We start from the raw sequence: 57,671 nt of genomic DNA, 5'->3' as shown, positions 1-57,671 counted from the left end.
TCCGGACGCCAAAGGCAACGAGCGTTTCGCCAATGCCGATCGCTCCAGCAGTTTCACCGCCGGCAGCCTGTCATCCGGTGCGGTGTACACGCTGACGCCGGTCTGGTCGGTCGCTGCCACCCTGGGCTACACCGAACGCGCGCCGACGTTCTATGAGCTTTACGCCAACGGCGCCCACGTCGCCACCGGCACTTATGAAGTCGGGGATGCGGGGCTGTCGAAAGAAAAAGCCGTCTCCAGCGACCTCGCCCTGCGTTTCGACAACGGCACCCACAAGGGCAGCGTCGGCGTCTTCTATAGCCATTTCTCCAACTACATTGGTCTGCTCGGGACGGGGCGCACGCTCAACGACGAAGGCGAGGAAGACGCCGACGGCATTCCTGAATACACCTACTCCGGCGTACGGGCGCGCTTCAGCGGTATCGAAGCGCAGGATCGCTGGACCCTTGGCGAAAACGCCTACGGCAAGTTTGCGCTGGAGCTGTCGGGCGACTACACCCGCGCCAAGAACCTCGACAACGGCCAGGACCTGCCGCGCATCGCGCCGCTGCGGTTAAACACTGGGTTGTTGTGGGAGCTGGATCGCTGGCAGGCGCGGATCGATGTGGAACACGCCAGTTCCCAGCACCGGGTGCCGGACAACGAAAGCAGCACCGACGGCTACACCACGCTGGGGGCCAATGTGGGTTATCACTTTGATGTCGGCCATAGCAAATGGCTGGCCTTCGTCAATGCCGAGAACCTGACCAACCAGACCGTGCGTTACGCCAGCTCGATCCTGCGGGATATTGCGCCGGCAGAAGGGCGCAGCATTCAGGTCGGACTGCGCACCACGTTCTGATCGGTCACACCGGACAGGCGCCAGCGTCGTTGCGACGCTGGCGTCGACCTCAACTCGATTGAGCGGTGTCTTCCTCCGGGATCTCGTCCAGCAGATCCTGTTGCCCCGGCAGTTCGGTGATCACGCTGAAATCACTGACTTCCACGGCGCCCAGCCCATACCCCAACAAGTGAAACGAGAACGCCTTGCGCGGTTGCGGGTTGTCGAAACTGAAATCCATCTCCAGCGGCTGATCCGCCGTGGCGACCATCTCGGTCGGCAGGCCCAGTTGCACGTCCTGTTCGAACTCCTTGGCCTTGAGCTGAATGTACGCTGCCTGCTGCGGATCGACCGAACGTACGGTCAGGCGCACGCGGGTATGGGAGCCCTTGGGCATTTCCAGATACTGCGCGCCGATCAGGTTGTCGGCCCAGTCGTCCTTGATCTGCGCTTGCAGCGGGATGACGTTGGCGCTGCCGAACTGATAACGCTGGTTGAGCGGGGTGCGCAGCAGCGACAGATCCAGGGCCGAGGCGCGGGCGGCGATATCCCGGGCATTCTGGCTGCTGGCGTTGCCCTTGAACGTGGCGCTTTCGGCGATGAAACCTTGGCTTGCGTAATTGCGGCAACGGCGCGGCATGTCGCATTCGGTCAGGAGGCCGCGACCGTCGTGGTAACGCAGCTTGCCGTTGGTGAACGACATGATTTCGCGGCCCGAATCGTAATCGCGAAACAACGAGCGACCGCTGAGGGCGGAGGGCACCGGAAAGTCGAAGTAATCCAGAATCGACGCGCTCAGATCGACGTGCCCGTAGACCCCGGCGTTCAGGCGCGGCAGATGCGCCTGCTCCGGCGCGAGGGTCAGGTTGAAGCCCCAGGACGACGCGAGGCGTACGCCGTCGATGCCGTGGGATTCGTCCGAGGTGATCACCACCAGCGTGTCTTTCAGCACGCCCTGGCGTTCGAGGCCGCTGAGAAACTGTTCCAGCGCATCGTCCAGATAACCGACGGCGGCCTGCTTCGGCGTGTCGTAGCGTTGCAGGTAGTCCTCGGGCGCGGAGTAGGGCTGGTGAGTGCCGACGGTCAGCAGCGTGAGCATCCACGGCTGTTTCTGCTTCTTCAGTTCGCCGACGTATTTCAGTGCGCCTTCGAAAAACGCCTTGTCATCCTTGCCCCACGGGAATTCCAGGTAGTTGGCGTTGGTGAACCATTCCAGGCCATGGGTCGCATCGAACCCGATGTGCGGCATGATCTTGTCTTTGGCCATGAACCGCAGCCCTGCGCCTTGCAGGTAGTGCGTGGCAAAACCGTGCTGACGCAACTGGGCCGGCAGGCACGCCTGATTGCGCTCGTGCTGGGTCAGCATTTCCACGCCTTTGGGCGTGCCGTTGTCGAGTTTGTCGTAATCGCCGCAGAGCATAGCGTACAGACCGCGAATGGTCTGGTGGGTGTGCAGCACGTAATCCGGGGTGTTCATGCCGCGCTCGGCCCAGCGGCTGAGGTTGGGCATCAGGTCTTCCTGATAATGGCTGCCGATGGCCTGGCGATTGGCGCCGATGTAAGCGCCGGGAATGCCTTCGAGGGCGACGATCAGGACATTGCGCGCCTGGCCTTTGGCCGCCAGCAATGGGTGACCGTTCAGATCGACATCGGTGAGCCCGGCCATGGGCGGGGGAGTGACCTGAGTATCGCCGTCCAGCCATTCTTCGGCCTGCATCTGCACGTCGGCGACCTGCGTGGCCAGCAACTGGTGCGGCAGATTGTACAGACGCCACGGGTCGGCATCGCTCGGGTCCAGGTGTTGCGCGCCCCAGTACGCGCAGAACAGCAGCACCGGCGTCGCCCAGGTTGCACGGGGCAGAGCGTGAACCGGTGTCGCACGTCGAGTCCAATGACTGAGCAGCCACACGGCCAGGGCCACCAGCAGCGCAACCGCCACGCCGGGATGGGCGAAGCCGCCGCCGGTGGAGTTTTCCACGAACTGCGGGTCGATCAGATAATGCAGATCCGCTACGGTCGGCAGGCGACCTACCGCGCTGACCAGTTCCGCGGTCGCCACCGCCAGCAATCCCCAGAACAGCAGCACCGGCAGCGCCAGCCACCAGGGACGGCGGTGCAACACCACCACCAGCAGACTGCCGATGGCCAGGTCCGACAGGTAACCGAACAGGCTCGACCAGCCGAGTGCCGCCCGCAGGCACACCGGCACGATCAGTACCAGAAAAACCAGAGAGAGAAGGCGGGCATCCAGGCACCGCAGCCGTTGAAAAAGAGCGCTCACAAAAAAAGACCTTCCAGCCATTAAACCGTCATAAAAGTGTGGGCGATGATACCAAGGGTGGGCTGCCTGATCGCCTTTTTAAACGGCTGGGTGATCCGGTCCCGGGAGGCACTCTCAGCCAACCGGATGAGCTGGGGCCTTGATCGGCGACCGTCCTGGCGGTTTTGCGGCTTAAGCGAGGCGGCGGTTTTATTGTTTCAGGCTGTTTAACCGGCCTTTGATCCGTTCCTGCTGCATTTGCGAACCAGTGCGATTTACAATGCGCGACTTCTGATGGAGTCGTTCGTCGTGGATTTACTCGCGCAACTTCACGCGCAGCTCAGCCGCTGGGTGATCGATCCGGTCACCGAACGGTTCCTTGGCCTGTTCGATCTGAACGGTCGTCTAGGTGTGGTGTTTCTGCTCACATCCTACGCCGTGGCTTACGGCCTTTATCGCCACCGAAAATCCCGGCACCTGACGCAAGCCCGATCCTTCTGGCAATTTGTCGGCGGCGGTCATGTTCACGGGCATCGTTCGGCCTGGCTGGATTACCGTTATTACTTCATCAAGGCGATTCTTCGGGTGACGCTGGTGTTGCCCGTGGTCGGCCTCGTCGATCCGCACATTCTGCGTTCGGGCGACTACGCACAGTTTTTCACTCAGCTGTGGGGCGCGCGCGAGCAAGTGCCGGATCATCCGTTGATCGCGTTGTTCTACGGACTGGGTGTGTTCCTGCTCAGGGACTTTCTGCATTACTGGATTCACCGTGCCTTCCATTCCCGGTATCTGTGGGAATTTCACAGGGTCCATCATTCGGCGCCGGTGCTGGTGCCGGCCACCGCCAGCCGCATTCACATTGTCGAATCGATCGTTGAACGAATCGTCATCACCGCCGGCCTCGGCGCGTTTGCCGGGGTGGTCTGGTACGCCTGTGGCGGTGAGGTCAGCCGCTACACGCTGTTCGGCGTGACCTGGCTGGTGCTGATCATCAACAGCCTGGGCTCCAATCTGCGCCACAGCCATGTCTGGCTGTCGTTCGGGCCGGCAGTCGAGCATGTGCTCAGCAGCCCGGCCCAGCACCAGATTCATCACAGCGACGCACAGCGCCATTTCAACAAGAATTTCGCGATCAATCTGTCACTGTGGGACTGGCTGTTCGGCACGTTGTACGTCACCACTTCAAAACCCGAAGACTTGCGCTTCGGCACGGGTGAGCAGGACCGCACACGTTATCTGACGCTGTACAGCCTGATCGTCACCCCGTTCGTGGACACCGCGAAGCGCCTGTCGTTGAACGCCGACGGTCTTAGAACCCGGTTCAATCAGCGTACGCCTTGAACTTCGGTATCAGCCTGCTCATCAGTTTTTCGAAGCTGGTTTTCCAGTGATATCAATATGCGATAACGGTATTTAAATTTCGTTTTTTATAGCGATAGAGTCCGGCCTCACAGATTTCCCTGTAAATCACTGCGAGGTTGTCATGGCCCTACCGTTAAAACGTTCTGCACTGACGCTGCTGGCGGCCTCGCTGGCCGGCGCGTTGCTCGGTAACACTGCACAAGCCGAAGGCAAGATCAGCATCGCCCAGCAATTCGGCATCGGTTATCTGATTCTGGATGTGGTGCGCGATCAGCAGTTGATCGAGAAACACGGCAAGGCCCTGGGCCTGGACATCAAGGTCGACTGGAACAGCATTTCCGGCGCCACCGCCATGAATGAAGCGTTGCTCACCGGATCCCTGGACGTGGTCTCGGCCGGCGTGCCGCCGATGCTCACCGTGTGGGATCGCACCAAGGGCAAGCAGAACGTCAAGGCCATCGCTTCGCTGGGCTCGATGCCCAACTACCTGTTGACCAATAACCCGAACGTCAAAACCCTCAAGGACTTCAGCGACAAGGATCGCATCGCCGTGCCGGCAGCGGGTGTGGGCTTCCAGTCACGCACGCTGCAGATCGAAACGGCCAAGGAATTCGGCAATGACCAATACAAGAAATTCGACGACATCTCCGTCAGCCTGCCGCACCCGGATGCCACGGCCGCATTGATCGCCGGCGGCTCGGAAATCAACGCGCACTTCTCCAGCCCACCCTTCCAGTATCAGGCGCTGCAGAACCCCAACGTGCATAAAGTGCTGAGTTCCTACGACGTGCTCGGCGGCCAGGCCACGTTCAACGTGCTCTACACCACGGAAAAATTCCACGACGAAAACCCGAAAACCTACAAGGCGTTCTACGACGCTCTGGCCGAGGCCGAGAAGATCATCAAGGCCGACAAGCCAGCGGCGGCTCAGGCCTACATTCGGGTGGAACAGTCAAAGCTGCCGCTGGCACTGGTCGAGAAAATCGTCACCGATCCGGAAATCGATTTCACCGTGGTGCCGCAGCGCACCTTTATCTATGCAGAGAAATTGCAGGAGCTGGGTGTGCTGAAAAACAAGGCAGATAGCTGGAAGGAATATTTCTTTGAAGAGGCGCATGGTGGGGCGGGGAGTTGAATCCCGGGGCGTTCTGGACAGCGTGGTGGCCTCTTAGTAGCATTTGCCGGCCGCGCTCTGACCCCCACGACGCAATGCTCTGAATCTACAAGGATGGCCATGCTCGATTTTCTGTACCGCAACGTGAACGTCGAGTTTTTTGTCTGGAGCGGCACGGTGCGCAAAATCAAAAAGCTCACCGATGACGACGGCTATGTCGAAACGCTCGCGCAAATCGAAAGTGATGATGGCGTGGTCGAGGAAATTGATGTTTCCGACCTTGAGTTCGACCTGCGTCGAAATCATCGCGTCAGCGTCTTCAATGCCACCACGGCGAACATCGACTACAGCGTCTTTGCACTGTTGCGCAATGACTGCCTGTCGCAATCCACATTGCTGTTTGATGGCGAATTCCTCGTCAAGGAGCTGGGTATAAAACGCCCCAGACTCACCATCTTCCTGGTTTCGTTGGTGTATGGCGCGATTGCGACCTGGATCGGTGGAGAGGGTGGATTGATTTCGGCCATCGCCCTTTTCGGTGCTTTGCACCTGGAGGGAGGTCGACGTCGCAAGCATTTTATTGCTCGACTCGAGGCTCATTTACACACCCTCGATAAGCAGGTTCAAAGCCAGCGAATGGTCAAAAGAGCACTGGCGCGATCGTAATCAGCACCGAGTGCGTCGATGCGGTGGGCGAAGGTGTTGCTTAACCCATACCGTCATCAAAGACGTCTTCAATCGGCATCTCGAACGCCCGGGCAATCTGGAATGCCAGAGGCAGGCTCGGGTCGTAGCGTTCGTTTTCAATCGCATTGATGGTCTGGCGCGAAACGTTCAAGCGTTCGGCCAGATCCACCTGCGACCACTTGCGCTCGGCGCGCAGTTCCTTGAGCCGGTTCTTCATTGGTAGCGGCGCCGCGCGATGCGCAGGCCGATCATCCACATCGCACCCATCACCGGCCAGACCCAGAACCACGGGATATGGGGGGCGCCGACGTTCTCCAGAGAACCGTAGCTGAAGGTCAGCAAGGCCGAGGCAGCGAAGGCGAAGCCGAGGGCTTCGAACTGGATGCGCAGATACATTTCGTCCAGACGCCTCATGTCGCGTACCACGCTCCAGCACACCAGTCCGGCCGGAATCATCGGCGTCAGAACAATGAGCGTGCGCAGGTAAATGTTGGCGTCCTCCAACGACTGCAGCGCAACCGTCGAGGCAATCAGCACGACGGCATACAGCACCAGCGCGCCGCCCATTTCGAGATGGAATCGATTCATGCTTCACTTCCTGTGTAAAAGACCCTTTACATAGTTACCGAAGCCACTAGTTATGTAAAGCACGCTTTCCATCAGGGCTCGATCAACCCTCGGCATTCATCGACCGGATTAGGTTGTTGCGCAACGTGACGATCGATTTCTGCATCTGCGTGAATTCTTCCGTGGTCAGCCCCGTCGCCTCGAACAGACTCGTGCCCGAGGACACGTTGCGCAGGTCGCGGCCGCTCTGGGTCAGGCTGATCCGCACCTGGCGTTCGTCTGCCGGGTCACGCTGGCGTTGCACATAACCCATGGCCTGAAGTTTTTTCAGGATTGGCGTGAGGGTGTTGGATTCCAGGAACAGCTTCTCGCCCAGGCCGCCGACGGTCTGGTTGTCCTGCTCCCACAGGGAAACGATGGTGATGTATTGGGTGTATGTCAGACCGAGCCGTTCGAGGATCGGTTTGTAGGCCTTGCCGAACGCCAGGTTGGTGGAGTAGACGGCAAAGCACAGGAAATCACTGAGTTTGAGATCGGTTGGTGCGGTATTGACGGTGGAATTCATGTTCATCCTCGTGGGTCGGGTGACCGGTGAAACGTATGGGGCGAACTATACGTCGGATGCGATTCTATCGGGAGTGTTGATCATGTTGCCTGAGGTAACCGGTTCGCCATGAATGGCGCGAACCGGTCATTTATTTCTTATGCGCCTACATCGTATGCGATGTATTTGGTGCGGAGAAATTACTCAGTGATGACGTTCAGTGCCACCTCGATGTTCCCGCGAGTCGCCTTGGAGTACGGGCAGATCTGGTCTGCGGTGTGGGCGAGGTTTTTCGCGATGTCTTCGGCGACACCCGGGACGCGCAGGGTCAGGCGAGCCTGAAGGAAATAGGCGGGGCCGGTTTGGCCCAGATCCACTTCGATGTCTACCGACATGTCGGCCGGCAGCACTACGCCCAGGTCATTGGCCACCAAGCCGACGGCGGCGGTGTAGCAGGACGACCAGGCACCGGCGAACAGTTGCTCGGCGGTCGGGTGGGGCAGGACGTTGGCAAACACATGGGCCGGTTTGGCATTGCCGGGCGTCGAGAGCTGAATGTCGAGATTGCCGTTGTGACCACGGGAGGTGAGGCCGGCGCTGCTGGCGGTTGTGTGGGTCTTACCGGTGGCCAGGACTTTTTCGATTTTGCTCATGGGGGAATCCTCAAGGTGTTGTGATTGGTTGTGATCGTATACGGTTAGATCGTATGCGATGTAATAATAATCCTCTCGCCCTCTGGTTCTGTCAACCCGCTTGGCGGTTCCAATACGACCGGCGGTTATCCGCACGTCCGCCGGTCGGGTAGGCGGCAAACCCGCGTCTATAGTGAGAGGGCTGTGTGAAACGGGTGGCGCACCTCAAGGCTGCGACGGGAGGCGCCGAGTGAACAATCTGCTGTTTTTATTCAGGAGATCGCCATGAGTCAGATCGAAAAAGTCCTCTACACCGCGAAAACCCACACTACCGGCGGACGTGACGGCGCCTCGCGCAGTTCCGACGGGATCCTCGACGTAAAACTGTCGTCGCCCGGTTCCAGTGGCGGCGGGACCAATCCGGAGCAATTGTTTGCCGCAGGCTGGTCGGCATGTTTCATCGGCGCGATGAAAGCGGTGGCGGGGCAGCAGAAAATCAGCCTGCCAGCGGACCTGGCGGTGGATGCCGAAGTGGACCTGGGTACCAACTCGGGAGGGTATCTGTTGCAGGCGCGACTGAATGTAAGCCTGCCGGGCATGGAGCGCGGCGCGGCGCAGCAACTGGTGGATGCGGCGCATCAGGTGTGCCCGTACTCCAAGGCCACGCGCAACAATATCGAGGTCGAATTGAAACTGGTCTGATATCCAGATGCAAAAGGGGCGGCATGATCATCGATCATGCCGCCCCTTTTGTTTTTTTGAAGCCGTAGATCTGTCAGTCAGCGATCAATGCATCTTGCTGTGATCGTGGCCTTCCATGGTCAGCGCCTTGACCGGCGCTTTCACTTCCACGGTTTCCTTTTCGCCCTTGGCGTTTTCGATAGTCAGGGTCAGCGGCACGCTGTCGCCTTCCTTCAACTGAGCGGTCAGGCCCATCAGCATTACGTGGTAGCCATTCGGATCGAAGTTGACGGCTTTGCCAGCTGGCAGGTCGACCGATTTCACCGGGCCCATGCTCATCACGTCGTTCTTCATGCTCATCTCATGAATCTGCACGTCCTTGGCCGCCGGCGAAGCAACGCTGAGCAGCTTGCTGTCGCTGTCGGCGGTGACGCTCATGAACGCGCCGCTGGCCGACTGGTTCGGCACGGTCGCGCGCACCCACGCGTCGTCGACCTTGGTCTGCGCCGATACCTGGAACGCCAGGCCCAGCAGGGACAGGCCCAGTGCGGCACGTTTGATGTGGTTCAGGAAAGGGTTCATCAGCAGACCTCCATGACGGTAAGCAAATCTTCCGTGCACTCTTGTGCAGAAAGCGATTGAGACAGGCCCACACGCAACGTGCCCCGCGTGTCGTAGACATAGCTGGTGGCGGTGTGGGAGAGGGTATAGGTGTCGCCGGCCGGGACTTTTTCGTAGAACACGTCGAATTCCTTGGCGGTGGCCTTGGTTTCTTCGAGGGTGCCGTACAGCGCGACGAAGCTTGGATCGAAGGTCTTGACGTAGGCGTCGAGGATTTCCGGGGTGTCGCGTTCCGGGTCGAGGGTGATGAACACCACTTGCAGGATGTCGCCGTCCTTGCCCATCAGCTTCTTGATTTTCGCGGCGCGGGCCAGCGTCGTCGGGCAGATCGCCGGGCACTGGGTGAAGCCGAAGAAGATCATCGGCATCAGGCCGCGAAAGCTCGACAGCGTCACGGTGTTGCCTTCGGTGTCCTTGAGCTTGAAGGTGCGTCCGAGGATCTTGTCGCTCAGATCCTTGCCGTACTTGTACGACAGTTCGCCGCGGGTGTCGCAGCCGGCGAGCAGGCCGAGACCGAGTACGCCCATTCCCGCAAGCACCTTGCGGCGAGTCAACAAAGCCGTCATTTCATACCGCCCTTTGGAGCCCGCCGGTCGGCAGGACAGGCGGGGGGTTAACCGTAAAAGCGGCGCATGATACCAAAATGATCCGCTGCGCCGGTTTTCGATCGCCGGGCAATGTGGGATCTGGCGACAAAAGGTGTAAGAAAACATGACTCAAGGTGCTGGCGGAAGCGGCTCGACCGGGCTCCAGCCACCGCCCAGCGCGGTGTACAGATTCACTTGCGCCACCAGCTGCGCCAACCGATCGGTAATCAGCCCTTGCTGAGAACTGAACAACGAACGCTGGGCATCGAGGAACGTCAGGCTGCTGTCGACGCCGCTGCGATAGCGATGCTGCGCCATGTCGTAATAATCCTGGGTCGCCTGCACCAGATCGCGCTGGGCCTGGAGCTGTTGTTCGTAGGTCTGGCGCGCCGCGAGGCCGTCGGACACTTCCTGAAATGCCGTCTGAATGGTCTTTTCGTACTCGGCGACGCTGATGTCTTTTTGCAGCTTCGCGTAGTCCAGGCTGGCGCGCAGACTGCCGGCGTTGAAGATCGGCAGGTTGATCTGCGGCTGGAACGTCCAGGCCCCGGAGCCGCCCTTGAACAGCCCGGACAGGTCGCGGCTGGACGTCCCGGCATTGGCGGTCAGGCTGACACTCGGGAAAAACGCCGCCCGCGCCGCGCCGATGTTGGCATTGGCAGCGCGCAGCTTGTATTCGGCCTGGAGAATGTCCGGCCGACGTTGCAGCAGATCGGACGGCAACCCGGCCGGCACGGTTGCCACCAGATCACTGTCCAGCGGACGCGCCGGCAGGTGCTCGGGCACCGGCGCGCCTACCAGCAGCGTCAGACTGTTCAAGTCTTGGGCGACCTGACGCTGATAACGGGCCAGGCTTGCGCGAGTGCTGTCGACACTGGTCTGCGCCTGAATCTGATCCAGCGCCGAGGACTTACCGGCCTCGCGGTTGCGGGTGGTCAGGTGCAGGCTGCGCTCGTCGGCGGCCAGCGTTTCCCGGGCCAGCGCCAGCAACTCCTGATCGGCGCGCCAGGTCAGGTAGGCGTTGGCGACATTGGCCACCAGACTCAATTGCGCACTGCGCCGGGCCTCTTCGGTGGACAGCCAGGTCAGCAGCGCCTGCTCGCTGAGGCTGCGCACCCGGCCGAAGAAGTCCAGCTCATAGGCGCTGATGCCCAGGTTCACCGAGTAGGTCGAGGTGATCGCCGCCTTGGTGCGGGTCACGCTGGACGGCACCCGCTGACGCAGTTGGTTGGCATTGGCCGACACCGCCGGCAGCAGATCGGCGCGCTGGATGCGGTACTGCGCCTGAAATGCCTCGACATTCAGCGCGACCACCCGCAGATCACGGTTGTTGACCAGCGCGCTTTCAATCAGTTGCTGTAGCGCCGGGTCATTGAACAGCGCGCGCCAGTCCTCGGCGCGGGGTGTGACCGAGGACGGCGCAGCATACGCGGGACCTTGCGGATACTGCGCCGCGCTCGGCGATGCCGGCCGCTGGTAATCGGGAATCAACGAACAACCGCCCAGCAGTATCACGGCGGACAGCAGGGAAATCGGCAATCTGAGCATCAAACAGCCTCGTTCACGAATGAAGGCGGACGTCGGGCGCCCGGAATGAGAAAAATGCCGGATCAGGCCCCGGCCATCCATTTCGCCAGACCGTGTCGCCCGCTGACCCCAAGCTTGGCGGCCGCACGTTTGAGGTAGGTCTCGATCGAGCTGTTCTTGACCCGCAGCTTTTCTGCCATCTGCGGCACGGTGCCGCCGGTCAGCAGGCCCAGGCAGACCTCTTTCTCTCGCACCGACAAGGTGATGTCACCCAACGCCAGGCGTTCGTCGAACACCTGTTGCAACGGCGTCTGGGGGTGATCGGCTTGTGGCGCGCGGAGTTGACGGGCGGTGACTTGGCGACTGATGTGCGCGTGGCGCTCGATCAAAGGCAACAAGGTGTCGGACAGGCGCTTGAGGAACGACAGTTCCGGCAGGGAAAACACCCGATGCGTGTGGGGGCGGTAGAACGAGATGACGCAACGGCGGTTGGACGTGCGTGACACCAGATTGCATTGGTGAACGCTGTGGTGCGGGTGTCGATGCTGGAGCGAGGCTTTCAATTGAATCAGTAGCGAGTCGTTCATCTCGATCATCTGTTGCAGCAGCGGGTGGTCGTCCGGGTGCTGCAACGGGGCCGGGGGCGGGAAGGTGTCCGGCAAACCGGCGCTGCCCAACGCCTTGATCTCGACCACGCTGGATTCCCGTTCGTCCAGGGTCCACTCACTGAGATCGACGCGATTGACCGGAACGAGGTTGTCGACCAGCTGGAACATGTTGGTGGCAAAACGCTCGTTGCCGGTGCTGGCGATCAGTTCACCCAGTTGCCAGTAAAAGTGCGGATTTTCCATGTTGCGAAGACTGCCGGTCAGATTCATATCCTTGTCATCCTTGATTTAGAGCCATTGCCGAATCGTCTGCCGTGCATGCACCCGTGAAACGCCCACCCAGTTGTTTCTCCTGAAAATCGATCTGGAACGGGATTTAAGCCTATGCATTTGTCCTACGTCTGTAGGGGAAAACAGGGACACAAAGTGCCACCATTTCCGAAAAAATGGCGTCACGTTTCTGTCAGGTCAATGTGTAAGGACTCGTAGTCTTTGACTGTACGATCTAGTACGAACCCCGGATTCCGGGGTTCGGATCGCGGTGCCGCGCCATCGCGGGACACTAACGGGTAGTCGAGTGTGGCGATTGTCCTACAGGATTTTCAGTCATTTCTTTCCGAACTTTTAGGGGATTAGCTGACTTCTCAGGCCCTTTGGTTCGCACAACTGTACAAAGTGGGGAGTGTTGTCCGGGTTTTACGTGTCACGCGGGTTTCGGGGCCGATGCTTGAATACGCGCCAAATCACGTGAGATGGATCTTATGAACCAATTTGCTGCCGACGCGGCGGACGGACTGTCCGCGATTTCCGAGGCCTTTCCGCTGACTGCCGCCCAGCGCGACATCTGGCTTGACCAACTGCGTCAGGGGAATTCGCCGATGTACAACATCGGTGGCTATGTCGAACTGACCGGGCCGCTGGATCCGGCCCTGATGCAGGCGGCGCTTGAAGGTCTCGTGGCCCGGCATGACGCGATGCGCACCAGCCTGCTGCCGGGGGCCGGCGAGGATGGGCTGCCGTTGCAACGTTTTGCCCGGTCCATGCCGGTGCCGATGCCGGTGCACGATTTACGCAGCCAACCCGATCCATACGCCGCAGCGCGCCAACTGACGCAGGAAAACATCGAGCAACTGTTTACGCTGGATGGCGGGCCGTTGTTCCGGTTTCGTCTGCTCTGGCTCGATGACAACTGCCATTGGCTGTCACTCCAGGCCCACCACCTGATCGTCGATGGCTGGGGTTTCGGCGAGATGCTCAAATCCCTCGACGAGATCTACAACGCGCTGGCGCTCGGGCAATTGCCGCCCGATTCGGCGCCGTCCTATGTCGATTTCATCCGTGACGATGCGCGGTATTTTCAGTCCGACCGCTACGCCCGCGACCGGGCGTATTGGCTGGACAAATACCAACATCGGCCCGAACCGCTGTTGCTGCCGCGTTATCAGGAACGCTTTGCCGGCGCTGCGGCACCGACGCGGATTTTCTCGCAGGTGTTTCCGGCTCGCTTGCACGAACGCATGAAACAGGTGGCCCGGGAGTACGGCGCATCGGCGTTTCATGTGCTGCTGGCAGCGATCCATGTGTATTTCAGCCGCAGCGCCCAGCGTGACGAATGGGTGGTGGGCGTGCCGCTGCTCAACCGCTCCGGCGCCCGGTTCAAATCGACCCTGGGGCTGTTCACCCAGGTCAGCGCGGTGCGCATGGGGTTTGGCCGCGAGTTGTCATTCAAGACGCTGGTCAAGGCGATTCACGACGAGTTGAAAAAAGACTTTCGCCATCAGCGTTTTCCCTTGAGCGAAATGAACCGTGCCCTCGGCTTGCTGCGCGAGGATCGCTCGCAGTTGTTCGAAGTGACCGTGTCCTATGAGCGCGATGCGCATGAATACCGCTACGGCGAGGCGCAGGGGCGGGTGGTCAAAGTGTCGAACCACGAAGAGGGCACGCCGTTGTCGGTGCACCTGCTGAGCAGCCGTGGTGACTACGAGGACAGTTTGTACATGGTGTACAACGAGGCCTACTTTGACGCCGATGAAATCGCGGTGCTGAGCGGGCGCTTGCTGTGGGTGCTGGAGCAGGGGCTTGAAGACCCGGCGCTGATGGTGGGTGATTTCAGCCTGAGCCTGCCGGCCGAATCGGCGCTCTTGCAGCAGTGGAACGACACAGGCGCGCAATACCCTCAAAACCTGACCATCCACCAGCGCATCGAAGCGCAAGCGGCGACACGCCGGGATGCGGTAGCGGCCGAATTCCAGGGACAGCCGCTGACCTATGCCGAGCTGAACCGACAGGCCAACGCCCTGGCCCATCATTTGATCGGGCTCGGCGTGCGACCCGATGACCGCGTGGCGCTGGTCGCGCGTCGAGGGCTGGACACGCTGGTCGCGCTGCTGGCGATTCTCAAGTCCGGCGCCGGTTATGTGCCGGTCGATCCGGCTCATCCTGCGGAACGGCTGAGCTATTTATTGCGCGACAGTGCTCCGGTCGTGGTCCTGACCCAGCACGATCTGCGCGAACGTTTGCCGATGCTCGACGTGCCGGTGATTGAAATCGACACGCGCGGCTGGCCGATCAACGATCTCAACCCTGATGTTTCGGGTCTGACCACTGCACATCTGGCCTACGTGATCTACACCTCCGGTTCTACCGGCCAGCCCAAGGGCGTGATGGTCGAGCATCACACGCTATCGAACCTGGTCGACTGGCATTGCACAGCCTTCGACCTGTGTGCCGGTCGCCACACTTCAAGCCTCGCCGGCTTCGGTTTCGACGCTATGGCCTGGGAAGTCTGGCCGGCGCTGTGTGCCGGCGCGACCCTGCACCTGGCGCCGTCCCGTGATGGCGGCGAAGACATCGACGCGCTGCTCGACTGGTGGCGTGCGCAACCGCTGGACGTGAGTTTCCTGCCGACCCCGATTGCCGAGTACGCCTTCAGCCGCCACCTCGAACACCCGACCCTGCGCACGCTGCTGATCGGCGGTGATCGCCTGCGCCAGTTCAATCGCCAGCAGACGTTCGCGGTGATCAACAACTATGGCCCGACCGAAGCGACAGTGGTCGCGACCTCGGGGCGAATCGAACCGGGCCGGACGCTGCACATCGGCAAACCCGTGAGCAATGCCACGGCCTATCTGCTGGATGACCGGCAGCGTCCGGTGCCGATTGGCGTGGCCGGCGAGCTGTACGTCGGTGGCGCCGGTGTGGCGCGGGGTTACTTCAACCGGCCGGAGCTGACCGCCGAACGTTTCCTCGACGATCCTTTCAGCCGCCAGCCCAACGCGCGGATGTACCGCACCGGCGACCTCGCACGCTGGCGCCCGGACGGCACCCTCGAGTACCTGGGCCGCAACGACGATCAGGTGAAAATCCGTGGCGTGCGCATCGAGCCCGGTGAAATCGAAGCCGCGTTGAGCAGCCACGAATCGGTGCGCGATGCGGTGGTGCAGGTGCGCGACGGGCAATTGCTGGCCTGGTTCACCGAACGCCAACCGCTGGACATCACGCAGCTGCATGCTCACCTCAAGACCCGTCTGCCCAGCGCGATGCTGCCATCGGCCTATGTGCGTTTGACGGCGCTGCCGCTGACGGCCAACGGCAAACTGGATCGCCAGGCGTTGCCGGCGCCGGGGCCGGAGGCGTTGATCCGCCGCGAATATGAAGCCCCGCAAGGCGACGTCGAAATTCTCTTGGCGCAGATCTGGGCCGAGGTGCTGCAAGTCGAAAAGGTCGGGCGTCACGATCACTTCTTTGAACTCGGCGGGCACTCGTTACTGGCGGTCAACCTGATCGAGCGCATGCGCCAGCTCGGCATGAGCAGCGATGTGCGCGTGCTGTTCGGCCAGCCGACGCTGGCGGCACTGGCCGCATCGGTGGGCAGTGGCCGCGAGGTCGAAGTGCCGGCCAACCGTATTCCGCCAGGTTGCACGCAGATCACCCCGGATCTGTTGCCGTTGGTAGAACTGGATCAGGCCACCCTCGACCGGATCATCGCCACGGTGCCGGGCGGGGCGGCCAACGTGCAGGATATTTATCCGCTGGCGCCGTTGCAGGAAGGCATCCTTTATCACCACATCACCGCCGCACAGGGTGATCCGTATCTGCTGCAGTCGCAGCTGGCGTTCGACAGCGTCGAGCGGGTCGAGGCCTATGCGGCGGCGCTGCGTCAGGTCATGGCGCGCCACGATATTCTGCGCACTGCGGTGGTCTGGGAAGGTTTGACCACTCCGGTGCAGGTGGTCTGGCGCGAAGCCGAGTTGCCGGTACAGGAAGTCAATCTTGATCCGGTCGAGGGCGATGTCCTCGCGCAACTGCATGCGCGCTTCGATGCCCGGCGGTATCGCATCGATGTCAGTCAGGCGCCGCTGATCCGGTTGATGTATGCGCGCGATCCGGCCCACGGGCGGATCGTGGCGATTCTGTTGTTCCATCACCTGGCGCTGGATCACATCGCGCTGGAAGTCCTGCGTCATGAAATGCGCGCCAACTTGCTGGGGCTCGATGAACCGCTGCCGCCAGCGGTGCCGTATCGCAATTACGTGGCCCAGACCCGGCTTGGAGTCAGCGAACAGGAACATGAAGCGTTCTTCCGCGAGATGCTCGCCGACATCGACGAGCCGACCTTGCCGTTCGGTTTGCAGGATGTGCAGGGCGACGGGCGCGGCATCGATGAAGCCGTACGCACGCTTGCGCCGGAACTGGATCGGCGCTTGCGTCTTCAGGCGCGGCAGGCCGGCGTCAGCGTGGCCAGCCTGATTCACCTGGCCTGGGCCCAGGTGCTGGCGGCGACCTCGGGGCAGGAACATGTGGTGTTCGGCAGCGTTTTCATGGGCCGGATGCAGGGCGGCGAGGGCGCGGACCGGGCGCTGGGGGTGTTCATCAACACCTTGCCATTGCGGGTGGACATGAACCGTGGCGCGCGCGATGCGGTGCTGCTCACCCACGCCCGACTGACCGATTTGCTCGGGCACGAACATGCGTCGCTGGCGCTGGCCCAGCGTTGCAGCGGGGTTGCGTCACCGGCGCCGCTGTTCAGTGCGTTGCTCAACTATCGGCACACCGAACTTGAGGCGCAGGAATCGGCGTCGGACCCAGCCTGGCAAGGCATTCAGACCCTGGAGAACGAAGAGCGCACCAACTACCCGCTGACCCTGAGCGTCGATGATTTGGGCAGCGCTTTGCAGATCACCACGCGGACGCTGATGAGCATCGGCGCCCAGCGTATCGGCGAGTACGTACAGACCGCGTTGCAGACGCTGGTGGATGCGCTGGAGCAAACCCCGCAACAGCCGCTGAATCGCTTGTCGATCCTGCCGACGGCGGAGCTAGAACAACTGCTGGTCGAGTTCAATGCCAGCGAAGTCGATTGCCCGCTCGATCAGCCGCTTCAGGTGTTATTCGAGCAACAAGTAGAGCGCAGACCCGACGCCATCGCATTGCAGGCTGGCGAGCAACAACTGACCTATCGCCAGCTGAACGAACAGGCCAACCGTCTGGCGCATCATCTACGCGAGCACGGCGTGCAGCCCGATTCGCGGGTGGCGATCTGTGTCGAGCGCAGCCCGGATCTGATAGTCGGCCTGCTCGGCATTCTCAAGGCCGGGGGTGCTTACGTGCCGCTGGATCCCGACTATCCGCTGGAACGCCTGCATTACATGTTGCAGGACAGCGCCCCGGTGGCGGTGCTGGTACACGAGACCACCCGCAATCTGTTGGGCGAGCCGGGTGTGCCGGTCATCGATTTCGACCGTTGCACCTGGCAGCACGCGTCCGCCGACAACCTGAAAATACCGGGTCTGAGCGCTGCGAACCTGGCCTACATGATCTACACCTCGGGCTCCACCGGCACGCCGAAGGGCGTGATGATCGAGCACCGAAGCGCCTGCAACATGGTCCACTGGGGCTCGCAGATCAGCCCGCCGACCGAGCACGGCGCGCTGTTGCAGAAAGCGCCATTCAGCTTCGACAGTTCGGTGTGGGAGATTTTCTGGCCGCTGTGTTGCGGCCTGCGGCTGGTGCTGGCGCGGCCCGACGGCAACCGCGATTCGGCCTATGTGACCCAGGTGATTCGTGAACGGCAGATCACCGTGGTCAAGTTCGTGCCGGCGCTGCTGCAACAGTTCATCGAACAGGAAGATGTCAGCCAGTGCACCAGCCTGACCGACGTGCTCAACGGTGGCGGTGAGCTGACCGCCGCACTGGCCCGGCGCGTCCGCGAGCGCCTGCCGTGGGTGCGTCTGCACAATGTCTATGGCCCGACCGAAACCACGGTCGACAGCACTGGCTGGACGCTGGAGCCGGGTCAACCGGTGCCGGAGGCCGTGGTGCCGATCGGCAAGGCGCTGAGTAACACCCGGCTCTACGTTTTGGACGCCCACGATCAAGCGGTGCCATTCGGTGTCAGCGGCCACCTGCACATCGGCGGGGTCGGGGTCGCGCGGGGTTATCTGGGACTGCCGGACATGCAGGCCGAGCGCTTCATCGACAGCCCGTTCGTGGCCGGTGATCGCCTGTACCGCACCGGCGATCTGGTGCGCTACCGTGCGGACGGCAACCTCGAATTCCTCGGCCGCAACGACTTCCAGATCAAGCTGCGCGGCCTGCGTCTGGAACCGGGGGAAATCGAAGCACGGCTGATCGAGCATCCCGCCGTGCGTGAAGCGGTGGTGCTGGTGCGGGACGAGCGGCTGGTGGCGTATTTCACCGTGCGCGAAGGGTTTGCTGCACCAGCTATCGAAACCTTGCGTGCCCATGTGCTCGAGCGTTTGCCGGAGTACATGGCGCCGGGTGCTTACGTAAAACTCGACGCATTGCCCCAGACCCCCAACGACAAGGTCGACCGCAAAGCCTTGCCGGCACCGGGGGCTGAGGCGGTGCTCAGTCGCCGCTACGAGGCGCCCGAGGGCGAAGTCGAAATCCGGCTGGCGCAGATCTGGGCCGAGGTGCTGCAACTGGAGCAGGTCGGACGCAACGACCACTTCTTTGAACTCGGCGGGCATTCGTTGCTGGCGGTCAGCCTGGTGGCGCGCATGCGTCAGGCCGGGCTACACGTCGATGCGCGAACGCTGTTCAGCCAGCCGACTCTGGCCGCGCTGGCGGCGCAGACTTCGGCGCAGGCAAAACAGGTGGAAGTCCCGCAAACCACCATTCCGACGCTCAACCGCAAACGCCGGCTCTGAGCCGACACCGGCGTCGATTCGCGGTTCCCGCGGATCGACGCCATGACTGGCCGGTCACGGGTCTTGTCCCCGCTTCCCATGTCAGACACCCAAGCCCCGATGTTTTAGCTTTTCCAGGCTGCGCGCCGCCGTACGGACTCGCCGCTGCGCGCTCCTTTTTTCCGAATTTACAGCAGGTTACCCCCATGCAATTTCGCGAGCTGATGGCTGTTATTTCCACCCATGCGATTTGCCTTCAACAGGACGATGAAGACCTGGTCATTCTGGGCGATGACGACGCACTGGACGATGCGTTGTGGGACAGCCTCGCCAAACACAAGGCGCAGTTGCTGGAACTGGTGGCGAGCCACGGCGGCGACTGGTCGAGCCCGGCGCTGCGCATCACCCCGGACATGCTGCCGCTGGTGCAGCTGGATCAGTCGGCCATCGACCGGATCGTCGCCACCGTGCCGGGTGGAGTGGCGAATGTGCAGGACATCTATCCACTGGCGCCGCTGCAGGAGGGGCTGCTTTATCACTACCTTTCCGCCCCCGAGGGTGATCCCTATGTGTCGCAGGCGCGGTTCACGTTCGACAGTCGCGAACGGCTGGAGGCATTCACCGAAGCGCTGCGTCGGGTGATCGAGCGCCACGACATTTTGCGCACCGCCATCCTCTGGGAGCATCTGGACGATCCTGTGCAGGTGGTCTGGCGTGAAGCCCCGCTGGTCTGTGAGGAAGTCGATCTGAATGACCGTGAGGATGTACTCGCGCAATTGCTGGCACGCCACGACCCGCAATACTTTCGCCTCGACCTGCAACAGGCCCCGTTGCTGCGGCTGGTGTTCGCCGAGGATCCGGTCAACGACCGGGTGGTCGCATTGTTGCTGTTCCATCACATGATCATGGATCACGTCGCGCTCGATGTGGTGCGCCGGGAAATTCAGGCCTACCTGTCCGGCCGCGATGCCGAAGTCGCGAGGGCGGTGCCGTTTCGCGACCACCTGGCGAGGGCACGTCTGGGGTCGGATGAGCATGCGCATCAAGACTTTTTCCGCGAGATGCTCGGCGACATCGACGAGCCGACACTGCCCGGTGGCTTGCACGATGTACAAGGTGACGGGCAGGGCATCGAGGAAGTCTCGTGCATGCTCGACAGCGATCTGAGCCAGCGCCTGCGTACCCACGCGCGACAATCGGGGGTGAGCGTGGCGAGCCTGATGCACCTGGCCATGGCGCGGGTGCTGGGTCAGCTGTGCGGGCGCTCGGCGGTGGTGTTCGGCACCGTTCTGTTGGGACGGATGAACGCGGCCGACGGTGTCGAACAGGCCTTGGGGATGTTCATCAATACCTTGCCTTTGCGGGTGGATGTCGGCGCGTCGAGCGTTCATGACGGCGTGCTGACGACGCACCGGCGCCTGACCGCGCTGCTCGCCCATGAGCAGGCGTCCCTGGCACTGGCCCAGCGTTGCAGCGCCGTGGCGGTCCCGACGCCGCTGTTCAGCGCCATGCTCAACTACCGCCACAGCAGCGTGGAGGAAGTCGCCGAAGTGATCGAGCTGTCGCCGGGAGTGCAGGTGCTGGGCGCGCGCGAGCGCACTAACTACCCGCTGACCGTCAACATCGATGACCTCGGTCAGGACCTGCGCATCACGGTGCTGGCCGATGTGACGCTTGGCGCCTCACGCATCGCCGGTTACCTGCGCACGGCACTGGACAGTCTCGTCGATGCGTTGCAGAACAACCCGCAAGCCGCATTGCACAGCCTCAACATCCTGCCGCCCGCGGAGCGTGAACACTGGCTGTATGGCGTCAATACACCGAGGGCGAGTTTTCTCGACACGCCGTTGATCCATCAGCAATTCGAAGCGCATGCGCACACCCGGCCCGAGGCAGTCGCGTTGCTGTTCGAGGGCAGGACTTACAGTTATGAGGCACTCAACCGACAGGCCAACCAGGTGGCCCATCGTTTGCTCGCCCTTGGCATTCGTCCGGATGACCGGGTAGCGATCTGCGTCGAGCGCGGCCCGCAAATGATCGTCGGCCTGCTCGGCGTGCTCAAGGCGGGCGCGGGATATGTGCCGATCGATCCGGCTTATCCGCTGGAGCGCATCACCTTCACTTTGCAAGACAGTGCGCCGGTGGCGGTGCTGATGCAGGCCGCGACTCTGGATCGGATTGCCGGGCTATCCGTGCCGCAGATTGATCTCGACGACCAGAGTTTGCAGACTGAGCCTGAATTCAACCCGCAGATCCCGGACTTGAATCCGGTGCATCTGGCCTACGTGATCTACACCTCTGGCTCCACCGGGCTGCCCAAAGGCGTGATGGTCGAGCACCGCAACGTGGCCCGCCTGTTTGGCGCGACCCACGATTGGTTCCGGTTCAATGCGCAAGACGTCTGGGCGTTGTTCCACTCGTTTGCCTTTGATTTCTCGGTCTGGGAAATCTGGGGCGCGCTGGCTTACGGCGGACAGTTGCTGGTGGTGCCGCAACACATCAGTCGCTCGCCGGACGAGTGTTACGCGTTGCTCTGCCGCTCGGGCGTCACCGTACTCAACCAGACGCCGAGCGCTTTCCGGCAGTTGGTCGCCGCTCAGGGCCGCAGTCCGCTGCAACATTCGCTGCGTGAGGTGATTTTTGGCGGTGAAGCGCTGGAGCCAGGATCACTCAAACCCTGGTACGCGCGGGTCGGCAACGCCGGCACCCGGCTGGTGAATATGTACGGCATCACCGAAACCACGGTGCATGTGACCTATCGACCGTTGGTCGCGGCAGACGCGCAACTGACCGCCAGCAGCCCGATCGGCGTGCGCATTCCCGACCTGCAGCTGTACGTCCTCGATGCCCGGCGGGAACCCGTACCGGCCGGAGTGACCGGGGAGTTGTATGTGGGTGGCGCCGGGGTTGCCCGTGGGTATCTGAATCGTGAGGCGTTGACCGCCGAGCGCTTCATCGCCGACCCGTTCAGTGGGCATGCCGAAGCGCGTTTGTACAAGACCGGCGATCTGGCACGCTGGACGGTGGAGGGCGAACTCGAATACCTGGGACGCAACGATGATCAGGTGAAAATCCGTGGTTTCCGTATCGAGCTTGGCGAGATCCAGGCACGTCTTGCCTCGTGCGACGGCGTGCGCGATGCGCTGGTGATCGCCCGCGAGGACAGCCCCGGCGATACGCGTCTGGTGGCCTACTGGCTGGCCGCCGAAGGTGTCGAACCGAGCGTTGCGCAATTGCGCGATCACCTGCTGGCATCGCTGGCCGAGCATATGGTGCCGGGCGCGTTCGTGCGCCTCGATGCCTTCCCGCTGACGGCCAACGGCAAACTCGATCGCCGGGCGTTGCCGCAGCCAGACAACGGAGCCTTCGCCCGGCGGGAGTTTGAAGCACCGCTTGGCGAAATCGAAACCCGCATCGCTGTGATCTGGCAGACCTTGCTCGGACTGGACCGGGTGGGCAGACATGACAATTTCTTCGAGCTGGGCGGTCATTCGCTGCTGGCGGTGAAGCTGATCGAACGCATGCGTCAGCAGGACATGCAGTGCGACGTCCGTGTGCTGTTCGGCCAGCCGAGCGTGGCGGCACTCGCGGCGACGCTCGGTAGGACCTCCACGTTCAGCGTGCCGGCCAACCGCATCGAACCCGGTTGCACCCGCATCACCCCGGACATGCTGCCGCTGGCCACGCTGGATCAAGCGGCCATCGACCGTATCGTCGAGACCGTCGAGGGCGGTATCGACAACGTGCAGGACATCTACGCCCTGGCACCGTTGCAGTCAGGAATCCTCTATCACCATCTGGCCATTGCCGACGGTGACCCGTACGTGCTGCAAGCGCAGTTCGCCTTCGACGGACTGTCGCAGATCAAGGCGTTCGTCCGCGCATTGAACAGTGTCATCGTCCGGCACGACATCCTGCGTACCAGTGTGGTCAGGGAAAACCTCGACGAGCCAGTGCAAGTGGTGTGGCGTTCGGCGCCGCTGGCACTGGAGCGGGTGGATGCCGATCCGCAGGACGGTGATGTGCTGCAGCAAATGCAGGCGCGCTTCGATCCGCGACACTATCGCCTGGACTTGCAGCGTGCGCCGTTGATGCGCTTCGCCTACACCGAGGACCCTTTGCAAAACCGCTGGGTCGGTATCCTGCTGTTGCACCATATCGTGCTCGATCACACCGCGCTTGAGGTGTTGGTGGCCGAGATGAGCGACGCACTTGACGGGCAAGTCGGCGTGCTGCCGCCCCCCGTGCAATACCGCAGCTATGTTGCTCAGGCCCGTCTCGGTTCGAATGCCGAGGCCCATGAAGCATTCTTTCGCGAGATGCTCGGCGACATCGCTGAACCGACCCTGGCGTTCGGCCTGCGGGACGTACTCGGCGATGGCACAAACATCGTGGACAGCGAGCTGGCACTGGATGAGCGTCTTGCCGCACGCCTGCGCCAACAGGCCCGCACGTTGGGCATCAGTGTTGCGAGTCTGGTGCATCAGGCCTGGGGCCAGGTACTTGCCCAGGTCTGCGGGCGCGAGGAGGTGGTATTCGGCACGGTGTTGCTGGGGCGCATGCAGGGGGGAGAGGGCGCCGATCGTTCGTTGGGCATGTTCATCAACACCCTGCCGCTGCGGGTCCATGTCGGCGCCACGGCGGTGGAGGCGGGTGTCAGGGCAACCCACGAGCGTCTGGCGCAACTGCTGGTGCATGAGCAGGCGCCGCTGATGCTCGCTCAACGTTGCAGTGGCGTGACGGGTTCGCAACCGCTGTTCAATACCTTGCTCAACTATCGCCACAGTGCGCAACAGACGGCGACGCCGGGATGGGAAGGCATCCGGATTCTCGATTCTCGTGAGCGCAGCAACTATCCGCTGGTGGTCAGCGTCGACGACCTTGGACAGGGCTTTCGGCTTTCTGTGCAGGCAGTGCCCGAAGTGGATGGCGCGCGGGTCTGCGATTACCTGCAAACGGCACTGCACAATGTGCTGAGCGCGCTGGAACAGGATCGCCATGCGCCATTGAATCAGGTGTCGATTCTGTCGGCGGCCGAACGCCAGCGCGTGCTGGTCGGTTTCAATGTCACCGGTCGCGACTTTGCCCACGGCCATGTGGTGCACCAATTGTTTGAAGCGCGAGCGGCGAGCCAACCCGACGCTGTGGCAGTGGTGCAGGGCGGGCAAAGCCTGAGCTACGACGGCTTGAACCGCCGCGCCAACCGCCTGGCCCATCACCTGATCGGCCTCGGTGTGCAACCGGACGACCGCGTCGCGCTCTGTGTGCAGCGTGGTGCGCAGATGCTGATCGGGCTGCTGGCGATCCTCAAGGCTGGCGCCGGCTATGTCCCGGTCGATCCGGCACATCCGGCAGAACGGATCGCTTACCTGTTGCAGGACAGCGATCCGGTGGCGGTGCTGGCACAGACGGCCACTCGCGACCTGCTGGGTGCCGTGCCGGTGATCAATCTTGACAGCGACGCCTGGCAGCATCTGCCGGACAGCAATCCACAGTTGCCGGACCTGACCCCCGAGCATCTGGCCTACGTGATCTACACCTCGGGCTCCACCGGCCAGCCAAAAGGCGTGATGGTCGAACACGCGACCCTGGAAAACCTTGTGCACTGGCACACCGAAGCCTTCGACCTGCACGCCGGCAGCCACACCGCCAGCGTGGCCGGTTTCGGTTTTGATGCGATGGCCTGGGAAGTCTGGCCGGCATTGTGCGTCGGCGCGACGTTGCACCTGCCGCCGGAATCGGTGAGCAACGAGCATCTGGACGAACTGCTCGACTGGTGGCGCGCGCAGCCGTTGCAGGTCAGCTTCCTGCCAACTCCAGTGGCCGAATATGCCTTCAGCCGCGAACTGCAACACCCGACCCTGCGCACCTTGCTGATCGGCGGCGACAAGCTGCGGCAGTTCAACCGCGAACAGACCTTCGCGGTGATCAACAACTACGGCCCGACCGAAGCCACGGTGGTCGCGACGTCCGGCCCGGTCGAAGTCGGGCAACCGCTGCACATCGGCCGGCCGATTGCCAACGCCAAGGTCTATCTGCTGGATGAGCAGCAACGGCCCGTGCCGGTGGGCGTCACGGGCGAGTTGTATGTCGCAGGTGCGGGCGTGGCGCGGGGTTACCTCAACCGTCCCGATCTGACCGCCGAGCGCTTCCTGAAAGATCCGTTCAACGAAGGGCGCATGTACCGCACCGGCGACCTCGCACGTTGGCTGGCGGACGGCAATATCGAGTACCTGGGTCGCAATGACGATCAGGTCAAACTGCGCGGCGTACGGGTTGAACTGGGGGAAATCGAATCTGCGCTTGCCACACATCCGGCGGTGCAGGACGCGGTGGCGCTGGTGCGCGACGGCCAGTTGCTGGTGTGGTTCACCGAGCATGCGCCGACCGATATCGAAGCCCTGCGCAATCATCTGCAAACCCGTTTGCCGCAAGCCCTGATCCCGGCGGCTTACGTGCGCCTCGACGCCTTGCCGCTGACCGCCAACGGCAAGCTCGACCGCAAGGCCTTGCCGGAGCCGGATCAGAACGCCTGGCTCAGCCGCGAATACGAGGCCCCGCAAGGCCCGGTGGAAACCGCGCTGGCGCAGATCTGGGCCGAGGTGTTGAAACTGGAGCAGGTCGGACGCCACGACAACTTCTTCGAACTGGGTGGCCACTCGTTGCTGGCCGTCAGCCTGATCGAACGCCTGCGCCAGATCGGCCTCAACACCGACGTGCGCGTGCTGTTCAGCCAGCCGACCCTGGCAGCCCTGGCTGCGGCGGTGGGCACCGGTCGCGAAATCGAAGTGCCGGCCAATCGCATTTCTGCCGACTGCGCCCACATCACCCCGGAGCTGCTGAGCCTGACCGAACTGGATCAGGCCAGCATCGACCAGATCGTGGCCAGCGTGCCGGGTGGTGCGGCGAACGTGCAGGACATTTATCCGCTGGCGCCGTTGCAGGAGGGCATTCTTTATCACCATTTGAGCGCGGAGCAGGGCGACCCGTACCTGCTGCAATCATGTCTGGCCTTTGCCAGCGTCGAGCGCTTGCACGCTTTTGCCAACGCCTTACAAAAGGTGATTGCGCGCCACGACATCCTGCGCACCAGTCTGGTGTGGGAAGGATTGCCGAGCCCGCAGCAAGTGGTATGGCGAGAGGCCGAGTTGACGGTGCAATCGGTCGATTTGAGTCCGCTGGACGGCGATATCCTCCATCAGTTGCGTGCACGCTTCGATGCCCGGGATTTTCGTCTCGACCTCGGTCAGGCACCGCTGATCCGTCTGGTATATGCCGAAGATCCGCTGCATGACCGGGTGGCAGGCGTGCTGTTGTTCCATCACGTCGTGCTGGATCACACCGCACTGGAGGTGGTTCGCCGGGAAATGCAGTTGTATCTGCCGGGGCAGGTTGAGTCTTTGCCGCCCGCCGCCCCCTACCGCAACTACGTCCATCAGGCCCGCCAAGGCATCAGCGAGGACGAACACGAAACCTTCTTTCGCGAAATGCTCAGCGACATCGACGAACCGACCCTGCCATTCGGCTTGCAGGACGTACAGGGCGACGGCCGCAACATCGAGGAGCACTCGCTGGCGCTGCCGGTGGAATTGAATCGGCACCTGCGCCGCCAGGCGCGGCAATACGGGGTCAGCGTCGCGAGCCTGTTTCATCTCGCCTGGGCGCGGGTGCTGGCGGCGACCTCCGGACGCCGGGACGTGGTGTTCGGCACCGTGCTGCTGGGGCGCATGCAAGGCGGCGAGGGCGCGGATCGGGCTTTGGGGATGTTCATCAACACCTTGCCGCTGCGCGTGGAGGTTGACGGGCAGAGTGTGAGTGAAGCGGTTCGCACGGTTCATGAGCGGCTGGCGGCTTTACTGGGACACGAACATGCGTCGCTGGCACTGGCTCAGCGTTGCAGCGCCGTGGCCGCGCCTTTGCCGCTGTTCAGCGCGGTACTCAACTATCGACACAGCGGCCACGACGCTGCGCGAGAGCCTGTTGATCCGGTCTGGCAAGGCATCGAATTCCTGGCCCAGGACGGGCGCACGAATTATCCGCTGACCTTGAGCATCAACGACCGGGGCGATGGCTTCAGCCTGTCGGTGCTGACCCCGGATCATGTGGGGGCGCAGCGGGTCTGCGAGCTGATGCACAGCGCTCTCACGGAGCTGGCGACAGCGTTGGCTGACAACCCCGGACAGGCCTTTGAACGTCTCAACGTCCTGTCAGCGGCGGCGCGCGAGCAGCTGCTTGGCGACTTCAATGCGAGCACGGCGGTTTACCCGTCAGCGCAAGGTGTTCATCGTCTGTTCGAAGCGCAGGTTGCGCGCACGCCGGAGGCCGTGGCGGTTCAGGCGGGCACGCAGCGCCTGACGTTCAGGCAATTGAACCAGCGCGCCAATCGTCTGGCCCATCATCTGCAGGGGCTGGGGGTCACTACCGAGACACGAGTGGCGATCTGTCTCAAACGCAGCCCGGACATGCTGGTCGGCTTGCTGGCGATCCTCAAGGCCGGCGCCGCTTATGTACCGGTCGACCCGGCTTATCCGCCCGAGCGAATTGCTTACATGCTGGCCGACAGTGCGCCGAGGGTGGTACTGGTTCGCGACGTAGCTTTGCCGAATCAGGCTGGCATACCTGTGATTGATCTTGCCCATGAGACCTGGCAAGACCTGTCGGTTGCTGATCCGCAGGTTGCCGAGTTTACGCCGGACGACCTGGCCTACGTGATCTACACCTCGGGCTCCACTGGCCAGCCAAAAGGCGTGATGGTCGAACACGCGACCCTGGAAAACCTTGTGCACTGGCACGCCGAAGCCTTCGACCTGCACGCCGGCAGCCACACCGCCAGCGTGGCCGGGTTCGGCTTCGATGCGATGGCCTGGGAAGTCTGGCCGGCGTTGTGCGTCGGGGCGACGTTGCACCTGCCGCCGGAATCGGTGAGCAACGAGCACCTGGACGAACTGCTCGACTGGTGGCGCGCGCAGCCGTTGCAGGTCAGCTTCCTGCCGACCCCGGTGGCCGAATATGCCTTCAGCCGCGGGCTGCAGCATCCGACCCTGCGTACCTTGCTGATCGGCGGCGACAAGCTGCGGCAGTTCAACCGCGAACAGACCTTCGCGGTGATCAACAACTACGGCCCGACCGAGGCTACGGTGGTCGCGACGTCCGGCCGGGTCGAAGTCGGCCAGCCGCTGCACATCGGCCGGCCGATGGCCAACGCCCGAATCTATCTGCTCGACGACCAGCAACGCCCCGTGCCGGTGGGCGTCACGGGCGAGTTGTATGTCGCAGGTGCGGGCGTGGCGCGGGGTTACCTCAACCGTCCCGATCTGACCGCCGAGCGCTTCCTGAATGATCCGTTCAACGAAGGACGCATGTACCGCACCGGCGACCTCGCACGTTGGTTGGCGGACGGCAATATCGAATACCTGGGTCGCAATGACGATCAGGTCAAACTGCGCGGCGTACGGGTTGAACTGGGGGAAATCGAATCTGCGCTTGCCACACATCTGGCGGTGCAGGACGCGGTGGCGCTGGTGCGCGACGGCCAGTTGCTGGTGTGGTTCACCGAGCATGCGCCGACCGATATCGAAGCCCTGCGCAATCATCTGCAAACCCGTTTGCCGCAAGCCCTGATCCCGGCGGCTTACGTGCGCCTCGACGCCTTGCCGCTGACCGCCAACGGCAAACTCGACCGCAAGGCCTTGCCGGAGCCGGATCAAAGCGCCTGGCTCAGCCGCGAATACGAGGCCCCGCAAGGTCCGGTGGAAACTGCGCTGGCGCAGATCTGGGCCGACGTGTTGAAACTGGAGCAGGTCGGACGCCACGACAACTTCTTCGAACTGGGCGGCCACTCGTTGCTGGCCGTGAGCCTGATCGAACGCCTGCGCCAGATCGGCCTCAACACCGACGTGCGCGTGCTGTTCAGCCAGCCAACGCTGGCTGCACTGGCCGCAGCGGTGGGCAGCGGTCGCGAAATCGAAGTGCCGGCCAACCGCATTCCTGCCGACTGCACCCGCATCACCCCGGAGCTGCTGAGCCTGATCGAACTGGATCAGTCGAGCATCGACCGGATCGTGGCCAGCGTGCCGGGTGGTGCGGCGAACGTGCAGGACATTTATCCGCTGGCGCCGTTGCAGGAGGGCATTCTTTATCACCATTTGAGCGCGGAGCAGGGTGACCCGTACCTGCTGCAATCGCGGCTGGCCTTCGACAGCCTCGAGCGAGTCGACAGCTTTGTCGCGGCGCTGCGCCAGGTCATTGCCCGTCACGACATCCTGCGCACGGCGGTGATCTGGCAGAAGCTGGCCGAGCCGATGCAAGTGGTCTGGCGTCACGCAGATCTGCCAGTGCAGGAGATCGTGCTTGATCCGGCGGATGGCGACCTCCTCGAGCAATTGCACGGGCGTTTCGATGCCCGTCACTACCGCCTCGACATCAGTCAGGCACCGTTGCTGCGTCTGGTGTATGCCCGTGATCCGGCCCACGACCGGGTGGTTGCGATGTTGCTGTTCCACCATGTGGTGCTCGATCACACCGCGCTGGACGTGGTGCAGCAAGAAATGCTCGCCTGCCTGCAAGGGCATGAAGCTTCGTTGGGCGCGGCCGTGCCTTACCGCAACTACGTGGCACAGGCGCGGCTGGGTGTCAGCGAGCAGGAGCACGAGGCGTTCTTCCGCGACATGCTCGGCGACATCGACGAGCCGACCCTGCCGTTCGGCTTGCAGGATGTGCAGGGAGACGGTCGCGACATCGAGGAAACGCAACAGGCCCTGACCGCCGCCACCGGCCAGCGTCTGCGCAGCCTCGCGCGGCAACTGGGCATCAGCGTGGCCAGCCTGTTCCACCTTGCGTGGGCGCAGGTGCTGGCCGCGACATCCGGGCAGGAGCGGGTGGTGTTCGGCACGGTGCTGATGGGCCGGATGCAGGGCGGCGAGGGGGCCGACCGGGCGTTGGGAATGTTCATCAACACCTTGCCGCTGCGGGTCGATCTCGGAGATACGCCAGTGCGCGAAGGGGCTCGGGCGACGCATGCGCGGCTCAGTGCGCTGCTCGGCCATGAACACGCCTCGCTGGCGCTGGCCCAGCGTTGCAGTGGCGTCGCCGCGCCGTCACCGCTGTTCAGTTCGATGCTCAACTACCGGCACAGCGCCGACGCGGCGCAACAGCAAAACCGGCGTCAGGCCTGGCAGGGCATCGAGACCCTGAGCAGCGAAGAGCGCACCAACTATCCGCTGAGTCTGGGGGTCGATGATCTGGGCAGCGGGTTCGTGCTCACCGCCATGACCCCGGCGAGCATCGGCTCGCAGCGGATCTGCGACTACATGCAGACCGCGCTGGAGCAACTGGCGGATGCTCTGGAGCAGGCTCCGGATCAGCCGCTGAACCGCTTGCCGATCCTTGACGGCGCAGAACGTCAGCGGGTGCTTTACGACCTTAACGTCACCGGCACCGCCGACGATCTGGAGCAAACCGTTCACGCTATGTTCGAGGCGCAAGTGCAACGCACGCCGCAAGCCATCGCGTTGCAGGCCGGTGAGCAGCGGCTGACCTACGCCGAACTCAACGCACAGGCCAATCGCCTGGCCCATTACCTGCGTGAGCTGGGCGTGGGGCCGGATTCGCGGGTGGCAATCTGCGTCGAGCGCGGGCTGGGGCTGATCGTCGGACTGCTCGGCATTCTCAAGGCGGGTGGTGCCTATGTGCCGCTGGACCCGGCGTACCCGGCGGAACGTCTGGATTACATGCTCAAGGACAGCGCACCGGTAGCGGTGCTGGTGCATGGGGCGACTCGCGCCTTGCTCGACGAGAGCACTGCGCGGGTGATCGATCTGGATCAGGCGCAATGGACATCCAACCCGGAGGACAACCCGCAAGTACCGGGCCTGAGCGCTTCGAACCTGGCTTACGTGATCTACACCTCCGGCTCGACGGGTGCGCCGAAGGGCGTGATGGTCGAGCATCGTGGCGTCGGCAATCTCCTGCACTGGAGTTCGCAATTGTGTCCCGTCGTGGCGGACGGCGCCCTGTTGCAGAAGACCCCGTTCAGTTTCGACGCTTCAGTCTGGGAGCTGTTCTGGCCGTTGAGTGCCGGGTTGCGTCTGGTGCTGGCGCGTCCCGACGGACACCGTGAACCGGCGTATCTGGCGCGGGTGATTCGCGAACAGCGGATCAGCGTGATCCAGTTCGTGCCGGTGCTGTTGCAACAGTTCCTCGAGCAGGACGATGTCAGCCAGTGCAGCAGCCTTACCGATGTGTTCTGTGGCGGCGGCGACCTGACGCCGGCGCTGGCTCGCCGTGTGCGCGAGCGTTTGCCGCAAGTGCGCTTGCACAACGTTTACGGCCCGACCGAAGCCACGGTCGACAGCACGGCGTGGACGCTGGAACCGTCGATGCCGGTGCCGGACAGCGCGTTGCCGATCGGACGGCCGATCAACAACACCCGTCTATATGTCCTCGATGCCGCTCAGCGGCCGGTGCCGATGGGCGTGATCGGTCAGTTGTTCATTGGTGGTGCCGGGGTTGCGCGGGGTTATCTGGGCCTGCCGCAATTGATGGCCGAACGGTTTATCCCGAGCCCGTTTGTGGCCGGCGACCGGTTGTACGCCACGGGCGACCTTGTGCGCTACCGCGCCGATGGCCAGCTCGAATTCATCGGGCGCAACGACTTCCAGGTAAAGCTGCGTGGCCTGCGTCTGGAATCGGGTGAGATCGAAGCGCAACTGCTCAGCCATCCAGCGCTGCGCGAAGCCGTGGTGCTGGTGCGTGAGGAGCGTCTGGTGGCGTACTTCACCCGGCACGCCGAAGTCGGGCAACCGGGGATCGAGGCGTTGCGCGAACACTTGCTGGCACGCTTGCCCGATTACATGGTGCCGTCGGCATTCGTCGCGCTCGACAGCCTGCCCCTGAGCCCCAACGGCAAGGTCGATCGCAAGGCGCTGCCCGCACCGGATTCGGCTGCGGTCAGCCGCCGCGAATACGAAGCCCCTGTCGGCGAAATGGAAACCCTCCTCGCGGGACTGTGGTGCGAATTGCTCAAAGTCGAGCGCGTCGGGCGACAAGACCATTTCTTTGAGCTGGGTGGGCATTCGTTGCTGGCGGTCAGTCTGATCGGGCGCCTGCAACAGGCAGGTATCGAAGCCGATGTCCGGACGTTGTTCGAGCAACCGACTCTGGCTGGTTACGCAGCTATCACGGAAAGAATGGAGATCGTCCTGTGAGCCTGAATGAACTGTTGGCGACGCTGAAGACAAAAGACATCCAGTTGGCAATCACGGACGGACAATTACGGGTCAATGGCAACAAGCAGGCCCTGAGTGAACCGAGCTTGCTGGCCGCATTGCGCGAGCACAAGCCGGCATTGATCGAGCTGATCGAGGCGGGCGGTTACTCGCCCGCACGGGAAGGGCAGGTTGCAGTGCCGGTCAATGGCATTTCACCGGGCACAACACGGCTCACCCCGGCGATGCTGACAATGGTTGACCTGAGCCAGGACACCCTCGATCAAATTGTCGCGCAGATCCCTGGCGGCGGCGCCAATGTCCAGGACATCTATCCGCTGACGCCGTTGCAGGAGGGCATCCTCTACCACCACGCGAGCGCTGCACAGGGTGATCCGTATGTGATGCAGGCGAAATTCGCGTTCAGCGGACCCGAGCGGTTCGCGGCATTCGTTCAGGCTCTGCAGACTGTCATCGAGCGTCACGACATTCTGCGCACCGCCATCGTCTGGGAAGGACTGGACACGCCGGTGCAAGTCGTCCTGCGAAGTGTCGAGTTGCCTTTGGAGAACGTGCAGCTTGATGCGGCTGAGGGCGATGTCCTTGAGCAGTTGCATGCGCGATTCGACGCCCGGCATTTCCGTCTCGACGTGACACGTGCGCCGCTATTGCGCCTGGCTCATGCCTGGGATGCAAAGGCCGGGCGTATCGTCGCGATATTGCTGTTTCACCACATGGCGATGGATCACTCGGCGCTCGCTGTGGTCAGCGAGGAAATGCAGGCGTGCCTGTCAGGACAGAGCACCAGACTGGGAGTGCCCGTACCGTTTCGCAATTATGTCGCCCAGGCGCGGCTAGGCATCAGCGAGTCCGAGCACGAGGCGTTTTTCCGCGAGATGCTCGGTGACATCGACGAGCCGACGTTGCCGTTCGGCCTGCAGGGCGTGCATGGCGACGGCAGCGACATCGAAGAGTGCGGTGTGCCACTTGACCCGTTGCTGGGGCAGCGCCTGCGAGCCAGTGCCCGCTCGCTCGGGGTGAGTGTCGCGAGTCTGTTCCATCTCGGCTGGGGGCAGGTCCTGAATGCACTCACCGGCAAGTCCGCCGTTGTGTTCGGTACCGTGCTGATGGGGCGGATGCAAGGGGCGGAGTCGACCGACCGCGCGCTGGGCATTTTCATCAACACCTTGCCGCTCCGGGTCGAGGTCAGCGCGCTGGCAGCGAATGAGTCGGTGAAGGCCACCCATGCACGTCTGACCAGCCTGATGCGCCATGAGCACGCACCGCTGGTGCTGGCCCAGCGCTGCAGTGGGGTGGTCGGGTCATCGCCGCTATTCAGTTCGCTGCTCAATTATCGGCACAGCACCTCAAGTGCCAATGCCAGTGCCGAAGCGCTCTCGGCCTGGGAGGGGATCAGCGTCCTGCATGCGGAGGAACGCACCAATTACCCGCTGACCTTGAGCATCGATGACTTTGGCGATCACTTCAGCCTGACGCTGCTGGCCAGTCGTGAAGTCGAGGCGCAGCGCATCTGCAGCTACATGTTGTGTGCCATGGAAAACCTGTTGCAGGCGCTGGAGCACGCGGCGGATACGCCGCTGAGTCAACTGTCGGTGTTGCCCGCCCCGGAGCGCGAACAGCTGTTGACGGGGTTCAACGCCAGCGATGTCGAATACGTTCGCGGACAGACCATTCATCAACGCTTCGAGGCGCAGGTCGTCGCGCGACCGCAAGCGCTGGCGGCGGTGCATCTGGACAAGCAACTCACGTTCCACGAACTGAACCGCCAGGCCAACCTTCTGGCGCATCGCTTGATCGATCTGGGTGTGCAGCCGGATGACCGGGTAGCCATCGTCGCCCGGCGAGGGCTGGATACCCTGGCCGGATTGCTCGCAGTCCTCAAGGCAGGCGCCGGGTATGTGCCGATCGACCCCGCGCATCCGGCCGAACGCTTGAATTATCTGCTGAGCGATTGCGAGCCAGTGGCGATTCTGACCTCAAGTGACCTGCTCGCACGGCTGCCGGGACAGGAGCTGCCGGTACTCGATCTTGATCCGTGCACCTGGCGCTCAGGCAATGACGCAAACCCGGTGGTATCAGGTCTGTCCGAGGCGAACCTGGCTTACGTGATCTATACCTCCGGCTCCACCGGTTTGCCCAAGGGCGTGATGGTCGAACACCAGACACTGGCCAATCTGGTCGACTGGCACAGCAACGCCTTTGACCTGTGTGCCGGCCGCCATACGTCGAGTCTGGCCGGGTTCGGCTTCGACGCGATGGCATGGGAAGTCTGGCCAGCTCTGTGCGTCGGCGCGACCCTGCACCTGGCGCCTGCGCAGGACGGCGGCGAAGACGTCGACGGGCTGCTGGCCTGGTGGTGCGCGCAACCGCTGGACGTGAGTTTCCTGCCGACGCCCGTCGCCGAATACGCCTTCAGCCGGCATCTCGAGCACCCGACATTGCGTACCCTGCTGATCGGCGGCGATCGCTTGCGTCAGTTTTCGCGCAATCAGCATTTCGATGTGATCAACAACTATGGCCCGACCGAAGCCACCGTAGTCGCTACGTCTGGACGGATTGAGGCGGGGGAGGCGCTGCACATCGGCAAACCGGTGAGCAATACCTCGGTGTACCTGCTCGATGGCCAACAACGTCCGGTGCCGATCGGGGTGCCCGGCGAGCTGTATATCGGTGGCCGAGGCGTGGCGCGTGGTTACTTGAACCGTGCGCAACTGACCGCCGAACGCTTTCTGCCGGACCCCTTCAGTGAACGACCGAATGCGCGTCTGTATCGCACCGGCGACCTTGCCCGCTGGCGCCGGGACGGGACGATCGAATATCTGGGGCGCAACGATGACCAGGTGAAAATCCGCGGCATGCGCATCGAACTGGGGGAAATCGAAAGCCGTCTGCACCAGCTTCCCGGCATTCAGGAAGCGGTGCTGCTGGCCCGTGAAGACGAGCCCGGACAACCACGGCTGGTCGCCTATTTCACCGAGCAGGCGCAGGTGCAGCCACTGGCTGTGGCGCAACTGCGCGAGCATTTGCTGGGCCAGTTGCCCGAGTACATGGTGCCGGTCGCGTTCGTCAGACTCGACAGCCTGCCGCTGACCGCCAATGGCAAGCTCGATCGCAAGGCCTTGCCGTTACCGGAGCGCACGGCGCTGCTCACACGCGAGTACGAGGCGCCGCAAGGCGAGCTCGAATGCACGCTGGCGCAGATCTGGGCCGAAATTCTGCAGGTCGAACGGATAGGGCGTCAGGATCATTTCTTTGAGTTGGGCGGCCATTCGTTGCTGGCCATGCGCATGGTCGCGCAAGTGCGTCAGCGGCTGGGCGTGGAGCTTGCGCTCGGCGAGTTGTTCGCCAATGCCGAGCTGGCGTCGGTGGCGCAGTCGCTTGCCCAGGCCGGACGCTCGACGCAGCCACCGATCCTGCCGGTGCCACGCGAAGGCGCATTGCCGCTGTCGTTTTCCCAGCAGCGCTTCTGGTTTCTGGCGCAGATGGAAGGTGCCAACACCGCTTACAACATTCCGATCGGTCTGCGTCTGCGCGGTGTGCTCGACGCCGATGCGCTACAGCGGGCGCTGGCCCGGATTGTCGCCCGCCACGAAAGCCTGCGCAGCCGTTTCATGCCGTACAACGGCGAAGCCCAGGTGCTGATTACTCCGCCCGACAGCGGTGTGCTGCTGCGGGTCGAGGACCTGCGCCAGCACCCGCAGGCCGATGAAGCCTTGCAGGCGCTGATTCAGGGGGAGGCTTCCGGCCCGTTCGACTTGCAGGATGATCCGTTGATTCGCGGACGGCTGGTGCGTATGGCCGACGATCACCATGTGTTGCTGATCACCTTGCATCACATCATCTCCGACGGTTGGTCGATGGAGGTGCTGACCCGCGAGCTGATGGCGTTGTATCAGGCTTTCAGTCAGGGGTTGGCGGACCCTTTGCCGCCGCTGGCGTTGCAATACACCGACTATGCCGTCTGGCAGCGACGCTGGCTGAGCGGGGAGGTTTTGCAGCGCCAGAGCGAATACTGGCAACGTACGCTGGCCGATGCGCCAGCCTTGCTGACGTTGCCTGCCGACCGACCGCGACCACCGCAACAGGATTACGCCGGCAGCAGCGTCGAAGTGTGCCTGGACGAGCGCTTGAGCGCCGGGCTCAAAGCCTTGAGCCAGCGCCATGGCGTGACGCTGTACATGACGATGCTGAGCGCGTGGGCGATGCTGCTCGGTCGTTTGGCCGGGCAATCGGACGTGGTGGTCGGCTCGCCGGTGGCCAACCGTTTCCGGGCCGAAATCGACGGACTGATCGGGTTGTTCGTCAATACCCTGGCGTTACGCATTGATACTTCCGGTGAGTTGAGCACCGAAGCGCTGCTGGCGCGGGTCAAGGCGCTGACCCTGCAAGCCCAGGCCCATCAGGACCTGCCCTTCGAGCAAGTGGTGGAAATCGCCCGACCGGCCCGCAGCCTGGCCCACAGCCCGCTGTTCCAGACCATGTTCAACTGGCGCAACAGCGACGGGCCGGTATTGGCGCTGGGGGATCTGACCCTGGAAGCGGTGGCGGAGCCGAGTCACTTCGCCAAGTTCGACCTGACCCTGACCCTGGGTGAATCGCCGAACGGGATAAATGGCTGGATGGAGTACGCCACAGCGCTCTTCGATGAGGCGACGGCACGGCGTTATGTCGGTTATTTCCAGCGCTTGTTGCAGGCCATGGTCAACAACGACCAGGCAGTGCTGGAACACGCGCAGATAATCGAGGATCAGGAACGCACGCAGTTGCTCGACGAATTCAACGCCACCGCACGGGATTGTCCGCAAGTGCTTACCGTGCACCGGGTCTTCGAGATGCAGGCCGCCGAGCATCCGCAAGCCGTTGCCGCGGTGCACGGGACGCAGGTGTTGAGTTACGCGGAACTGAACCGCAGCGCCAACGGCCTGGCGCATCATCTCATCGCTCAAGGTGTGCAGCCTGGCGATCATGTGGCGATTCTGTTGCCACGCTCGCTGGAACTGTTGATCGCGCAGTTGGCGATCATCAAGTGTGCGGCGGCCTATGTGCCGCTGGACATCAACGCACCCGCCGAGCGTCAGGCATTCATGGTGCAGGATTGTCAGGCGGTCGCGCTGTTGACCGGCAGCGATCAGGCCATCGAGTACCCGGTGCGACGAATGGATCTGGATACCCTGGCGCTTGCCGGGAGCCCTTCGCACAACCCGGATCTGCCTCAGTCCTCGGAGGCGCTGGCGTACATCATGTACACCTCGGGCTCCACGGGCACCCCGAAGGGGGTCATGGTGCCGCATCGCGGCATTACCCGCCTTGTGATCGATTGCGGCTACGCCGATTTCAACCCGGATGACCGGGTGGCGTTCGCTTCGAACCCGGCGTTCGATGCGAGCACCATGGATATCTGGGGCGCCTTGCTCAACGGTGGCCAGGTGGCCGTGATCGATCATGGGATTTTGCTCGACCCACAGGCATTCGGCCGGGAGCTTGACCGGTGCGGGGCGACGATCCTCTTCGTCACCACCGCGTTGTTCAATCAGTACGTGCAGTTGATTCCCGAAGCGCTCAAAAGGCTGCGCATCCTGCTGTGCGGTGGGGAGCGTGGCGATCCGGCGGCGTTTCGAAAGCTGCTCGCCGAAGCACCGGACCTGCGCCTGGTGCATTGTTATGGCCCGACCGAAACCACGACGTACGCCACCACCTTCGAAGTGCGTGAGGTGGCGCCGGAAGCGGATAGCGTTTCGATTGGCGGCCCCATCGGCAATACCCGCGTGTATGTGCTGGATAACCGGCAACAACCGGTGCCGTTCGGCGTCACCGGTGAGTTGTACATCGGTGGTCAGGGGGTTGCGCTGGGCTATCTGAATCGGCCTCAACTGAGTGCCGAGAAATTCCTCCGGGATCCGTTCAGCGACAACCCGCAAGCCTTGATGTATCGCACGGGCGACCTGGTGCGCTGGCAGGCGCCGGGGCGACTGGAATGTATCGGCCGCAATGATGACCAGGTGAAGATTCGCGGCTTCCGCATTGAGCTCGGAGAAATCGAAAACCGCCTGCTGAGCTGTCCGGGGGTCAAGGAAGCGGTGGTTCTGGCCCGACACGACGGCCAGGAGCCAACGCGGCTGGTGGCCTATTACACGGCGCACGATCCTGCATTGCAGGGCGCTACCCTTCGCGCGCTGCTGCAAGCCAGGTTACCGGAGTACATGGTGCCGACCGCCTGGGTGGCGCTGGAGAGCCTGCCGCTGAACAACAACGGCAAGGTCGATCGCAAAGCCTTGCCGGCGCCGACACACCAAGCGCTGGTCATGCGTGACTATGAAGCGCCGGCCAATCCTCTTGAGGAATCACTGGCCGGGCTCTGGGCGCAAGTGTTGCAAGTCGACCGGGTAGGCCGCCATGACAACTTCTTCGAACTGGGCGGGCATTCGCTGCTGGCGGTGCGGCTCGTCGATCTGATGCAGAAGGCCAACAGGCCGATTTCGTTGGCCGAGCTGTTCCAGCATCCAACTGTCGAGTCTGCTGCCACGCTGTTGTGCCAGCGCGATGACGCTGTGCAACACCATGACGGCGTGGTCGTGGTGCGGGCAAGCGAGCGGGGCACGCCGTTGTTCCTGGTGCATGAGTTCAGTGGTCGGGACCTGTATTTCCCGGCGCTGGGCCTACACATCGGCGGCGAGTTCCCGATTTACGGCTTGCCGGGTATCGATCCCGGGATGGCGCAACTGCGCACCATGGAGTGCCTGGCAACCCGGCTGGTCGAGGTGATCCGCGCCACACAACCCCACGGCCCCTATCGGCTTGCCGGCTGGTCGTTCGGTGGCGTGCTGGCTTATGAAATCGCGGCGCAACTGCTCGGGATGGACGAGTCAGTGGCGTTTGTCGGGCTGATCGACTCCTACGTGCCACGTCTGGCCGATCCAGACAAGGCGCTGTGGAACGATACACACGTGCACAAGCGCCAATTGCTTCTGCATTGCACGGCGCATTGGGCCGGACGCGAGACACAGGGGCAGCAGGCACTGGCGCGTCTGGCCGTGTTGCAGACCGAACTTGAGCAGTGGGCGTTCGCCGATTTGTTCAACCATTGTCACGAACAGCAGTTGCTCAGACCCGAGCTGGCGGCTGTCTCGTCGGCGGATGCCTGGCATTACCTCGACCGGGAAGTGGCCCACGGGCATGCGTTGGCGCATTACCGGATCAACCCGATCGGCCTGCCGTTGCATCTGCTGCGTGCCACGGAGCGTTCGGCGCAAATGTCACGACTCAGCGCCACGCGTGGTTGGGCTGAAGAATTACCAGGTGCGCAATTGCACTGCATCGACGTACCGGGCGATCACCAGAGCATGATGAAAGCACCGTACGTTCAGGCTCTGGGGCAGGCCCTGACTCAGGCGCTGGAAACGGCAACTGCGCCAGCGCCAGCGGCCTATCAGCCGATCCTGACCATCCAGACCGGTCACACCGGACATGCACCGATTTTCTGCGTGCCGGGTGCCGGCGACAGTGTTACCGGGTTCCTCCATCTGACCGAGGCGCTGGGGCCGGAGTGGCCGATTCATGGGCTGCAACCCCGAGGCCTCGACGGCGCGACGGTGCCGCACAGCCGGGTCGAAAGCGCCGCCACGTTCTACCGGCGGGCGCTTGAGCAGTTGTATCCGCAAGGGCCGGTGCATTTGATCGGGCATTCGTTCGGTGGTTGGGTGGCTTACGCCATGGCGGCGCAGTTGCAGGCGGCGGGGCGTGAAGTGGCATCCCTGACGCTGATCGACAGTGAATCGCCGGGCGGCAACAGTGTGGTGGGCAAGCCTTACACCACGACGGCGGCGTTGTTGCGGCTGATCGAGTCGCTGCAACTGTCCAGCGGCAAGTCCCTGGGCATCGATGCGCTGACCTTCGCCGAAGCCGACGACAGCACGCAAATGCGCTTGCTGCACGAGGGGATGGTGCGCGCGGGTGTGCTGTCGGAACGCGCGTCACTCGATGCGATGCAGGGCCCGGTGCGCACGTTCGCCACCGCACTGCGCACGGTCTATCGGCCGGCGCTGGCCTACACCGGTCCGGTGCGTCTGGCGCTGGTGGACGACCCGACGCTGGACGCCTCGGGCAACCAGCGTGAACAGGCGGCGATGCTCGAAGGCTGGCAGCGTGAGGCCAGGGATCTGGCGGTGTGGTACGGCCCGGGCAACCACTTCACGATCCTCAAGGCGCCCAACGTCTTCAGTCTTGCAGCGTGGTGGCATGACGGGCTGACGGTGGCGGCGGGGCAAGTGTTGTCCTGATTGAAGTTTTTATCCTGGAACCCGGCCGCTGGCCGGGCTCAACCCTGAACGGAATTGTGGTCATTTATGGAACAGTCGAAGGTGCGCAAAGTCGGTCTGGGAATCGCGTTGACGCTGGTGGCCGGGTTGGTGTTCTACACGGTGCAGGCGCCGGCCGAGGCGCCGCAATACCTGACCGCCACGGTCGAACGCGCTGACATTGAAAACGCAGTGCTGGCCACCGGTTTGCTGGAGGGCATCAAGCAGGTGGACGTCGGCGCCCAGGTTTCGGGGCAGTTGAAGTCGCTGAAGGTCAAGGTCGGCGACAAGGTCAAGAAGGGCCAGTGGCTGGCGGAAATCGATCCGTTGGTGCTGCAGAACACCCTGCGTCAGGCACAGGTCGATGAGGAGAATCTGCAAGCCCAGCGCCGGGCGACTCAAGCTCAACTGCGCCAGACCAAGGCCATCTACGAGCGCTATCAGAACCTGCAGGAGGACGCCTCGATCTCGCGGCAGGATTTCGAAACCGCGCAATCGAACTACGAAGTGCAGCAGGCCAATCTGTTGTCGCTGGATGCACAGATCAAGAGCGCACACATCCAGATCGACACCGCCAAGGTCAATCTGGCCTACACACGAATCGTCGCGCCCATCGACGGCGATGTGGTGGGCATCGTGACCCAGGAAGGCCAGACCGTGATCGCCAACCAGCTGGCACCGATCCTGCTCAAACTGGCGGACCTGGACACCATGACCGTCAAGGCTCAGGTGTCGGAGGCCGATGTCATTCACATTGCACCGGGGCAGGAGGTGTACTTCACCATTCTTGGTGAGGACAAACGTTATTACGGCAAACTGCGCGGCACTGAGCCTGCGCCGCAGAACTTCCTCGAAACGCCGCCCGCCGGCACGCCGAAGCAGAACACTGCGGTGTTCTATAACGCGCTGTTCGAGGTGCCGAATCCCGATCACCGTTTGCGTATTTCCATGACCGCTCAGGTGCGGGTGGTGCTCGACACCGCCAAATCGGTGCTGACGATTCCGGTTGCCGCGCTGGGCCCACGCAACAGCGATGGCAGCTTCCCGGTGCGGGTGCTGGACGCCAAGGGCCAGGCGCAGTCGCGCAATGTGCAGACCGGGATCAACAACAACGTCAAGGTGCAGGTCAACGAAGGCCTGGCCGAAGGCGACCGGGTGGTGATCGGTGATCCGGTGACGAAAGTGGCAGGGGCATGAGCATGAGCGAACCTCTGCTGCAACTGACCGGCATCAGCCGCAGCTTCACGGCTGGCGATCGCGAATTCCTCGCGCTGAAGAACATCAACCTGACGATCAATGCCGGGGAGATGGTCGCGATCATCGGCGCCTCGGGCTCCGGCAAATCGACCCTGATGAACATCCTCGGCTGCCTCGATTACGCCACAGCCGGCAGCTACAGGATCAACGGCCGGGAAACCCGCGATCTGGACAGCCAGGCGCTGGCCGAACTGCGTCGCGACTATTTCGGCTTCATCTTCCAGCGCTACCACTTGCTGCCGCACTTGAGCGCGATGCACAACGTCGAGATGCCGGCAATCTACGCCGGCACGCCGGAACCACAACGCCATGCGCGAGCCCGTGAATTGTTGGCGCGCCTTGGGCTGGAAGGACATCTGACCCATCGCCCGAGCCAGTTGTCCGGCGGTCAGCAGCAGCGGGTCAGTATCGCCCGGGCCCTGATGAACGGCGGCGAAGTGATCCTCGCGGACGAGCCGACCGGCGCCCTCGACACCACCAGCGGCAAGGAGGTGATGCGCATCCTGCTGGAGCTGCACGCGGCCGGGCACACGGTGATTCTGGTGACCCATGACCCCAAGGTCGCGGCCAATGCCGAGCGCATCATTGAGGTCAGTGACGGCGAAATCCTTAGCGACCGCCGCAACGAGCATGACACCACGGCATTGAGCAATGAGGACGCGGTCCCCAAATCCACGGGGGCGCGGCGTCTGGTGGCCAGCCTCGGGTTGTTCAAGGAGGCCTTCAACATGGCCTGGGTCGCGCTGATCTCGCATCGCATGCGCACCTTGCTGACGATGCTCGGGATCGTCATCGGCATCACCTCGGTGGTGTCGATTTCGGCCATCGGCGAAGGGGCCAAGCGCTATGTGCTCAAGGACATTCAGGCCATCGGCAGCAACACCATCGATATCTATTCCGGCACCAGTTTCGGCGACAGCCGTTCGGCGGCCATCGAAACCCTGGTGCCGGCGGATGTGACGGCGCTCAACCAGCTGTATTACGTCGACAGCGCCACGCCGGTGGTCGGGCGCAATCTGTTGCTGCGCTATCGCAACATCGATCTCGATGCCCAGGTCAACGGCGTCAGCGATCTGTACTTCCAGGTGCGCGGAATCAAGATGGAGTCGGGCATTGCGTTCAGCGAGAACGATGCCCGACGCCAGGCGCAGGTGGTGGTGATCGATCACAACACCCGCCAACGGTTGTTCGGCGAGGGGGTTGATCCGCTGGGACAGGTGATCCTGATCGGCAACCTGCCGTGCACCGTGATCGGTGTGGCGGCAGAAAAGAAGAACATCTTCTCGTCGAGCAAGTCGCTCAACGTCTGGGTGCCTTACGAAACCGCAGCCGGGCGGCTGTTGGGCCAGCGCTACCTGGACAGCATCAGCGTGCGGATCAAGGACGGCCAGCCGAGCAAGGTGGTGGAAGACAACGTCAACAAACTGATGCTGCAGCGCCACGGCACCAAGGATTTCTTTACCAACAACCTCGACAGCGTCATGCAGACGGTGCAGAAAACCAGCCGCTCACTGGCGCTGTTGCTGTCGCTGATTGCAGTGATTTCGCTGGTGGTCGGCGGCATCGGGGTGATGAACATCATGCTGGTGTCGGTCACCGAACGGACCCGCGAGATCGGTATCCGAATGGCGGTCGGGGCGCGGCAGTCGGACATTCGTCAGCAGTTTCTGGTGGAGGCGGTGATGGTCTGTCTGCTGGGCGGGGCGATTGGAATCTCGTTGAGTTATGCCATCGGCCACCTGTTTTCGCTGTTCATCAAGGAATGGGAAATGGTGTTCTCGTTGAGCTCGGTGTTGACGGCGGTGATCTGCTCGACGCTGATCGGCATCGTGTTCGGCTTTGTGCCGGCGCGCAATGCATCGCGGCTCGACCCGATCGAGGCCTTGGCGCGGGACTGAGGGGCCGGACATGAAAAAAAACCGCCGTCCCTGGCAGGACAGCGGTTTTTTTACAGGCGCGTGATCGATCAGGCCGCGTTGGAAGGGTCGCAGGCGGCCGGGCAGTCCTCAGGCGAATACATCCAGCGCATCAGCGAATGGCGGCCGCTGATTCCCAGTTTGATGGCGGCGCGCTTGAGGTAGCTCTCGACGGTATTGACCTTCAGTTGCAACTGCTCGGCCAGTTCAGGCGCGGTGCGCCCGGCCAGCAGACCGACGCACACTTCCAGTTCACGGTTGGACAGGCTCAGGCCCAGTTGCTGCACGCGCTCGCAAAAACGCAGGCGCAGGGTTTCAAGGCCTTGAAGCGAGGCTTCGGTCGCTGCGGCCTGCGCCTCGGGATCCGCACTCGCCGGTTGCAGCGCGTGGATGTGCTTTTCCACCATTGGCAGCAACACCGGGGAGATGTCCTGCAACAGACTGCGCTCGCGCGCGGAGAAGCGCTTCGACGGGCCGCAGCGGTACACGGAAATTACATAACGGTAACCGTCCTTGCGCCGGGTCAGGTGCAACTGCGAAGCATCGGTGACCGTGGAGGGTTCGGGGGCGGGCACGTCACTGTTGCCGGGATCGGTGCTCAGTTCGGAATACACCGTCTCGGCCGTCAGTGCCGCCTCTTTGGGGCATTCCGGCTCGGTGCGCGGTTGCGTACGTGCGACCGGCTCCACGCGCATCTGCCGGATATGCGTGGCGTCCACGGCCAGTTGGGTGAGGATCAGGTCGTGCAGCATTCGCGGAAAATGCCGGCTGCCGGTGCTGGCGATGACTTTGCCGATGTGAGGGAACAGGTGTGAGTTCATGTGTTTCATCCATGAGTAGCAATGGGGGAATTGCGCTTTCCCGAGTCTCCGGCGGAAGTCCTTGGCCGGCGACCACAAATCGGGAAATTTGGATCCTATCCTAGTACAACGTTTGAGCGACCGTTTAATGAAGGGGTTATTAGCTCATAACCAACATTCAGTGGCCGCCACCCGGTCGGCTTCCATTCGTCGAATGCGTAGAACGACGCAGAAGCAGCACGGCTCTACCGCGTGTCATCTTAGCGAGACATTCGAAATGTACGATCAGCGCAAGAAAGAGTCACTGTCGGCATGGCGCAAGCTGGCGACACAATCGCAAGAGCCGTTCGATCCGCAGGACCAATATGACGACTTGCTCAAGGGGGCCGACGACATGCTGGAACAGGGGCTCATCAGCAACGCCGAATGGCGTCAGTTGGTGCGCGATGCGGGCAACGTGTTTACCCGCAACGAGGCGGGGGCAAGCGGATGAAGCGCAAACCAGGTGCCGGCCGACGAGTCAAAGACGCCCCGTGGCCTGCAAGAGACGCGCGAACGCCGTCTTGTCGATGGGCCGGCTCATGAAATAACCCTGCACTTCGTTGCATTGATCCTTGCCGAGAATGGCCAGTTGCTCTTCGGTCTCGACGCCTTCGGCCGTGACGTTCAGGCCCATGGCCTTGCCCAGCCCGATGATGGCTTGCACCACCGCACGATCATTGCTGCCGGTGCTGATGGACGCGATGAAGCGCTTGTCGATCTTGATGCCATCGAACGGATAGGCACGCAGGTAGCCCAGCGAGGAGTAGCCGGTGCCGAAGTCATCCATGTTCAACCGCACGCCCAGTTCTTTGAGTGCGTTCATGGTCGTCAGCGCACCGTCGGTGTCGTTGAGCATGACGTTTTCGGTGATCTCCAGTTCCAGGCGACTGGCTGGAAAACGGGTTTCGACCAGCACTTCGCGCACGTCCTGGACGACGTCGCTCAGTGCAAACTGGGCAGGGGAGAGGTTCACCGACAAGAGGATTTCTTCAGGCCATGTCAGGGCGGTCCGGCAGGCTTCGCGCAGTACCCAGCGACCGAGGGGGACGATCAGGTCCGTCTGCTCCGCCAAGGGAATGAACAGATCGGGACCGAGCAGCCCTTTCGTCGGATGCTGCCAGCGCACCAGGGCTTCAACCGAAACGATTTCCTTGCCGTCCACCTTGTAACGCGGCTGGTAGTGCAGCACCAGCTCGTTGTCTTTCAGCGCCTTGCGCAAGTCGTCTTCCAGTTGTCGGCGCGTCTGGATCTGGTCGCTCATGTGCGCTTCGAAATAGCACCAGGTGTTCTTGCCTTCCGACTTGGCCTGGTAGAGCGCGATGTCGGCGCAGCGAATCAGCTCTGCGGCTTCGAAGCCGTGGCGCCGGCTCAGGGTGATGCCGATGCTGGCACCGATGTGCAACGGATGATGCTCGAACATCACCGGCTCATGCAGACTGCCGATCAGGCGTGTGCAGAACCTGTCGATTTCCTGATGCGAGTCCATGCCACTGAGTACGACGACGAACTCGTCGCCTCCGAGCCGCGCAACAATGTCGTGATCCCGTGTGCATTCGCGCAGGCGTCTGGCGACTTCCTGCAGGACCGCATCACCGGCAGGATGGCCCAATGAGTCATTGATCGGCTTGAAGTTGTCCAGATCGATCATCAGCAGTGACAGGGGCGCGGCATGCTCCTTGAGTTGCAGGGCTTCTTCCAGGTAGCGCGCCAGCTTGTTGCGGTTGGGCAACCCCGTCAGCGCGTCGTGCATGGACAGGTGCTGGATCTGTGCATGGGCGGCGACTTCATCGGTGATGTCGCTGGCGGTGCCGCGATAACCGACGATGCAATGGTTTTCGACGATCGGCCGGGCGGACAGCCGGCAATAGCGTTGCTGCCCCGTCTCATCGCGATAGGTACAGCGCAGGTCACTGGCGTTGACCTCTTCGTTCAGTTTCTTGAGCCACAGCTCCAGCGGCGTGGTATCGCAAAACAGTAACTGCATGATGTCCTGTCCCAGCCACTGCTCACGTGAATAGCCGGTCACGGTACTGAAGCGCGCCGAGAGATACGTGAGAGACAGATGCCGGTCGATTTCCCAGATCCAGTCGGAGGCCGCTTCAGCCACGGCGCGAAAACGCTCCTCGCTGGCCTCGAGGGCCTGATTGGCCGCTTGCATTGCCTGGTGTGAGGTCTGCATTGCTTCCAAACTGTTGTCCACGTACTTCGACGAACGCAAGGCATGCCGGAAAAAGTAACCGGTCAACAGCATGAGGATGAGCAAAATGCTGCCAAGCGTGGGCAGCAATGACCACAGCAACCGTTGCCCCGGCCGCTCCAGGTCAGCGACCAGGCTGTAACCGGTACTGTCCAGCGGCACTCTGGGCTGGCCTGCTTCGATGGTTTCATCCAGGGCAAGAGTCAGGTTGTTCAGGCCGAAGCCGCTGCCGATCTTTCGCAGTTTGGCTGGCGTCAGCTTGTCGACGAATACCAGCACAGAGGTGTTACGGGGTTCTTCGGTGGGGCGCTCGTCATTGGGAATGATGGCCGCCGCCGTCACCAGTGCCGGCCAGTCTTCAAACAATGAATAGGTATTGACCGGCCTGGTGAGGTCGCTTTGCAGTTGTACCTGGTCGACCAGCGCAGTGGCGGACGCCTGGAGAAAACTGGAGATATTTGCTTCGACCAACTGGCCGCGCACCACCGCATATTTGGTCTGTTCCCGGTTCAGTACAAATACGCCGTCATAGCCATCGCTGGTGAACAGGGTTTTGCCCAGGTTTTGTTCAACGTAGGCCCAGTTTGTGTCGACCTGACCGCTCAGATGCTCATAGGCCGTCGTCCAGTAGGCGTAACTGGTGATGTAGTTTTTTGATGCGAGGATGCGGTTTTCCAGCGCTCGGGTCGTATAGAACAGGTTGTCGTTCACATCGTCATCATCGAGCCGCGCCGCAATACTTAACAGGGCACCGACTGCCGTGATGACCCCGGCAACGAACAGCGCGCCTACGGCAAACGCCAGACGCCGGGTGGCGGTACGTTGCGGCGAGGGGAGCGGGGCCGCATGAGTGGAGAAGTCCATTCGCTCATCCTTGATCCGTGATTACGGCATCTAGAACATTTGGAACGACGCAATGTTCAGTCTTGTCTGCGCCACCGCTTGAAGGTTAGCAGGCACCTCGGACTTTCATCGGCAATGCGCGTCCACCAGCTCGATCCAGTGCCTGACGGGCGTGCGGCCGGCGTCGTCGAGGTGTATCTGGCAGCCGATGTTGGCGGTGGCGATGATCTCGGGATGACCACTCTCCAGCGCAGCGAGTTTGTTGTCGCGCAGTGACCTGGCCAGTGCCGGTTGGGTGATCGAGTAAGTACCTGCCGAGCCGCAGCACAGATGGGCGTCGGGGACGGCAGTCAGGTCGAAGCCCAGTCGTGTCAGCACCGACTCCACCGCACCGCCAAGTTTCTGCGCGTGCTGCAAGGTGCAGGGGCAATGGAAAGCCACACGTTGATTGGCGTGGATGCCTAAGGATTCGAGCGGCTCTTCGCGCAGCACCTCAACCAGATCTTTTGCCAGCGCGCTGACGGCTTTGGCCTTTTCGGCATAGGCCGGGTCGGCGCGAAGCAAATGCCCGTAATCCTTGATGAATGCACCGCAACCGCTGGCGGTCTGCACGATCGCCTCGGCACCCTGTTCGATGGCCGGCCACCACGCATCAATGTTGTGGCGGGCGCGCTCAAGGCCGGTGGCCTGGGCGTCAAGGTGATAATCCACCGCGCCGCAGCAGCCAGCCTCGCGAGCAGGAATCACGCTGATGCCCAGACGATCCAGCACCCGCGCCGCTGCGGCATTGGTGTTGGGTGACAAACCTGGCTGCACGCAACCCTCGAGCATCAGCACTTGCCGCGCATGACGGATGGCGGGTCGTGGGGCAGGCAGCGCCACGTTGCGTGGCAGTTTGTCTTGCAGGGTATGGGGCAATAGCGCCCGAAACATCTGGCCGGCGTTGATCAGCCCTTTGAACAACCGTGGATCGGGCACGACGCGTCGAAGTCCTTCACGCAACAGACGCTGCCCGAGCGGCCGCGGGACGGCGGCGTCCACCACCGCCCGGCCGATGTCGAGCAGGTTGTGATAGTCCACGCCGGAAGGGCAGGTGGTTTCACAGTTGCGGCATGACAGGCAGCGATCCAGATGCTGCTGGGTTTTTGCCGTGACTTCGTTGCCTTCGAGCACTTGCTTGATCAAGTAGATGCGTCCGCGCGGGCCGTCCAGTTCATCGCCGAGCAATTGATAAGTCGGGCAGGTCGCGTTGCAGAATCCGCAATGAACGCACGTGCGCAGGATGCTTTCGGCCTCTTCGGCGCGGGGCAGTTGCCGGGCTTGCGGGCTGAGGGTGGTCTGCATGGCTCAAAGCTCCGCGTACAGACGCCCGGGATTGAAAATGCCCCGGGGGTCGAGTTGTCGTTTGAGTTGGCGGTGATAGTGCAGCAGGGCGGGCGCCAGAGGATGGAACGGCTCGTCGACCAGACCGTGGCTATAACAGGTCGCATGCCCGCCGACTTCGTCGACCACTTTGCGAATGACCGCAGCTTCGGCCGTCGATTTGAGCCAGCGTTGCGCGCCGCCCCAGTCGAGCCACTGCTGGCCGGGCAGGTTCAGCGGCGGCGTGTTCAGCGGCACGGACAGGCGCCAGAGCGGTTGGTCTTCGTCGAAGAAGCCCAGGTGTTGTTCGTTGAGATCGGCCCAGAACGAACTGTCGATCAGCTCGCCACCCAGGCGATCATGGGCGGCCGCCACTGAACCTTCGCCACCCTCAAGACGCAAATGCAGTTGCCGGCCATCGTGACACGCGGCGCTGATCGGCAACGGTTGCTGGCCCCATTCGGCCAGACGCAGCAACGCCTGTTCGCTGGGCATTTCCAGACTGAGGCTCAGGCACGCTCGCGGTTTGGGCAGCACCTTGAGCGAGACTTCGGTGATCACCCCGAGCGAGCCGTAACTGCCGGCCATCAGGCGCGACAGGTCATAACCGGCGACGTTCTTCATGACTTCGCCGCCGAACCGCAGGTGTTTGCCATGACCGGTGATGATTCGCGTGCCCAGCACGAAATCGCGCACCGATCCCGACCAGGGCCGACGCGGCCCGGACAGGCCACTGGCGACCATGCCGCCGACCGTGGCATCGTCGGCGAAGGCCGGTGGTTCGCACGCCAGCATCTGTTGCGAAGCGTCCAGCACGGCCAGCAGTTCCACTAGTGGAGTGCCGCAGCGTGCGGTGATCACCAGTTCGGTCGGGTCGTAGCTGACGATGCCGCGATGGGCGCGAGTGTCGAGAATCTCGCCACCGACGATGCGCCCGAGAAACGCCTTGCTGTTGGCGCCCTGGATGCGCAGCGGGGTAGCGTTTTCCAGTGCCCGATTGACCTGCTCGAGCAGCGCGGCGCTGTCATCGAAATCCATCGCGTCGCCCATCAGAACCGCTCCAGTTCGGGGAAGGGCAGTTGCCCGTGGTGTACGTGCAGGGCGCCGAATTCGGCGCAGCGGTGCAGGGTCGGAATGTTTTTGCCGGGGTTGAGCAGGCCGCCGGGATCGAACGCGGCTTTGACAGCGTGGAACAGGGTCAGCTCATCGCTGTTGAACTGCGCGCACATCTGGTTGATTTTTTCCCGGCCCACACCGTGTTCTCCGGTGATGCTGCCGCCGACCTTGACGCACAGTTCGAGGATCTTGCCGCCCAGCGTTTCAGCACGCTCCAGCTCGCCGGGCTGGTTGGCGTCGAACAGAATCAGTGGATGCATGTTGCCGTCGCCGGCATGGAATACGTTGGCGACTCGCAGGCCGTATTCGGCTGAAAGCTGTGCAATCGCATGCAGTACGCCGGGCAACTCGCGGCGCGGGATGGTGCCATCCATGCAGTAATAGTCCGGCGATAATCGGCCCACGGCGGGGAAGGCGTTTTTGCGTCCGGCCCAGAATCGCACGCGTTCGGCTTCGTCCCGGGCCTGACGCAGTTCGGTGGCGCCGGCGTGCTCGAGCACTTGCCGGACCCGCGCGCAGTCATCGTGAACATCGGCTTCAACGCCATCGAGTTCGCAGAGCAGAATCGCCTCGGCATCCACCGGATAACCGGCGTGGATGAAGTCTTCGGCGGCGCGGATTGCCAGATTGTCCATCATCTCCAGGCCACCGGGAATGATGCCGGCCGCGATGATATCCGCCACGGCGCGGCCAGCCTTTTCCACGGAGTCAAACGCCGCCAGCAGCACTTTGGCCGTCTGCGGTTTGGGTAAAAGTTTGACCGTGACTTCGGTGATGACCCCGAGCAGGCCTTCGGAACCGGTGAACAGCGCCAACAGGTCGAAACCGGGGGAATCCAGTGCGTCCGAACCCAGCGTCAGGCGTTCGCCATCGACGGTGAGGATCTCGACCTTGAGCAGGTTGTGCACGGTCAAGCCGTACTTGAGGCAATGCACACCACCGGCGTTTTCCGCCACGTTGCCGCCGATCGAGCAGGCAATTTGCGAGGAAGGATCAGGTGCGTAATACAGCCCGAACGGCGCGGCGACCTGGGAAATCGCGAGGTTGCGCACGCCGGGTTGAACCCGCGCAGTGCGGGCCTTTGGGTCGATCTGCAGGATGTTGTTGAAGCGCGCCATCACCAGCAGCACGCCTTTTTCCAGCGGCAATGCACCGCCGGACAAACCGGTCCCCGCGCCCCGGGCCACCACCGGCACCCGTCGTTCATGGCAGATCTGCAACACGCCCTGAACTTCATCGATGTGCCGTGGCAGTACCACCAGCAGAGGCGTGGTGCGGTAGGCCGAGAGGCCATCGCACTCGTACGGTTTCAGTTCCTCGCGCTGATGCAGCACGTCCAGGTCTGGCCATTGGTGCTGCAGGGCTTGCAGAAGCGCGGCTTTGTCGACGTCGGGCAAGGCGCCGTCGACCTGTTCGTCGTAGAGAATGTTCATGATCGGTGGGCGACCCTCCGTTGTCGTTATTCGAGGTCGGTGCCGGTTTCCATCATTGGGCCGCTGACACCGAGAAGTAAAGCGTAGCGTCCGGTAGTTCGTTGTCCCGCGTGCTCCTGTAATATGCCGCCACTTCACCCCAATGAGCATGGAATGGACTCTCACTCGATTCTGGCCTTTACCCAGGTTGCCGCGATTGCCATTGCCAGCCCTGGACCCGAGCCGCTTAGCCTGCGCTCTCCCGTTGGGCCATCCGGGTTGTGAGACCGGTTCATCGGCTTCGGCTGCGATTCTGACGATGCGTCAGCAGATGAGTTGCTCACAGAGGTACGACTGAAATCATTCAATTATTTCAAGGAAGCATTGCGTGGCACTCAGGGTTTTAGTGGTCGGCGGTTACGGGAATTTCGGCAGCATTGTCAGCCGGCATTTGATTGCGATGCCGGACATCACGCTGGTGATCTCCGGTCGCGACCCTCAGAAACTGATGCGCAAAGTCGACGAGCTGAAAGCCCTGTCGGGCGTCGTCTGCGAGAGTTGGTGCGGCAATGCGATGGGGGAAGGGTTTGAAGCGGTTCTGAAAACGATGAACATCCAATTGGTCATCCACACCGGGGGCCCGTTTCAAGGGCAATCCTATGCGGTCGCCGAGCGCTGCATAGACGCGGGTGTGCATTATTGCGACTTGTCCGACTGCCGAACGTTCGTCAACGGCATCGGAGCCCTCGATGCCCGCGCGAAACAGGCTGGCGTGGCAATTCTCAGCGGTTGCAGTTCGGTGCCGACACTTTCATCGGCACTTATCGATGAGCATCAGTATCGCTTCTCTCGTATCGATTCGATCGAACATGGCATTTCCTCGTCGGCGAAAATGCCGGGCCTTTCGACGGTTGAAGGTGTTCTGGCCTACGCAGGCAAGCCGATCAGGCAGCTCAGGAATGGCCAGGTTCATGAGGTGGCAGGCTGGCTCGACCTGACGTTGCGCAAGATGCCTCACCTGGGCGTTCGGGTGCTGGCGAATGTCGACGTGCCGGACATGGACATTTTTGCCAGCCGCTATGGCGCCCGAACCCTGAGTTTCAAGGCGGGTCCGGGCCTCAAGCTGGGTGGAGTGGCGAACGGTCTGTTCGCACTGGCCCGCAGGTTTGGTGCGTTTCGTGATCATGTTCCCTGGGCGGCGCGGCTTCATCGTTGGGGCACCTGGTTCGAGCGATTCGGTGATGGCAAAAGCGCGATGTACATCGACGTGAAGGGGCTCGGCATCGACGGCAATCCGCTGGCCATGACGGTCCAGCTCACCGCCCGCAATGACAAGGGGCCGGAGATCCCGAGCTGCGCAGCCGTTGCCCTGGCTGCGAAAATCGCCCGGGGATATCCGCCCGAGGCTGGCGCGCGTCCTTGCGTGGGCGAGATCACTGTCGACGAATACATGGCGGCCATCAACGATCCGCAGAATCTGAGCCTATCGATGCATTTTTCTGGCGGGCAGAACTGACCGTGCTCTATCTCTGCCTCAAATACATTCACATCGTCGCCGCGGTTTTCCTGTTCGGATTCGGCATGGGCTCGTACCTCTACCTGATCGCCGCGAGCCGTACAGCCAACCCTTTGGTGATAGCGCACGTGTCGAGAATGGTCGTACGGTTCGACGCCTGGATCACCACGCCGGCGGGCTTTATCCAGATCGTGACGGGTTACGGGTTGACCAGGCTTGCCGGACTGCCTCTGACCACGGAATGGGTACTGACCTCCTTGATCATTTTCCTGTGCGTCGGGTCGCTCTGGTTACCGGTATTGGTGCTTCAGAAGCGTTTGTACATGATGGCGTCGAGCGCAGTCGAAACGGGGGGCGGGCTTGCCGATGAGTACCGTTGCGTGTACCGAAAATGGTTCTGGATGGGGGTTGCCGGTTTTCTGGGGATGTTCGTGATCGTGCTGCTGATGGTGACGAAGATGACGCCGGGACAGTGGGCTGACTTGTTGGTGTAGCGAACGCAACGCCCGATACAGACTTCGCACCGGACGTTGCGTCGTATCAGGTGAAGTTCAATCGAGATCGCTTGCTTGATGCCGTTCTGGAACCTGGCTCGCTTCATCGCCCCACGTCCGGTTGACGCGCTGGCCGCGAATCACCGCAGGTCGTTCGGCAATCTCTTGCGCCCAGCGCTGCACGTGGGTGTATTCATGGGCGCTCAGAAACTCGGCGGCGGAGTACACATTGTTGCGCACCAGTTGTCCGTACCACGGCCAGACCGCTATGTCGGCGATGGTGTAGTCGTTGCCGGCAAGGTAAGGGCTTTCGCTCAGGCGGCGATCTAGTACATCCAGCTGACGCTTGGCTTCCATGGTGAATCGATTGATCGGGTATTCGAGTTTTTCCGGCGCATACGCATAGAAATGCCCGAAGCCACCGCCCAGATACGGCGCAGCACCCATTTGCCAGAACAGCCAGTTCAGGGTTTCGGTGCGACCCGCCGGATCGGAGGGCAGGAAGGCGCCGAATTTCTCCGCCAGATACAACAGGATCGACCCGGATTCGAATACGCGAATGCCCGGTTCCACGCTGCGGTCCAATAAAGCCGGAATTTTCGAGTTGGGGTTGATCTCGACAAATCCGCTGGAGAACTGGTCTCCTTCGTTGATGCGGATCAGCCAGGCATCGTATTCAGCGTCGGTGCAGCCGAGCGCCAGTAATTCTTCGAGCAGAATGGTTACCTTCACGCCATTGGGCGTGGCCAGCGAGTAGAGCTGCAGCGGGTGCTTGCCGATCGGCAGCGTTTTTTCATGCGTCGGCCCGGCAATCGGGCGATTGATATTGGCGAATTGGCCGCCGGAAGGCGCGCTGTGTTTCCAGACCTTGGGTGGCACGTAAGACGTCTTGCTCATGAAACGGACCTCATCGGTTAATGGCCGGAATGTTGTGAGCCCGAATGGGAACAGCGGGCTCATGACGAACAGCACACCACACAACGGTGTTTGAATGCCACCGGCGGGCGGATGAAAATTCGCGGGAATCGAGCGTGATATCAACCCAAAGAAAAGCCCGGCAGATGCCGGGCTTTCTGGGTTTCGGGAACATCACGCCGCCACGTTGCCGGCCATCATTTCCTTTTTGTAGCTGGCTTTCATCGCTTCCATTTGTTCGCCCAGTTCATCGAGCTTCGCTTTGCCGAGGAGTTTTTTTGCCTGCGGAAACATCTCGGTTTCTTCCTCTTCGATGTGATGCTCCAGAAGCTCCTTGACCACTTTGACCCGACCAGCGAACTCGGGCGTCCCCGGATCAGTCAGTTTGAGGTCTGGCAGCACCAGCGAATCCACGGTGCGGTGCTCTTCCTTGGCTTCGAAGTACATGATGTCCTGTTCCTTGGTGCCGGCTTCCTTGAAGGCCGGATAAAGGATTTCCTCTTCGAGTCGGGTGTGGATCGAGATCTCCATTTCCAGCTTGCCCAGTAGCTCGACACGTTTTTTCAGGGCCCGGTCCGTCGATTCGCTGAGTTGGCTCAGGATCCCTTTGACTTTCTCGTGGTCGGCTTTCAGAAGGTCGATCGCGTTCATGTTGGTTGCCTCTGCTATTCAGGGTTAGAACACAGTCCGATGTCTCTCGGCGCCGTGGATTCCCGAAGAACAACGCATTTGCCATGCCAGTCGCGCGTCTCGGCCAAAGGCGTCTGGATCAGGGGTTGTGCGATAGCAGGGCTGAGGGGGTTCGTGCAGCCTGCATGAACGACGTGCAATCGGCATTGCAGAACACGACCCGAAGGGTTGTGGGCGTGATTTTTCGGATCAGAAGACAGCGATCACGACGGATGTTGTTTGCCGGCGCTGGCGCTGTGGCAAGTACTTTTGCGCAATTGTGCCGGACTCACGCCAAGTCGTTGTTTGAAGGCGCTTGCCAGGTGCGCCTGGGAATTGAATCCACAGGCCAGGGCGACCTGCGACAAGGCCGTTTTCCCGTCGCATATCATCGCCCGAGCCCTGGCCAGGCGCCGGTCGATCAAATAGCTATGGGGGCTTTTGCCCGTGGCTTGTTTGAAGGCGCGAGTGAAATAGCCTTCGGACAATTCGAGCAGGTGTGCCATCGACAGTACATCGAGCGAGCCATTGAGACCTGCGTCAATGAACTCATCCAGCCGTCGCATTCGGCTGTCGGTGATCGAGCCGCGGTGCACTGGCACGTCCTGAACTGCGGCGCGCTCAGCCAGCGCAAGCGCCCAGGTTTCCCAGTCATCGTCCCATTTGGGCTGCAACAGCGCGCTGCGCATTCGCTGGGCGAGGAGAATGGCCTGCGGGTCGATGCGGTTGTTGAATGGCCGATCTCCGGCCAGCGCACCCCCTTTGGTGCGGATGACCCGCAGGTATTCACCGCCCGCGGGGGACTCGGACAACACATCACAGCCGACCGGGACAAACGCCAGGCCATTGGGCATCGCGTCGAAGGGACGTACCCGGTCAGTACCGATGGCATGCAGGCCGCGTTGGCTGTCGAAGGCAAAGCCAATCGCTGACTGGGTCGCCACGTAGCGTGCCGAGTAGGCTGCGCCGGGCAGCAATTCGATCGTCCACGAACCTGCCTCGATGCGACGGACCGGTTCCGCAAGGGGTGTGATGTGCTGACGGTTTCGATGACTCATGAGCGTCATAGTAGTGAAGGGATGGCATAAAAGTCAGGTTCGTTTTTTGAAAGCCGACGCGACGCCTGCGTGCCTAGACTGGGGCAAAGCCAAGGAGACGCTCATGCATACAATCACGCGCGATGACCTCGAACACGCTGCCCGCCAGGTTTACCAGGTGATGCCGGCTACCGCCCAGTATCGCTGGCCTTTGCTGGCCGAGCGGTTGGGATGCACGGTTTGGGTCAAACACGAAAATCACACACCGACCGGTGCCTTCAAGGTGCGCGGTGGCATTACCTTCATGAACTGGCTGCGCCGTGAGCACCCGAGCGTCAAAGGCATCGTTTCTGCGACGCGTGGCAATCATGGCCAAAGTCTTGCACTGGCAGCCAGTGCCGTGGGGCTGAGGGCATTGATCGTTGTGCCAAAGGGCAACTCAATGGAAAAGAACAACGCCATGCGCGGGTTCGGCGGTGAGGTGGTCGAGTACGGGCGTGACTTCGATGAAGCTCGCGAAGAGGCTGCTCGCCTGGCGCAGGAACATGACTTGTACCTGGTGCCGCCATTTCATGCCGAACTGGTCAAGGGCGTTGCGACGTATGCGCTTGAGCTGTTCAGTGCAGCGCCAGAGTTGGACACCGTCTATGTGCCCATCGGCTGTGGTTCGGGAATCTGCGGTGTGATTGCTGCCCGGGATGTGTTGGGCCTGAGTACCGAGATAGTAGGGGTGGTGTCGACGGAAGCAATGGCCGCCAAACTGTCTTTCGAAGCGAAAACGATCTGTGAAACCGCGTCGGCCAACACCTTTGCCGACGGCCTTGCTGTGCGCAGGCCTATTGCCGAGGCGTTCGACATCTATAGGAAGGGGGCGGCGCGGATCGTCTCGGTGAGCGAAGAGGAAATAGCCGAGGCCATGCGCGTGTATTACACCGATACCCATAACCTTGCGGAAGGGGCGGGCGCGTCCGCGTTGGCGGCCTTGATGCAGGAGCATGAAAGGCGGGAGGGGAAAACGGTCGGTGTGATTCTGTCCGGGGGGAATGTTGATCGAACGATCTATGCGGGGATGATTGGATGATTGCTTCTTTATATAGTCGGTACGGAGCTTGGTAGTTTTCGCAGGTACGACCTGGCCTGTCGGGTATAGAAAGGAATTTTTACTCGGGGGGTTGACCATCTGTTTTGATCCTGTATTATTCGCCTCCCGCTAGCGAGCAACTTGAGTTGCTCCTAACGCAAGTGATTGAATTTAAATGAAAATAATCACTTGACAGCAAATGAGGCTGCTGTAGAATGCGCGCCTCGGTTGAGGCGAAAGATCTTAACCAACCGCTCTTTAACAACTGAATCAAGCAATTCGTGTGGGTGCTTGTGGAGTCAGACTGATAGTCAGAAAGATTATCAGCATCAC

31 protein-coding genes and 1 pseudogene (1 of these 32 running past the window's edge) are annotated in these 57,671 nt (G+C 62.1%); 15 read left to right on the top strand and 17 right to left on the bottom strand.

Features of this window, described 5'->3' with window-relative positions; genetic code table 11:
- Window positions 1-841 carry the final stretch of a TonB-dependent receptor gene (locus tag CAF76_RS24435; RefSeq protein WP_085648933.1) on the top strand. The gene continues 1,196 nt to the left of window position 1, outside the view, so only the last 841 of its 2,037 coding nucleotides appear in the window; the start codon falls outside the window, past its left edge; the stop codon is at window positions 839-841.
- A 49-nt stretch (window positions 842-890) separates the two neighbouring features.
- Here the strand turns inward: CAF76_RS24435 and CAF76_RS24430 are convergent, their stop codons facing one another.
- A complete protein-coding gene (locus tag CAF76_RS24430) occupies window positions 891-3,101 on the bottom strand; it encodes an LTA synthase family protein (RefSeq protein ID WP_085648934.1) in 2,211 nt (736 codons plus the stop codon).
- A 288-nt stretch (window positions 3,102-3,389) separates the two neighbouring features.
- On the opposite strand from CAF76_RS24430, the gene CAF76_RS24425 reads away from it, so the two are divergent.
- The 3 genes from CAF76_RS24425 to CAF76_RS24415 all read left to right on the top strand — a co-directional run bounded on the left by CAF76_RS24425 (window position 3,390) and on the right by CAF76_RS24415 (window position 6,222).
- A complete protein-coding gene (locus CAF76_RS24425) occupies window positions 3,390-4,421 on the top strand; it encodes a sterol desaturase family protein (protein WP_085648959.1) in 1,032 nt (343 codons plus the stop codon).
- 142 nt (window positions 4,422-4,563) lie between these two features.
- Window positions 4,564-5,577 carry an ABC transporter substrate-binding protein gene (locus CAF76_RS24420; protein WP_085648935.1) on the top strand — a complete coding sequence of 338 codons (1,014 nt, stop codon included), beginning with the start codon at window positions 4,564-4,566 and terminating at the stop codon, window positions 5,575-5,577.
- Between the two features lie 99 nt (window positions 5,578-5,676).
- Window positions 5,677-6,222: a hypothetical protein gene (locus CAF76_RS24415; RefSeq protein WP_085648936.1), complete on the top strand. Its 546-nt coding sequence runs from the start codon at window positions 5,677-5,679 to the stop codon at window positions 6,220-6,222.
- Between the two features lie 40 nt (window positions 6,223-6,262).
- Here CAF76_RS24415 and CAF76_RS24410 read toward each other — a convergent pair whose 3' ends face one another.
- The 4 genes from CAF76_RS24410 to CAF76_RS24395 form a co-directional block, all read right to left on the bottom strand.
- Complete coding sequence (locus CAF76_RS24410; RefSeq protein ID WP_085648937.1) at window positions 6,263-6,460, bottom strand: helix-turn-helix transcriptional regulator; 198 nt, start codon at window positions 6,458-6,460, stop codon at window positions 6,263-6,265.
- Window positions 6,457-6,831, bottom strand: coding sequence for a hypothetical protein (locus tag CAF76_RS24405; RefSeq protein WP_085648938.1), 375 nt, complete (start codon window positions 6,829-6,831; stop codon window positions 6,457-6,459). Before CAF76_RS24405 ends, CAF76_RS24410 begins: the two co-directional genes overlap by 4 nt.
- A gap of 82 nt (window positions 6,832-6,913) precedes the next feature.
- Window positions 6,914-7,375, bottom strand: a complete 462-nt coding sequence (locus CAF76_RS24400) for a MarR family winged helix-turn-helix transcriptional regulator (RefSeq protein WP_007956897.1) — start codon at window positions 7,373-7,375, stop codon at window positions 6,914-6,916.
- A gap of 179 nt (window positions 7,376-7,554) precedes the next feature.
- Complete coding sequence (locus CAF76_RS24395) at window positions 7,555-8,007, bottom strand: Ohr family peroxiredoxin (protein ID WP_085648939.1); 453 nt, start codon at window positions 8,005-8,007, stop codon at window positions 7,555-7,557.
- A 264-nt stretch (window positions 8,008-8,271) separates the two neighbouring features.
- Between CAF76_RS24395 and CAF76_RS24390 the strand changes: the two genes are divergently transcribed.
- The gene (locus CAF76_RS24390; RefSeq protein ID WP_007956881.1) at window positions 8,272-8,688 is read left to right on the top strand and encodes an organic hydroperoxide resistance protein; all 417 of its coding nucleotides are present in this window, start codon (window positions 8,272-8,274) and stop codon (window positions 8,686-8,688) included.
- An 84-nt stretch (window positions 8,689-8,772) separates the two neighbouring features.
- Here CAF76_RS24390 and CAF76_RS24385 read toward each other — a convergent pair whose 3' ends face one another.
- From CAF76_RS24385 to CAF76_RS24370, 4 genes are all read right to left on the bottom strand, one after another.
- Complete coding sequence (locus tag CAF76_RS24385) at window positions 8,773-9,249, bottom strand: copper chaperone PCu(A)C (protein WP_085648940.1); 477 nt, start codon at window positions 9,247-9,249, stop codon at window positions 8,773-8,775.
- A complete protein-coding gene (locus tag CAF76_RS24380; protein ID WP_039770777.1) occupies window positions 9,249-9,854 on the bottom strand; it encodes an SCO family protein in 606 nt (201 codons plus the stop codon). Before CAF76_RS24380 ends, CAF76_RS24385 begins: the two co-directional genes overlap by 1 nt.
- A gap of 150 nt (window positions 9,855-10,004) precedes the next feature.
- Entirely contained in the window at window positions 10,005-11,423 is a 1,419-nt protein-coding gene (adeC, locus tag CAF76_RS24375) for an AdeC/AdeK/OprM family multidrug efflux complex outer membrane factor (protein WP_085648941.1), read from the bottom strand.
- Window positions 11,424-11,485: 62 nt separating this feature from the next.
- Entirely contained in the window at window positions 11,486-12,280 is a 795-nt protein-coding gene (locus tag CAF76_RS24370; protein ID WP_085648942.1) for a helix-turn-helix transcriptional regulator, read from the bottom strand.
- A 491-nt stretch (window positions 12,281-12,771) separates the two neighbouring features.
- Here CAF76_RS24370 and CAF76_RS24365 point away from each other — a divergent pair, with 491 nt between their 5' ends.
- The 5 genes from CAF76_RS24365 to CAF76_RS24345 all read left to right on the top strand — a co-directional run bounded on the left by CAF76_RS24365 (window position 12,772) and on the right by CAF76_RS24345 (window position 43,836).
- Entirely contained in the window at window positions 12,772-19,182 is a 6,411-nt protein-coding gene (locus CAF76_RS24365; RefSeq protein ID WP_085648943.1) for a non-ribosomal peptide synthetase, read from the top strand.
- 185 nt (window positions 19,183-19,367) lie between these two features.
- Entirely contained in the window at window positions 19,368-32,366 is a 12,999-nt protein-coding gene (locus tag CAF76_RS24360; protein WP_085648944.1) for a non-ribosomal peptide synthetase, read from the top strand.
- Window positions 32,363-40,663, top strand: a complete 8,301-nt coding sequence (locus CAF76_RS24355; protein ID WP_085648945.1) for a non-ribosomal peptide synthetase — start codon at window positions 32,363-32,365, stop codon at window positions 40,661-40,663. The genes CAF76_RS24360 and CAF76_RS24355 overlap by 4 nt, the downstream gene beginning before the upstream one ends.
- Before the next feature lie 66 nt (window positions 40,664-40,729).
- The gene (gene macA / locus CAF76_RS24350) at window positions 40,730-41,878 is read left to right on the top strand and encodes a macrolide transporter subunit MacA (protein WP_074687877.1); all 1,149 of its coding nucleotides are present in this window, start codon (window positions 40,730-40,732) and stop codon (window positions 41,876-41,878) included.
- Between the two features lie 2 nt (window positions 41,879-41,880).
- Window positions 41,881-43,836: a MacB family efflux pump subunit gene (locus CAF76_RS24345; protein WP_085648946.1), complete on the top strand. Its 1,956-nt coding sequence runs from the start codon at window positions 41,881-41,883 to the stop codon at window positions 43,834-43,836.
- A gap of 68 nt (window positions 43,837-43,904) precedes the next feature.
- Here the strand turns inward: CAF76_RS24345 and CAF76_RS24340 are convergent, their stop codons facing one another.
- Window positions 43,905-44,675 carry a helix-turn-helix transcriptional regulator gene (locus CAF76_RS24340; protein ID WP_085648947.1) on the bottom strand — a complete coding sequence of 257 codons (771 nt, stop codon included), beginning with the start codon at window positions 44,673-44,675 and terminating at the stop codon, window positions 43,905-43,907.
- Between the two features lie 256 nt (window positions 44,676-44,931).
- On the opposite strand from CAF76_RS24340, the gene CAF76_RS24335 reads away from it, so the two are divergent.
- On the top strand, window positions 44,932-45,147 hold the full coding sequence (locus CAF76_RS24335; RefSeq protein WP_064595557.1) for a hypothetical protein: 216 nt from the start codon (window positions 44,932-44,934) through the stop codon (window positions 45,145-45,147).
- Between the two features lie 27 nt (window positions 45,148-45,174).
- On the opposite strand, the gene CAF76_RS24330 is transcribed toward CAF76_RS24335, so the two are convergent.
- From CAF76_RS24330 to glcD, 4 genes are all read right to left on the bottom strand, one after another.
- Entirely contained in the window at window positions 45,175-47,757 is a 2,583-nt protein-coding gene (locus tag CAF76_RS24330; protein ID WP_085648948.1) for an EAL domain-containing protein, read from the bottom strand.
- 105 nt (window positions 47,758-47,862) lie between these two features.
- Window positions 47,863-49,080 (bottom strand): glycolate oxidase subunit GlcF, encoded by a 1,218-nt coding sequence (gene glcF / locus CAF76_RS24325; protein WP_085648949.1) that lies wholly within the window; start codon window positions 49,078-49,080, stop codon window positions 47,863-47,865.
- Between the two features lie 3 nt (window positions 49,081-49,083).
- Window positions 49,084-50,148 (bottom strand): glycolate oxidase subunit GlcE, encoded by a 1,065-nt coding sequence (gene glcE / locus CAF76_RS24320; protein WP_085648950.1) that lies wholly within the window; start codon window positions 50,146-50,148, stop codon window positions 49,084-49,086.
- Window positions 50,148-51,647 (bottom strand): glycolate oxidase subunit GlcD, encoded by a 1,500-nt coding sequence (glcD, locus tag CAF76_RS24315; protein WP_085648951.1) that lies wholly within the window; start codon window positions 51,645-51,647, stop codon window positions 50,148-50,150. Before glcD ends, glcE begins: the two co-directional genes overlap by 1 nt.
- A 153-nt stretch (window positions 51,648-51,800) precedes the next feature.
- Between glcD and CAF76_RS29145 the strand changes: the two are divergent.
- From CAF76_RS29145 to CAF76_RS24305, 3 genes and pseudogenes are all read left to right on the top strand, one after another.
- A pseudogene (locus CAF76_RS29145) lies at window positions 51,801-51,875 on the top strand (LysE family translocator); the annotation flags it as partial.
- A gap of 139 nt (window positions 51,876-52,014) precedes the next feature.
- Window positions 52,015-53,142, top strand: coding sequence for a saccharopine dehydrogenase family protein (locus CAF76_RS24310; RefSeq protein ID WP_085648952.1), 1,128 nt, complete (start codon window positions 52,015-52,017; stop codon window positions 53,140-53,142).
- Between the two features lie 2 nt (window positions 53,143-53,144).
- On the top strand, window positions 53,145-53,636 hold the full coding sequence (locus CAF76_RS24305) for a DUF2269 domain-containing protein (protein WP_039770753.1): 492 nt from the start codon (window positions 53,145-53,147) through the stop codon (window positions 53,634-53,636).
- 57 nt (window positions 53,637-53,693) lie between these two features.
- Here CAF76_RS24305 and yghU read toward each other — a convergent pair whose 3' ends face one another.
- The 3 genes from yghU to CAF76_RS24290 all read right to left on the bottom strand — a co-directional run bounded on the left by yghU (window position 53,694) and on the right by CAF76_RS24290 (window position 56,287).
- Complete coding sequence (gene yghU, locus CAF76_RS24300; RefSeq protein WP_085648953.1) at window positions 53,694-54,533, bottom strand: glutathione-dependent disulfide-bond oxidoreductase; 840 nt, start codon at window positions 54,531-54,533, stop codon at window positions 53,694-53,696.
- Between the two features lie 192 nt (window positions 54,534-54,725).
- The gene (locus CAF76_RS24295) at window positions 54,726-55,202 is read right to left on the bottom strand and encodes a hemerythrin domain-containing protein (RefSeq protein WP_039770748.1); all 477 of its coding nucleotides are present in this window, start codon (window positions 55,200-55,202) and stop codon (window positions 54,726-54,728) included.
- 242 nt (window positions 55,203-55,444) lie between these two features.
- Complete coding sequence (locus CAF76_RS24290; RefSeq protein ID WP_085648954.1) at window positions 55,445-56,287, bottom strand: AraC family transcriptional regulator; 843 nt, start codon at window positions 56,285-56,287, stop codon at window positions 55,445-55,447.
- Window positions 56,288-56,381: 94 nt separating this feature from the next.
- On the opposite strand from CAF76_RS24290, the gene CAF76_RS24285 reads away from it, so the two are divergent.
- Complete coding sequence (locus CAF76_RS24285; protein WP_085648955.1) at window positions 56,382-57,338, top strand: threonine dehydratase; 957 nt, start codon at window positions 56,382-56,384, stop codon at window positions 57,336-57,338.
- The last annotated feature ends 333 nt before the right edge of the window (window positions 57,339-57,671 follow it).

Origin of the sequence: Pseudomonas sp. B40(2017) (assembly GCF_002112855.1) — a bacterium.
Lineage (GTDB): Bacteria > Pseudomonadota > Gammaproteobacteria > Pseudomonadales > Pseudomonadaceae > Aquipseudomonas > Aquipseudomonas pharyngis.
Note: the sequence above shows the minus strand (reverse complement) of the source record. Positions and strands in the feature narration are given on the sequence as shown.

Coding starts and splice junctions, on each gene's coding strand:
- CAF76_RS24420 (WP_085648935.1), top strand. CDS start 4,564: ATGGCCCTACCGTTAAAACGTTCTGCACTGACGCTGCTGGCGGCCTCG.
- CAF76_RS24415 (WP_085648936.1), top strand. CDS start 5,677: ATGCTCGATTTTCTGTACCGCAACGTGAACGTCGAGTTTTTTGTCTGG.
- CAF76_RS24410 (WP_085648937.1), bottom strand. CDS start 6,460: ATGAAGAACCGGCTCAAGGAACTGCGCGCCGAGCGCAAGTGGTCGCAG.
- CAF76_RS24405 (WP_085648938.1), bottom strand. CDS start 6,831: ATGAATCGATTCCATCTCGAAATGGGCGGCGCGCTGGTGCTGTATGCC.
- CAF76_RS24400 (WP_007956897.1), bottom strand. CDS start 7,375: ATGAATTCCACCGTCAATACCGCACCAACCGATCTCAAACTCAGTGAT.
- CAF76_RS24395 (WP_085648939.1), bottom strand. CDS start 8,007: ATGAGCAAAATCGAAAAAGTCCTGGCCACCGGTAAGACCCACACAACC.
- CAF76_RS24390 (WP_007956881.1), top strand. CDS start 8,272: ATGAGTCAGATCGAAAAAGTCCTCTACACCGCGAAAACCCACACTACC.
- CAF76_RS24385 (WP_085648940.1), bottom strand. CDS start 9,249: ATGAACCCTTTCCTGAACCACATCAAACGTGCCGCACTGGGCCTGTCC.
- CAF76_RS24380 (WP_039770777.1), bottom strand. CDS start 9,854: ATGACGGCTTTGTTGACTCGCCGCAAGGTGCTTGCGGGAATGGGCGTA.
- adeC (WP_085648941.1), bottom strand. CDS start 11,423: ATGCTCAGATTGCCGATTTCCCTGCTGTCCGCCGTGATACTGCTGGGC.
- CAF76_RS24370 (WP_085648942.1), bottom strand. CDS start 12,280: ATGAATCTGACCGGCAGTCTTCGCAACATGGAAAATCCGCACTTTTAC.
- CAF76_RS24365 (WP_085648943.1), top strand. CDS start 12,772: ATGAACCAATTTGCTGCCGACGCGGCGGACGGACTGTCCGCGATTTCC.
- CAF76_RS24360 (WP_085648944.1), top strand. CDS start 19,368: ATGCAATTTCGCGAGCTGATGGCTGTTATTTCCACCCATGCGATTTGC.
- macA (WP_074687877.1), top strand. CDS start 40,730: ATGGAACAGTCGAAGGTGCGCAAAGTCGGTCTGGGAATCGCGTTGACG.
- CAF76_RS24345 (WP_085648946.1), top strand. CDS start 41,881: ATGAGCGAACCTCTGCTGCAACTGACCGGCATCAGCCGCAGCTTCACG.
- CAF76_RS24340 (WP_085648947.1), bottom strand. CDS start 44,675: ATGAACTCACACCTGTTCCCTCACATCGGCAAAGTCATCGCCAGCACC.
- CAF76_RS24335 (WP_064595557.1), top strand. CDS start 44,932: ATGTACGATCAGCGCAAGAAAGAGTCACTGTCGGCATGGCGCAAGCTG.
- CAF76_RS24330 (WP_085648948.1), bottom strand. CDS start 47,757: ATGGACTTCTCCACTCATGCGGCCCCGCTCCCCTCGCCGCAACGTACC.
- glcF (WP_085648949.1), bottom strand. CDS start 49,080: ATGCAGACCACCCTCAGCCCGCAAGCCCGGCAACTGCCCCGCGCCGAA.
- glcE (WP_085648950.1), bottom strand. CDS start 50,148: ATGGGCGACGCGATGGATTTCGATGACAGCGCCGCGCTGCTCGAGCAG.
- glcD (WP_085648951.1), bottom strand. CDS start 51,647: ATGAACATTCTCTACGACGAACAGGTCGACGGCGCCTTGCCCGACGTC.
- yghU (WP_085648953.1), bottom strand. CDS start 54,533: ATGAGCAAGACGTCTTACGTGCCACCCAAGGTCTGGAAACACAGCGCG.
- CAF76_RS24295 (WP_039770748.1), bottom strand. CDS start 55,202: ATGAACGCGATCGACCTTCTGAAAGCCGACCACGAGAAAGTCAAAGGG.
- CAF76_RS24290 (WP_085648954.1), bottom strand. CDS start 56,287: ATGACGCTCATGAGTCATCGAAACCGTCAGCACATCACACCCCTTGCG.
- CAF76_RS24285 (WP_085648955.1), top strand. CDS start 56,382: ATGCATACAATCACGCGCGATGACCTCGAACACGCTGCCCGCCAGGTT.